Annotated in this window: 42 protein-coding genes and 1 pseudogene (1 of these 43 running past the window's edge); 13 read left to right on the forward strand and 30 right to left on the reverse strand. The window is 47.3% G+C overall.

The features are described from left to right. The 3 genes and pseudogenes from CAP50_RS09720 to CAP50_RS09730 form a co-directional block, all read right to left on the reverse strand. Nucleotides 1-473, reverse strand: a pseudogene (locus CAP50_RS09720) (IS3 family transposase); the annotation flags it as partial. Nucleotides 474-633: 160 nt separating this feature from the next. Further along, complete coding sequence (locus CAP50_RS09725; RefSeq protein WP_075100719.1) at nucleotides 634-2508, reverse strand: SurA N-terminal domain-containing protein; 1875 nt, start codon at nucleotides 2506-2508, stop codon at nucleotides 634-636. Between the two features lie 459 nt (nucleotides 2509-2967). After that, nucleotides 2968-3240, reverse strand: coding sequence for an HU family DNA-binding protein (locus tag CAP50_RS09730; protein ID WP_075100718.1), 273 nt, complete (start codon nucleotides 3238-3240; stop codon nucleotides 2968-2970). Between the two features lie 590 nt (nucleotides 3241-3830). Here CAP50_RS09730 and CAP50_RS09735 point away from each other — a divergent pair. The 8 genes from CAP50_RS09735 to fdx all read left to right on the forward strand — a co-directional run bounded on the left by CAP50_RS09735 (nucleotide 3831) and on the right by fdx (nucleotide 11221). After that, nucleotides 3831-4475, forward strand: coding sequence for a hypothetical protein (locus CAP50_RS09735; protein WP_075100717.1), 645 nt, complete (start codon nucleotides 3831-3833; stop codon nucleotides 4473-4475). Between the two features lie 634 nt (nucleotides 4476-5109). After that, on the forward strand, nucleotides 5110-5619 hold the full coding sequence (locus CAP50_RS09740; protein WP_075100716.1) for an Rrf2 family transcriptional regulator: 510 nt from the start codon (nucleotides 5110-5112) through the stop codon (nucleotides 5617-5619). Next, entirely contained in the window at nucleotides 5616-6842 is a 1227-nt protein-coding gene (locus CAP50_RS09745) for an IscS subfamily cysteine desulfurase (protein WP_075100715.1), read from the forward strand. The genes CAP50_RS09740 and CAP50_RS09745 overlap by 4 nt, the downstream gene beginning before the upstream one ends. Nucleotides 6843-6997: 155 nt before the next feature. Continuing rightward, nucleotides 6998-7399 (forward strand): Fe-S cluster assembly scaffold IscU, encoded by a 402-nt coding sequence (gene iscU, locus CAP50_RS09750; protein ID WP_100749875.1) that lies wholly within the window; start codon nucleotides 6998-7000, stop codon nucleotides 7397-7399. Between the two features lie 249 nt (nucleotides 7400-7648). Continuing rightward, nucleotides 7649-7969, forward strand: a complete 321-nt coding sequence (iscA, locus tag CAP50_RS09755) for an iron-sulfur cluster assembly protein IscA (RefSeq protein ID WP_075100713.1) — start codon at nucleotides 7649-7651, stop codon at nucleotides 7967-7969. Nucleotides 7970-8180: 211 nt separating this feature from the next. Further along, the gene (hscB, locus tag CAP50_RS09760) at nucleotides 8181-8774 is read left to right on the forward strand and encodes a Fe-S protein assembly co-chaperone HscB (RefSeq protein ID WP_100749876.1); all 594 of its coding nucleotides are present in this window, start codon (nucleotides 8181-8183) and stop codon (nucleotides 8772-8774) included. A 111-nt stretch (nucleotides 8775-8885) separates the two neighbouring features. Continuing rightward, nucleotides 8886-10763, forward strand: coding sequence for a Fe-S protein assembly chaperone HscA (gene hscA / locus CAP50_RS09765; protein WP_075100711.1), 1878 nt, complete (start codon nucleotides 8886-8888; stop codon nucleotides 10761-10763). Between the two features lie 119 nt (nucleotides 10764-10882). Continuing rightward, nucleotides 10883-11221, forward strand: coding sequence for an ISC system 2Fe-2S type ferredoxin (gene fdx, locus CAP50_RS09770; protein WP_075100710.1), 339 nt, complete (start codon nucleotides 10883-10885; stop codon nucleotides 11219-11221). A gap of 144 nt (nucleotides 11222-11365) precedes the next feature. Here fdx and CAP50_RS09775 read toward each other — a convergent pair whose 3' ends face one another. The 6 genes from CAP50_RS09775 to CAP50_RS09800 all read right to left on the reverse strand — a co-directional run bounded on the left by CAP50_RS09775 (nucleotide 11366) and on the right by CAP50_RS09800 (nucleotide 21424). Then, a complete protein-coding gene (locus CAP50_RS09775; protein ID WP_075100709.1) occupies nucleotides 11366-12778 on the reverse strand; it encodes an adenylate/guanylate cyclase domain-containing protein in 1413 nt (470 codons plus the stop codon). 311 nt (nucleotides 12779-13089) lie between these two features. Continuing rightward, nucleotides 13090-15297 carry a neutral/alkaline non-lysosomal ceramidase N-terminal domain-containing protein gene (locus tag CAP50_RS09780; RefSeq protein ID WP_241900737.1) on the reverse strand — a complete coding sequence of 736 codons (2208 nt, stop codon included), beginning with the start codon at nucleotides 15295-15297 and terminating at the stop codon, nucleotides 13090-13092. Nucleotides 15298-15600: 303 nt separating this feature from the next. Beyond that, entirely contained in the window at nucleotides 15601-16035 is a 435-nt protein-coding gene (locus CAP50_RS09785; protein ID WP_075100708.1) for an HIT domain-containing protein, read from the reverse strand. A 223-nt stretch (nucleotides 16036-16258) separates the two neighbouring features. Beyond that, the gene (mfd, locus tag CAP50_RS09790; RefSeq protein WP_075100707.1) at nucleotides 16259-19942 is read right to left on the reverse strand and encodes a transcription-repair coupling factor; all 3684 of its coding nucleotides are present in this window, start codon (nucleotides 19940-19942) and stop codon (nucleotides 16259-16261) included. A 165-nt stretch (nucleotides 19943-20107) separates the two neighbouring features. Then, on the reverse strand, nucleotides 20108-20623 hold the full coding sequence (gene rraA / locus CAP50_RS09795) for a ribonuclease E activity regulator RraA (RefSeq protein WP_075100779.1): 516 nt from the start codon (nucleotides 20621-20623) through the stop codon (nucleotides 20108-20110). Nucleotides 20624-20722: 99 nt separating this feature from the next. Continuing rightward, on the reverse strand, nucleotides 20723-21424 hold the full coding sequence (locus CAP50_RS09800) for an NAD-dependent epimerase/dehydratase family protein (protein ID WP_075100706.1): 702 nt from the start codon (nucleotides 21422-21424) through the stop codon (nucleotides 20723-20725). A gap of 509 nt (nucleotides 21425-21933) precedes the next feature. Here CAP50_RS09800 and rpsT point away from each other — a divergent pair. After that, nucleotides 21934-22200 carry a 30S ribosomal protein S20 gene (rpsT, locus tag CAP50_RS09805; protein ID WP_010200097.1) on the forward strand — a complete coding sequence of 89 codons (267 nt, stop codon included), beginning with the start codon at nucleotides 21934-21936 and terminating at the stop codon, nucleotides 22198-22200. 164 nt (nucleotides 22201-22364) lie between these two features. Here rpsT and CAP50_RS09810 read toward each other — a convergent pair whose 3' ends face one another. From CAP50_RS09810 to CAP50_RS09900, 19 genes are all read right to left on the reverse strand, one after another. Continuing rightward, nucleotides 22365-23201, reverse strand: a complete 837-nt coding sequence (locus CAP50_RS09810; protein ID WP_075100705.1) for a histidine phosphatase family protein — start codon at nucleotides 23199-23201, stop codon at nucleotides 22365-22367. Between the two features lie 126 nt (nucleotides 23202-23327). Continuing rightward, complete coding sequence (locus CAP50_RS09815) at nucleotides 23328-24125, reverse strand: metallophosphoesterase (protein WP_075100704.1); 798 nt, start codon at nucleotides 24123-24125, stop codon at nucleotides 23328-23330. Between the two features lie 183 nt (nucleotides 24126-24308). Continuing rightward, nucleotides 24309-25007: an orotidine-5'-phosphate decarboxylase gene (pyrF, locus tag CAP50_RS09820; protein ID WP_075100703.1), complete on the reverse strand. Its 699-nt coding sequence runs from the start codon at nucleotides 25005-25007 to the stop codon at nucleotides 24309-24311. A 129-nt stretch (nucleotides 25008-25136) separates the two neighbouring features. Then, nucleotides 25137-25541, reverse strand: a complete 405-nt coding sequence (locus tag CAP50_RS09825; protein WP_075100702.1) for a lipopolysaccharide assembly protein LapA domain-containing protein — start codon at nucleotides 25539-25541, stop codon at nucleotides 25137-25139. 127 nt (nucleotides 25542-25668) lie between these two features. Continuing rightward, nucleotides 25669-25974 carry an integration host factor subunit beta gene (locus CAP50_RS09830; RefSeq protein ID WP_075100701.1) on the reverse strand — a complete coding sequence of 102 codons (306 nt, stop codon included), beginning with the start codon at nucleotides 25972-25974 and terminating at the stop codon, nucleotides 25669-25671. A gap of 353 nt (nucleotides 25975-26327) precedes the next feature. Then, on the reverse strand, nucleotides 26328-28007 hold the full coding sequence (rpsA, locus tag CAP50_RS09835; RefSeq protein ID WP_075100700.1) for a 30S ribosomal protein S1: 1680 nt from the start codon (nucleotides 28005-28007) through the stop codon (nucleotides 26328-26330). Between the two features lie 302 nt (nucleotides 28008-28309). Next, nucleotides 28310-29089, reverse strand: a complete 780-nt coding sequence (gene cmk / locus CAP50_RS09840; protein WP_075100778.1) for a (d)CMP kinase — start codon at nucleotides 29087-29089, stop codon at nucleotides 28310-28312. Between the two features lie 199 nt (nucleotides 29090-29288). Beyond that, nucleotides 29289-29933, reverse strand: a complete 645-nt coding sequence (gene tadA, locus CAP50_RS09845; RefSeq protein ID WP_241900738.1) for a tRNA adenosine(34) deaminase TadA — start codon at nucleotides 29931-29933, stop codon at nucleotides 29289-29291. Between the two features lie 6 nt (nucleotides 29934-29939). Further along, on the reverse strand, nucleotides 29940-30677 hold the full coding sequence (locus CAP50_RS09850) for a uracil-DNA glycosylase (protein WP_100749879.1): 738 nt from the start codon (nucleotides 30675-30677) through the stop codon (nucleotides 29940-29942). 210 nt (nucleotides 30678-30887) lie between these two features. After that, on the reverse strand, nucleotides 30888-33443 hold the full coding sequence (gene clpA / locus CAP50_RS09855; protein ID WP_075100698.1) for an ATP-dependent Clp protease ATP-binding subunit ClpA: 2556 nt from the start codon (nucleotides 33441-33443) through the stop codon (nucleotides 30888-30890). A gap of 630 nt (nucleotides 33444-34073) precedes the next feature. After that, nucleotides 34074-34484, reverse strand: a complete 411-nt coding sequence (locus CAP50_RS09860) for an ATP-dependent Clp protease adaptor ClpS (RefSeq protein WP_075100697.1) — start codon at nucleotides 34482-34484, stop codon at nucleotides 34074-34076. 114 nt (nucleotides 34485-34598) lie between these two features. After that, nucleotides 34599-35474, reverse strand: a complete 876-nt coding sequence (locus CAP50_RS09865) for a hypothetical protein (RefSeq protein ID WP_100749880.1) — start codon at nucleotides 35472-35474, stop codon at nucleotides 34599-34601. Between the two features lie 113 nt (nucleotides 35475-35587). After that, the gene (gene argC, locus CAP50_RS09870; RefSeq protein WP_075100695.1) at nucleotides 35588-36655 is read right to left on the reverse strand and encodes an N-acetyl-gamma-glutamyl-phosphate reductase; all 1068 of its coding nucleotides are present in this window, start codon (nucleotides 36653-36655) and stop codon (nucleotides 35588-35590) included. Between the two features lie 179 nt (nucleotides 36656-36834). Further along, on the reverse strand, nucleotides 36835-37971 hold the full coding sequence (gene hemE, locus CAP50_RS09875) for a uroporphyrinogen decarboxylase (RefSeq protein WP_075100694.1): 1137 nt from the start codon (nucleotides 37969-37971) through the stop codon (nucleotides 36835-36837). A 278-nt stretch (nucleotides 37972-38249) separates the two neighbouring features. Then, nucleotides 38250-39422 carry a glutamate 5-kinase gene (gene proB / locus CAP50_RS09880; protein WP_075100693.1) on the reverse strand — a complete coding sequence of 391 codons (1173 nt, stop codon included), beginning with the start codon at nucleotides 39420-39422 and terminating at the stop codon, nucleotides 38250-38252. 78 nt (nucleotides 39423-39500) lie between these two features. Next, nucleotides 39501-40709, reverse strand: coding sequence for an Obg family GTPase CgtA (gene cgtA, locus CAP50_RS09885; RefSeq protein ID WP_075100692.1), 1209 nt, complete (start codon nucleotides 40707-40709; stop codon nucleotides 39501-39503). 248 nt (nucleotides 40710-40957) lie between these two features. Then, a complete protein-coding gene (locus tag CAP50_RS09890; RefSeq protein ID WP_075100691.1) occupies nucleotides 40958-42403 on the reverse strand; it encodes a glyceraldehyde-3-phosphate dehydrogenase in 1446 nt (481 codons plus the stop codon). A gap of 192 nt (nucleotides 42404-42595) precedes the next feature. Continuing rightward, complete coding sequence (locus CAP50_RS09895) at nucleotides 42596-43810, reverse strand: lipocalin family protein (protein WP_083608475.1); 1215 nt, start codon at nucleotides 43808-43810, stop codon at nucleotides 42596-42598. Between the two features lie 503 nt (nucleotides 43811-44313). Beyond that, entirely contained in the window at nucleotides 44314-45465 is a 1152-nt protein-coding gene (locus CAP50_RS09900; protein WP_241900739.1) for an NUDIX domain-containing protein, read from the reverse strand. A 323-nt stretch (nucleotides 45466-45788) separates the two neighbouring features. Here CAP50_RS09900 and hemP point away from each other — a divergent pair, with 323 nt between their 5' ends. Next, nucleotides 45789-45947, forward strand: coding sequence for a hemin uptake protein HemP (gene hemP, locus CAP50_RS09905; RefSeq protein WP_227672156.1), 159 nt, complete (start codon nucleotides 45789-45791; stop codon nucleotides 45945-45947). A gap of 193 nt (nucleotides 45948-46140) precedes the next feature. Here the strand turns inward: hemP and CAP50_RS09910 are convergent, their stop codons facing one another. Together CAP50_RS09910 and CAP50_RS09915 are read right to left on the reverse strand one after the other, a co-directional pair. Continuing rightward, a complete protein-coding gene (locus CAP50_RS09910) occupies nucleotides 46141-51135 on the reverse strand; it encodes a translocation/assembly module TamB domain-containing protein (RefSeq protein WP_075100690.1) in 4995 nt (1664 codons plus the stop codon). Between the two features lie 68 nt (nucleotides 51136-51203). Next, nucleotides 51204-54806, reverse strand: a complete 3603-nt coding sequence (locus tag CAP50_RS09915; protein WP_100749881.1) for an autotransporter assembly complex protein TamA — start codon at nucleotides 54804-54806, stop codon at nucleotides 51204-51206. Between the two features lie 331 nt (nucleotides 54807-55137). Between CAP50_RS09915 and CAP50_RS09920 the strand changes: the two genes are divergently transcribed. From CAP50_RS09920 to CAP50_RS09930, 3 genes are all read left to right on the forward strand, one after another. Continuing rightward, nucleotides 55138-56469, forward strand: coding sequence for an MFS transporter (locus CAP50_RS09920; RefSeq protein WP_100749882.1), 1332 nt, complete (start codon nucleotides 55138-55140; stop codon nucleotides 56467-56469). 115 nt (nucleotides 56470-56584) lie between these two features. Continuing rightward, complete coding sequence (gene coq7 / locus CAP50_RS09925; RefSeq protein WP_075100687.1) at nucleotides 56585-57229, forward strand: 2-polyprenyl-3-methyl-6-methoxy-1,4-benzoquinone monooxygenase; 645 nt, start codon at nucleotides 56585-56587, stop codon at nucleotides 57227-57229. Between the two features lie 251 nt (nucleotides 57230-57480). Continuing rightward, on the forward strand, nucleotides 57481-57671 hold the 5' end (the start) of the coding sequence (locus tag CAP50_RS09930; protein ID WP_100749883.1) for a tetratricopeptide repeat protein. The gene runs 922 nt beyond the window's last position; only the first 191 of its 1113 coding nucleotides appear in the window; it begins with the start codon at nucleotides 57481-57483; the stop codon falls past the right edge of the window.

The following is a 57671-nucleotide window of genomic DNA, read 5'->3' on the forward strand; positions in this document are numbered from 1 at the left end:
CACTTTTTCCTGTGACCGAGTACGGTGTTGATATACCGCTTGCGGGCTCACACCAAGTAGACGGCATCCTTGAGCTAGACTTATTTGTTTGTCTTCTTTGAGTTGCCAGAGGATGCCGTAGAAGACTTTTTTCTAGTAGGTGCTCCATAGTCACTTTCAAAGACGTCAACAACCTTACTTAAAATAAGGTTATGTGCTTTGGCATCCGCCAACTCACGCTCTAGACGTTTGATGGTTTGCACTGGGGTTTCTTTATGCGGCATAGTCTGACTCTTAGGGGGATGGGTCCAGTCTAATTTACCATGCTTACGCAGCCATACCAATACGGTACTGCGTCCTTGTATGCCATAAATTGATTGTGCTTGTTTGTAGGTCATGTCGCCTTTTTCTACACTGTCAACGACGGCGAGTTTAAAGCCTAGTGTGTAATCTTTTTGAGTGCGCTTAACCTTTGCTATTGCTAACTTGTCCATAAATAAGTCCCTTTTTCGTAAACTTATTTTAGGACGGGACAGGTCAAAAAAAAAGCCACTGTCCTTGATACAGTGGCTTTTTTACGTCTTTATGTGCGAGCAATTATCGTCATTTAAGCCATCTAAGATGACTCAACTGTCGATATCTAACGATCTGTATTTAACGACCTTGCGCGTTGGCCATGTTGGTGTCGTTAATCTCAACCTGATACACCATCCGCAGATGCTCTAAGTAATCTTGCAGTTGATCTTGGCCTAAATTATCACGAATAATAGCTGCCGTTTGCGCTCTTTGTATATCAGACAATGGTGATTGCTGCTCCGTTTTGATACGGTCACCGACCAACAAGCTGGCACCCACTTCCGTCTCGCTTGCAATAGCTACCACAGCGTTATCATCAGCTTGCTGGCTAAAGGCCATACCGCGCTCTTTTTCGGTCAATTGTGTCGTTTGACGATTGATCTGACCGAGCGCTTGCAATGTTACAGGCTGCTTGCTGATATCTGCTGGCGTTTTGATACCAGCAGCGATGGCTTTGGCTTCTTTTAGGGCCAATGCTGTGGTTTTTTGGCGACGTAATATCTGCGTGATTTTTGGCGTCGCCGCTGACAAAGACAAGGTTTTAGTAGGACGATAATTGCTCGGTTGTACCCACACCTTACTGTTACCTACTTCGATACCTGCGGTTACTGCCTGATCTTGAATGGTAAATTCATCAAAGGCTTGTTTGAGCACAGCTGGCTGTGACAGGACCGATTGGTTGTTTTCTTTACGGTAGTCTTTGATGCGTTTTAGTGGGACGTTTTCTTGCTGAGCAATATCTTCAATACTAAAACCATCAGCCGCCAAATCATTAATGGCCGTGACTTTATCGGCATAAATCTCTTGACGCTTATACTCTTTTGCTTTCGCCGTTAGCTCATCGCGCATGCTATCCAGACTTGGCACCTTGCTACCATTATCTTCGGTCACCATAAATATCTGATAGCCAAAGCTGGTTTTGATAGGTGCGGTGACATCCCCAACACTTAGGCCCTCAAGCGCTTTTTCGACCGCAGCAGCGTCGCTACCAAATACCGAGGTATTCAGACGACCGATATCACCGCCGTTCTCTCCTGACGGATCATCGGACTCGGCTTTGGCAAGCGCGGCAAACGACTCACCTTTGTCTAAACGTGCCTGAATTTTTTCAGCACGCGCCTTGGCGTTGTCACCTGTGAGAAGTATTTGGCTGATTCTACGCTCGTCTACCACCGCTTGGCTTTGCTTATACGCTTCATACTGCTGCTGGAGATCCGCTTTAGTAACCTCATCTACCTGAATGGCTTGCGGGTCTAGTTGAATATAAGCCAAATCCACCATCGCGGCACTTTTTAGTGTGTCTTTATTGGCATCATAATAAGCTTGGATGTCGCTTTTGCTAACCTCGACTTGATCGGCATAGTCTTGCCAATTAAACCGATGGAGCCAGATGTTGCGCGATTCCATTTGCAAATCAATCAATTGACTGACCGCTTGCATCGGATAAATCGCAGTCCCGACGATACTGGCATTGAGCTGATCGAGGCTTAACTGATTGCGAAACTCAGCAAACAGCTGGTTTTTTGTCATACCGCGATTGCGCAAAAAGTTTGCAAACTGCTCATTAGAAAAATTGCCGTCCGCATCCTTAAATACTTCTTCTTGACGCAGCAAACGGTTGATGGTGTCATCAGAGACCGTCATTCCAAGCTTACCTGCCTGCTGCTCTAACAATGTGCGATCTATAAGGCCTTTTAGCACCTGCTCGTGTAGCACATCCTCATTTAATAGGCTGGCATCATCAACTTGCTCTAAAATTTCGGTACGACGGTTATTTACCGCAGCTTGATACTCAGACAGCCCCACGCTTGCCTCACCTACCTGAGCGACTTGGTTTGGGTCGACACTACCGCCAAAGTAGCTTTCGACACCCAGTAATGCAAGCGGTGACAGGCATAAAATCAATAAAATGCGACCTGGCCAGCTTTTTAAAAAATCGCGCAATTTATCCATAGTTATCTCTGCTTTATTAACCTATGTTGATGAAAAACCATTGTAATATGATGCCTATCGACGCTGTGGTAACGATGCTATCTAAGCCGGCAATGGTATGAGTAAGGGCGTGTGCGTTTTGGTGCAAAATCAAGAGATATCAATCAATCTTGATTTAGACAATGCATCTACAGCGCGCCCTATGATACGTGATTTTTAAGACAGACTCAAAATATTCATGATGTCTGATACAAACTATCGCAATAAAAAAAGCACCTAAATATTAGGTGCTTTTTGCTATTTGGCTCATGACTTAAATAATAAGCAAATCCATGAGCGACCTTCTATCTTTTTACGGCCTACAGACACTGCATTTATACGTATCTTGTATCCAACTTTAGTCTCTGCCTAATAGGTGGCCGTAGTTTTATAGTGGTCTATACCTTATATAGTCTTAAAAAATACTATCTTAACAAAGGCTTAGTTTAAGCGCTCTTTTAAGTTTTTACCAGCTTTAAAGCTTGGTACTTTGCTTGCTGGGATGTTTAGCTCTTCACCAGTCTTAGGGTTACGGCCAGTACGTGCTTTGCGGTCTTTTACGCTAAAAGTACCAAAACCAACCAAAGAGATGCTGTCGCCAGCTTCTAAAGCTTCACCAACACTTTCCATAACAGCGTTTAGTGCATCGCCAGCTTGGGTTTTGTTCAGACCACTTTTTTCTGCGATGCTATCAATCAATTCTGACTTATTCATAAAATTTCCTTCAAGTTTAAGGGGGATAATACACGCTCACGCCAGGTATTGTAACGCTCTCATAGCACTTAAGCAATAAAAACTACCTGACTTGCGTATTAACAGGTTTCGCTTTGTTATCGTCTTTATATCAAGGCCGCATAAGGAGCGCAAGCGATTTTACATATTTTTGTGCCGCTTACTACGTATTTGACACTCAATGTTACGCAAAACCCCTGCAATTTTTTATCAACTCACTACTTTACCTTAGGCAGCTTGACTACCCAGTGTTTTGTCCAGTAAATTGCTCTCATTATAGTATTTGAACCTATCCTTAGCTTAAAAATACCAATGAGTCATCAACAAGCCACTACTGGCTCTAAGACAACAGGCAGCCAAAGCCGAAAATAGCACAAAAAATATCGACTTATCAATACACTTGACATAAAGGGTACCAAGAGTCAGAAACTTGCGTTACTTTTTATTATAAAGACGTTACTATAAGCAAAATATAATCGCATATTTTGGGTGTATCTTGATTTTTAAGTTGTTTTTTATTGATCAAATCCTCATTTTACGACACGTTACTAAAATAACCACGGATTATCTACATGAAGCGTTCTACGTTATCTCACTCTTTTCTCAATATCTTTTTGGTGTTCATCGAGTCAGCATTGACCTTACTGTTACGCCTAGATCCTGAATTACGTAAAGCAGCTTATCCTTTAGCCAAGCAAGGTACTGTCGTCGCGCTGCGCTTGTACCTTCCCCATGTAGAAGTTTTTGCCACCTTTAGTACCAAAGGCGTGTTATTAGACGCGCAATTGCCGATAGGCCGTAGCGAGCCTGATGTCGTCATCAATGCCTATAGTATCCAAGTCATCAACGCCATCACCACTCACGACAGCGAAAGCACTGAAAAGCTACAAATGCGCGGAGAGTCAGTGCAAGTACAGTTGGTCAAGCAATTTATCATGCAATTGGGTCTAGGCAGTCTCATCCAAGGACTGGTGAAAAAGTTTAAAGGCGGTAAAGGCAAATCTAAGCCCACTGAAGCGGAAATGGCAGAAAAAAAAGAAAACTACAAACTGCGTATCAAAGAGCAGCAAACGCAAATCAACACCTTAACCATCAAAAACCGCGAGCTTGAAACCACGGTCAAAGAGCTACAAAGCAAACAAAAAACACTGACAATTGTGACTGTCGTCGCCCTGCTTGTCATGATTGGCGCGATTATCGCGTTATTAATAAATTAAACGAGTCCACTAAACGAAGCAATAAAATCGACAGGTATCATTGAGAAGTCTATTAGTCGCTTTATGGTGGCGTCTTTAACAGGCTACTGACCAGTCATCAAACAGTAGGGTGCGATATCAAAAGCACAGCCTAGATATCTATTGCTGTCACCCTACCTTCTCCTACCTTGCCTTTTATCAAGTATCGTTAATCCTAAACAAAAAAATGCAGCAATGTCAGCATGCGATTGCTATCAACTTATCTGACGTGCTGCTTACTTTTGAGACTTTACGGCATTTATACCTGTAACACTGGGTTTGTTTTATAGTGCATCGACTATATCTTTACTGCTCATTTGTTTTTACTCTCTATGTTTATTCATCATTGTTTTTATCAATCATAGCCATCAGCTTGATTAACCATTCAACCACACTTTAATCTTGACTAAATTACTCAGGATTAAGTATAATTGGCTTAATCGTTGCACACATCGGGTTGACCATCTGTTGTTTAACGACGATAAGACACCACTTAGCAGATGACTTTTATTTGAGCATGGCAGAGGTTTTGCCTTTTTTATCTTTCGCTTTGGTAGAGAGTCTCTTACTAAGATCGTTGTTAAATAAAAATGATATATAAGTTTGGAGATAACACATGCGTTTGACTACTCGAGGCAGATACGCCGTGACCGCGTTGCTAGATTTGGCGCTACAAACCAGCCAACAAGACAGTGCGGTATCCTTATCTGATATCGCTAAACGGCAATCAATATCTATCTCTTATCTCGAACAGTTATTTTCCAAACTACGCAAACGTGGGCTTGTCACCAGTATACGCGGTGCCGCTGGTGGTTATTACTTGGCCAAACCGCTACACGAGATAGATGTGATGAGCATCATATCTGCGGTCGATGAGTCGGTTAATGCGATGCAGTGTGAAGGACGCGGCGACTGCCAAGGTGGTACAATGTGCCTAACCCATGATCTATGGTGTGCATTGTCCAATCATATCGAGCAGTACTTGAAAAACATAACATTAGCGCAATTATTAGATATGGAAAATGTGCAGTCCGTCTCAGAGCGACAGCACACCTCCACCAAAGAAGTTTCTATAAAAGACATTAATACCATTACCCTATCGAACAGCGAGGCAAACCCAGCATGAGCCAACATAACAACCTTATATATTTAGATTATGCCGCCACCACGCCAGTTGCTAAATCAGTAGCTGCCAAGATGAGCGAGTATCTGACTGTAGATGGCATCTTTGGTAACCCAGCCTCGCGCTCGCACGGCTACGGCTGGCAAGCAGAAGAAGCCGTAGAAACCGCGCGTCAGCAAGTGGCTGAAGTCATCAACGCTGATCCGCGTGAAATCGTCTTTACCTCTGGTGCGACTGAATCTGACAACCTCGCCATCAAAGGCGCAGCGCATTTTTATCAATCGCGTGGCAAGCACATTATTACCAGTAAAATTGAGCACAAAGCAGTTTTAGATACCTGCCGTGAGCTTGAGCAAGAAGGTTTTGAGATTACTTACTTAGAGCCACAAGCCGGTACGGGTCTTATTTTGCCAGAGCAAGTAAAAGATGCATTACGTGACGATACGATTTTGGTATCACTGATGATGGTAAACAATGAGCTTGGTACCATCACCGATGTCGCAGCGATTGGTGAAATCACTCGTGACGCTGGCGTGGTTTTCCATGTCGATGGCGCACAGTCTGTCGGTAAAGTAAAAATCAATCTTGAAGAAATGAAAATCGATTTGATGAGTTTCTCAGGACACAAAGCCTATGGCCCTAAAGGTATCGGCGCATTGTTTGTCCGCCGTAAGCCGCGCATTCGCCTAAAAGCTGAGCAGCATGGCGGTGGTCATGAGCGTGGTATGCGCTCAGGTACATTACCGACGCATCAAATCGTAGGTTTAGGAGCGGCATTTGCCCTAGCCAACGAGCGCTTTGAAGAAGATCATGCTCACGTTGCCAAACTCCGCCAAAAACTATGGGATGGCCTGCAAGACATCGAAGAGATTTACTTAAATGGTGATCTTGAGAATAGCGTGCCAAACATTGTAAACATTAGCTTTAACTTTGTTGAAGGCGAGTCATTGATGATGTCGCTAAAAGACTTAGCTGTTTCATCAGGCTCAGCCTGTACGTCTGCGACACTTGAACCATCATATGTATTACGTGCTATTGGTCGTCCAGATGAGTTGGCTCACAGTTCGATTCGTTTCAGCTTTGGCCGTTATACCACCGAAGAAGACATCGACCGTGTCATCAAACAAATGCACGAAGCGGTTGAGAAACTGCGCGCCCTATCACCACTTTGGGATATGTATCAAGAAGGTGTGGATTTAGATTCAGTAGAATGGGCTGAGCACTAACATTTGCCAAACAAATCGCCTTTGCGCGCTTTGTTTTAAATATTTATAAAACGATTGATCAGACAATTACAGTAAGCGTTTGACCCCAATTATCGATGAGCGACGGATACATAGTAAACAATCTATCGCTCATCCCCTAACTAGGAGAAAACCCCATGGCCTATAGTGACCAAGTTATTGATCATTACGAAAACCCACGCAACGTCGGCAATCTTGACAAAAACGCCAAAAACGTTGGTACAGGTATGGTCGGTGCCCCAGCGTGTGGCGATGTGATGCGCCTACAGATCCAAGTAGATGATAACGGTATCATCGAAGATGCACGTTTTAAAACGTACGGCTGCGGCTCAGCGATTGCCTCAAGCTCACTTGTCACCGAGTGGCTAAAAGGCAAAAGCTTGGACCAAGCTGGCGAGATTAAAAATATGGACATCGCTGAAGAATTGGCTTTGCCACCTGTAAAAGTGCATTGCTCTGTACTCGCAGAAGACGCCATCAAAGCGGCTATCAGCGACTATAAAGGCAAGCATGGTACCGCTGAAGAAGCGACCAGCTAAGCTTACTGGCGTATGCACTGTTTTATCAGCAAGGCGTCAGTAGTGCTTTAATCGATCTCTACTGAGGCCATAAAGGTGACAATAACGCTACTGTAATTGTCACCTTTTATTTTCTAACTGGCGCAAACACATAAGTCTGGTAGATTTGCTACTAGTCTCATACTCGTTATTAATAGCCGTCATTGATTTTATGGTCGATGACATCATATTGAAAGATATCTTTATTATTGATAGTCAATGGGAGTTGGCATGATTGAAATGACAGAACGCGCCGCCCAGCATGTTCGAGAGTTTTTGGACAATCGCGGCAAAGGCGAAGGTATCCGTGTGGGCATTCGTACCGCAGGCTGTTCAGGCTTGGCCTATGTCTTAGAGTTTGTAGATACCCCTGATGACAATGACACACGTTACGAAAGCCGCGGTGTGAGCATCTTTATCGATCCGAAAAGCTTGGTCTATTTAGACGGCTTATTGATGGATTATGAAAAAGAAGGCTTGAACGAAGGCTTTAAGTTCACCAACCCCAACCAAAAAGGCGAGTGTGGTTGCGGTGAGTCGTTTACTGTTTAAAGTTGCCAACCCTTAGCCATTGGCCATCGTTATGACTGAGGCCTACTGGCCTTTAAGCATGTTGTATTTTGATAAAAAATGCCGTTTTCAACATTTCTATTATTCAGTTGGTAGGCTATACATCACCCAATCTGGCGCTTGATAGCACACTGGATATGATAAGCACTGGTATCTCAGACACTTTATAATAAATAAAAGCAAGGCGTATGATATGACAGACATCACCGCAGAAGCACAATTTGATAACTTTTTTGCTCTATTTGAGCAGCCCGCTCAGTTTGAGATTGATCAGGCCCGTCTGGATCAACAGTTACGTCTACTACAAAAACGCTATCACCCTGATAATCTGATGGTAGATAGCACAAAAGACGTGACGAGTGTGACGGAGGCCAAACAGCAATCAGAGCAAGCTTCAGCACTGATAAATCAAGCATACCAAACCTTAAAGGCTCCTGATAGCCGCGCCGGCTACCTATTAGAGATGGCAAATCAGGCTCATAATCTTGAGCACTCAATTGCCGATTTAGATTTTTTAGAAGACGCCATGCAGATGCGTATCGATCTAGATGAAGCGATCGAAGATAAGGATCGGACAACGCTTGCGCAGCTACAACCCCAGATTACCACTCGTCTGAGCAAACAATCTGAGCGCTTTAGCAGTGCCTATCAAAAGCAAGACTGGCAGACCGCGATTGATGCCACCCAAAAGCTTAAGTTTTTGGTAAAACTCAATGCCGATGTGACGACTGGTCTCGATGAAGTCGCCAGTGCTGAGCACTCTGATGACGATGATTTATATGTTTAGGGTGTCTAGATAAACATACCTTCAATATGTAGATTTAAAGATTGATATTTATCATCATTCGTCATCATAATTGCGCCATTTCCTTTATTTATTTTATCTTTGAGTGATTTTATGTCTTTATTGCAAATTGCCGAACCCAATCAAAGTGCCCAACCTCATCAGCATCGTTTTGGTCTAGGTATCGACCTTGGCACCACACGCTCACTGGTCGCAGTCGTACGCTCAGGCAAATCGCAAGTCTTAGAGGCAGGCGCTGACAACGATACGTTGCTGCCCTCTGTCGTCTACTACCCCAGCACTGGCAAACCCATGGTAGGGTATGATGCCCTAGCGCATTTGGCCGATGACCCAAAAAACACCATCGTATCCGCCAAGCGCTTTATGGGTCGTAGTCAAGCAGATATTAAATTCTCTCATCCTTATGAGTTAAGCGGCAATGCAGACGACATGCCAGCTTTTGTCACCGCCCAAGGTAAGGTATCCCCTGTCGAAGTCTCAGCACGTATCCTAGCCGCCCTCGAGCAGCGCGCCGCAAGCGCATTACCTGCCGACAGTATCGAAGGGGCGGTGATCACTGTTCCCGCTTATTTTGATGAGGCGCAGCGCCAAGCGACCAAAGATGCTGCACAAGCTGCTGGTATCAATGTGCTACGTCTGTTAAATGAGCCCACGGCTGCCGCTGTCGCCTACGGCCTTGATAAGCCCAATCAAGATAACACGCAAAGCCATTACTTAATTTATGATTTGGGCGGCGGTACCTTTGATGTGTCTATCTTAAAGCTCACCGATGGGGTTTTTGAAGTCTTGGCAACTGGCGGCAACAGTGCGCTAGGCGGTGATGATATCGACCGCTTGCTGACCAACTGGTTGATCAAACAATTAGGTATCGACCCAAAAGACGTCACTCGGCATGACAAATCAATCCTTGCCCAGCAAGCCAAAGCGTATAAGCAAGCTTTGACGGACGCCGAGCAGGTCGCTATCGACATCACGGTCAACGGCCACTCTTATCAAGGCACCTTGCACCGTGACGATTTGCTGGCCATTGCTGAGCCTGTCAATCGCCGTACGCTTAGCGTCTGCGAGCAGGTATTACGCGATGCCAAGCTATCTATTGACGATTTGGATGAAGTCATCTTGGTGGGCGGCTCAACCCGTATGCCAGCTGTGCAACAAGTGGTGACCACGTTTTTTGGCAAGCAGCCACTTTGTCGCTTAAACCCAGATGAAGTCGTCGCTCTAGGGGCTGCACAAACCGCGCATCAACTGGTCAATGGCGATAGCGACAACACTCTTTTATTATTAGATGTCACTCCCTTGTCACTCGGCCTTGAAACTATGGGCGGCTTGGTTGAGGTGCTGATTCCCCGTAACACCCCTATCCCTGTCAAAAAACGCCAAGTATTTACCACCTATCAGGACGGTCAGACAGGCATGGTGATTCATGTGGTTCAAGGCGAGCGCGAAACTGTCGAAAACTGCCGTTCGCTTGGACGTTTTGAATTATATGGCATCCCGCCGATGAAAGCGGGCTTTGCCCGTATCGAGGTCACCTTTAGCATTGATGCCAATGGTCAGCTGACAGTCAGCGCGCAAGAAACCACGACTAAGACTGAAAGCAAAATCGAGATTGTACCCTCTTATGGCTTGTCTGATGAGCAAAAAGAGCAGCTACTGATGGCAGGGTTTGAGCATGCAGAAGCAGACAAAAACGCTCGCTCTTTGATTGAGACAAAAGTAGAAGCAGAACGCGAAGTATTGGCGCTACAGTCTGCGCTGCAAGAGTTTGCAGCCTTATTGACCTCTGATGAGCAGCAAGCTCTAACGCAGCAAATACAAGCACTACAAACGGCATTAAGCACTGATGATCTAACTCTCATTGAAACCGAACAAGCCAAATTAAAACCGCATAGTGATGCATTTGCTGCTCGCATTATGAATCAAAGCGTCAAGGCCAGCATGGCAGGTACCAGCGCTCAAGATTGGTAAAAGCGCGTATAGAGTCTATCTATATACGGCTTAGCCATGATAGATGTGATGACCTGTAACAGACCTGATATATTTTTGAGTTTTTATTTTTTAATTGATTAGCACCGGACAGATAATTTATGCCAAAGATTACCGTATTACCTCATCATGAGATTTGCCCCGAAGGCACTGAAGTCGAGCTAGAAGCTGGCCAGAACCTATGCAAAGCCCTACTAGAAAAAGGCATTAAGATAGAGCACGCGTGTGAGATGTCAAAAGCCTGTACTACCTGTCATGTGGTGGTGCGTAAAGGATTTAATAGCTTAGATGAGATGGACGATATCGAAGCGGATCTTTTAGACCGTGCTTGGGGTCTGGAGCCAGACTCACGTTTGTCTTGTCAGGTGATGCTCGAAGACGACGACTTGACCATCGAGATTCCCAAATACACGCTCAACCATGCTAAAGAAAACCACTGATAATATACAGTCAAAGCCATTATAAAACGCCAACGATGACTGCATATCATGGTTGGCGTTTTTGTTTGCTTACGAAGGTGCTGGCATATTAAATATGAGGTTAAATATGGTCATACAGATGTCAAATCAGTAAAAGAGTCGCTATTAATCGTTGTGACGCTGGCTCTCTGCTGCAATAGCATTTGCTACTTTTTCTTGCTCTTGTTCGATACGCTCGAGAGCGAGGTTTAGACGTTCTCGGATGTCTTGATAGTCTTGATCTTTCATGTCTTTGAAGTTTAGATGCAAATTAAATCCTGGTAACGTATGGTCCACCCATTTTGATAGCTGACCTTTATTGGCATCAGGATCGAGGACTTGCCAAGCATTGACTTTTTCGTCGAAGCCTTTGAGCTGAAACGCACCTGCATGCTGACACTCATAATTGTGACAAACATAATCATAAGTACTTTCGCTGACCAGTATCTCATCTTTGCCTGCGCTACTCTCCAGCCGCGCCGCGAGATTGGCCTCTTTGCCAATCAATGTATAGCTCAAGCGATTATTGCTACCGAAGTTGCCGACATGGCAATAGCCTGTCGTGATACCAACGCGTATATACAGCCCTGCAAAACCCATAAGCCGCCACTTATGCCTCAGGGTGCGCATCTCACGGCGCATGTCTAGCGCCATTGCCACACAGTCAAGCGCATCTTGACGCGCGCCTTGACTGCTAGGCTCTCCAAAAAAACACACCATCCCATCGCCGACGAACTTATCAAGCACAGCGCCATGCTTATTGGCGATGACCGTCATGCAGTGCATATAGGTATTTAAAATATCTGCCAGATTGTCCGAGCTTAAACTATCAGACAGCTCTGTAAAACCCACAATGTCCGAAAACATAATCGTCAGCTTGGCACGTTTGTTTGACACACTAACGGGCGCATCTGTTTTTACAATTGGCTCCCAAATCTGCGGTGGCACAAAACGGGTCAACTTATTGATGACTGAAACCATGGTACCCAAACGCCCTACCGCTTGCTGCGCACGCTGTTGGTGACCCATGTACTTTTGATACACATAGCGAAACTGACACAGCATCACCGCCATACTGGACAGTAGCACCACTGGCGGCAGCCAACTGTCATGGCAGTCCATCTGCGTGCTGTTTAAAATCACGCTGACATAATAAAAAACAATCACAGTCACTATCGAGACAATGACCAGTCTAATTTGGTTTTCAGGACTACTAATAATAATACGTAATGCAATCAAAGCTGCCAGACTGATCGACATGACCGTGCACAGCTGTATCGAGCCTATGACTGCAGACAGCAAAATAATGACGATATTGGAGGTCCAAAAACTGGTCTGACGGCGATAGTTATATATCAAAATCAGCAAGCTTGGCAGGCTAACGACGATCAGCAGTGCCATCGAGGTGGCACTAAAGTCAAAATGCAGGGCAAGAAGCACAACCGTTAGGATCAAGACAAACACTTCTGGATAGTCGAATCGATAGATACCATTCGTCTGCGATGGAAATTTCGGTCTCAACGTATCTAAAAGAGGCATATGAAGTGTTCGCTTAATAAAGCAGACGATCGATAAATATTAGGAGAAGGAAGATAGCACAGTGACAGTTAATTTTGTTATGAGCATACTATTTTCCAAACCCAAGCAACAGGCAGACAAACCCTTAGCCGACTACCGCAACTCGCCAGCACCGATGACACTTTAGATTTGGTATAAGTCAAGCTAAAAGACTATTATACGTTTTCATTTTTATAAAACCTACGTTACTGATACGCAAAACCCTACCGTTGGTCACTTAATAAGCAAGCCATAATGAGCAAGTTTATAGCCTTACTTGATACTAGGCTGTCTTACTGCACCCTAAAGCTGCTTGAGGCACCAAAGTAAGGCTTAATCTTGCCTGTCCAGCCGCTCTTCCAGTCGCCAGCATGGGTCAGTCGATATGTCCCTGCTGGCGTATCGGCACTGATGCGCCAATCGATAATCGCTTTGCTATAGGCCGCTCCTTCTCGTTGCCACGTGTAGGTGGTTTCAAAGTCACGGTCGCTCAGATAGTCCATCCATTGACCATCTTGGTAACGCTGCACCTTAAGAAAGCTGTCTTCGGTACGTAGGTTGTTTTTGGGGTGCGCTGCGCGAAACACCGCCGTAGCGACCTCCCCGCTTTGGTAACTAGGGTTTGGCTGCGTGAGTACTTGCCCCCAGCGTTGATGTATGGGTTTGTCATCGAATACCACGCTTGGACGCTCATGAAATGCCTTGTGTGAGCGATCAGGTGGTGCGGCACTGTCAGGCACGTCTGTACCGGTGCGTAGCGCTTCAGCTAACTGGCTATACTCCTGTATATACGCCGCCGTTTGATAAGGGCCATACTCCGTAGAGGCACCTTCATAATGCTGGGCGGCAAACTCCTCACGCGTACTCAAATAGCCGCTATAGTTATTGGCCAAGCCATTGACAATGACGGTATCGACCCCTGCGTCTTTTAGCTGGGCCAGTACAGCGGCTCGTATCCGCCGCCCCGCCATGGTGGTCGGCTCGCCAGGAATAGCCACAATAGCGATATTGCCGATACGCATGAGCTGGACAGGCTGCTCAGTATTTATCCAGCCCCACTTGCCAGTTGGCAATAGCACTTGTTTTTCTGCCTGACAGTCATCTTGATTGACAGTTGAGACGATACCAAAGGCGCCGCGTGTCAAACTGGCCAAAAGCGACTGATCGACTTTATTGATATCATCATTGATCCGAAAGCTCGCGCGCGTCATGCCTTCGTATATGCCAGGGATATTTGATGGCCCGTTTTCACCGCCTGCAGCAAAAGAATAACCTCGGGCAGGCGTACATAAGACTTTGTCACCCGCACCACTGGTGAACCTGCTCTCGACCTGATAGCCTTTTAGATCAACCCAGCGCGCGCGGACATCCACCGGCCCCGCGACAGGGGCACCTTGATGCCATAGTTCAGCGGCCTTATCAAGCTGCAGTTGCCCATCGCGTCGGACGTTTTCCCATTCGTCATCACTACCCTGAAAGCCGGGTTTTGAGTTGGCATTACCGCCTGCCGCCAATACGTCCCCTTCATCAGCATTGGCAAAGGCCGCGACAAAAGGTCTGTCCGCGTTGTTATTAAACAGCTTTTCGGCGCCAAGCTGAGCATAGCCCTTGTTGTCCGCGCTAAGATGCATAAACTGATTGCTAAAGCTGGTCGGGTGCAGGGCAAACCAATTAATCAGTCCCATCGGTGTGCCATCGGCAGCATCTAGGCGCAGCTGAGTCATGGTCTCATTGACATTACTATCAAACTCTTGCGCATCGACATTGTTGTTATACGCAATCTGTGAGCGGTTAACAGTCGCTCCTTTTAACTTGCCTTGTGCCACAGACAACGTCCCTGGCGTCAATGACTCATGAGCGCGTTTGATCGAAGTGACAATTCCGCTGACGATAGCGTTGAAGTTTTGCTGACTATAGCCCGCTAGTGTGTCGTCCGTGCTGGCGATTTGATACAGCTGCTGATGCGAATAGCCAGCATTTCCCACGTGAGTATGCGTGGCGGCAAGCATCACGTTATCGTCGTTATACAAGTCGCCAAAATCTGCTTGCAAGCGTTTGATGACCTCAAGTTTGACCGCGGTAAACATCGCACCCATATCCGCTGAGACATAGACAACTCGGTTGCCTGCATTGCTATCCGCTTCGCCGACAATAAAAGCATGAGAATATAGACGATCATTGATACCCTGCACCACCTGACCTGCAGCATAGCCAAACATGCCCGTTTCGGCTGCAGCTCCTGTGATGTCGGCTTTACCAGTACCGACGAGATAACGGGGCGCGACCGATTTAGCAGCAGCGCTGGCGCTAAAGTTCGACGTAATAGAGCGGTTAGATGGGCCAGCATCAGCCGTGATGGTTTGTGTCGCCGCGGGCGACATGGCGGTAGGTTCAGTAGAGTCTGTTTCACAGGCCGTCATACCCAGCAACGCGGTACAAATCGAAAGAAACAACATAGTAGGTCGTCGTGACGAGGGTAGTGAGATAGAGGAAGTAGCCATTTGTTGTCCTTAACATAGAGTGAAACTTTAAATCAAACAATCCTGATTTAAAATTGAAGGTCTCAGCACTTTGTACCGCACCGCATCTACTCTGATGTGACGCAGCAAAGACACTGATCTGACAAGCTGGCTATATCCATTTAGCCAACTTACACTCTAATATAACGACTGACAGACAAATGTAAAATATTTTTCGTAAAGCCGTACAATAAACTCATTAACACAGAGAGCTATGCTTACAGACGAACGCTCACGCCTATGCGTATTTAACTGTTTATTACCAAAGGCTTATTGCTAAAAGACCTACTGCATCTGCCAATCAAACGGCATTTGATGATGACCACGCAGCGCCATCATCAAAGTTTGCTGCATTTGCGCCAGTACTTCTTTGGTGTAAGGTACAGCAGGGACGCCCCACACTGGGTTGGGCCACTGCATATCGTTTTGATAACGAACGATATGATGAAAATGAAGCTGCGGCACCTGATTGCCCAGCGCAGCCACGTTCATCTTGTCAGCCTGAAAAGTCTTGGCAAGTTGGCTGGACAACCAGCTCGACTCGCGCAAAAACTGCGCTTGGTCGGCCTCAGACAGCTCATACAATTCTTTGATACCAGAGACACGTGGCACCAATATCAACCAAGGAAACTGACAATCATTGATTAAACGGCAGGTCGATAATGGGAAATCTCCCACCAAAAAACTGTCGGCTGCAAGTTTATGATGAAGTTGGAACATAATGACGGTTCTCTTGTTATGAAGGGGATAATACTTAGATACTAAAAATAAGGGTGGCCAAGACCTATCGGACGTTATAGGTCATAGAGCAGACACAGAGTATCTGCTATTTTATCAGTTATCCAGTAGATAAAATAGCGCCTTGATAGATTGGCTGCTGTTTTACTGTGCTGCTGCCTAATAGATGCGGCGCTTGATATGATGATTGACGTCACTCGAAGTGCTAAGCAGGCTCTGCTACCATATGCTCGCTAAAGTAGCGTAGCAACTCCTCAAGCACAGTCACGCGTTGCTGCGGCGTGGCCAGCTTATTGGCATCTTGATAGCGAATGCCAGAGGCGCCATTCATCCGGTAGCGCTGTCCATCTTTTTGAATAAGCTGGATAATTGCCAAGGCGTCAACTGGCGTATCAGGGGCAAACTCTAACGTCATGCTGCTACTATTGGCATCGATTTTGTTGATCTTCAATGGCTCGGCCTGTATGCGCAGTCTATGGATGGCAAATAAATGCTTGGTCTGATCTGGCAGTGTGCCAAAACGATCAATCATTTCGGTACGGATATCGGTGAGCGCCTCAAAATCATCAGCATTACTGATGCGCTTATAAAATAGCAAACGCTGATGCACATCATGCAAGTATTCTTCTGGTATCAGCGCTGAGCTGTGCAGATTGATCTCACTGGTAAGTGACAATGGGGTATTCAAATCAGGCTCTTTGCCCGCCTTGATGGCCTTTGTCGCACGCTCTAGCATATCCATATACAAGCTAAAGCCAATGGCTTGCATGTTACCGCTTTGCTGCTTGCCCAGTATCTCACCTGCCCCGCGAATCTCCAAATCCTCACTCGCCAGCATAAAGCCTGCACCCAATGTATTGGCGCGTTCGATGGCGTGCAGACGGCGCTTGGCATCGCCTTTTAAGCCTTTGATAGATGGCACGAGCAAGTAGCAATACGCCTGATGATGACTACGGCCTACGCGGCCTCGCAGCTGATGCAGCTGCGCCAGACCAAACTTATCCGCGCGCTCAATGATGATAGTATTGGCATTTGGTACGTCGATACCGGTCTCGATGATGGTCGAACACACCAGCACATTGAACTTTTTATGATAAAACTGCTCCATAATCTGCTCAAGCTGGCGCTCTTGCATCTGCCCATGCGCGACCCCCACTCTAGCCTCGGGCACCAGCTCACGTATCGTCTCTGCCATGCGCTCAATGCTCGCCACATCATTATGCAGCAAGTAGACTTGCCCGCCGCGTAATAGCTCACGCAAGATAGCCTCTTTCATCAAGGCATCGGTCTTTTGCATAACAAAGGTTTTGATCGCCAGACGACGAGCAGGCGGCGTGGCGATAATCGACATATCACGCATGCCAGATAGTGCCATATTAAGCGTACGCGGAATCGGCGTCGCTGTCATCGACATACTGTCTACATCGGTCTGAATGGCTTTGATACGCTCTTTATGGCGTACACCAAAGCGGTGCTCTTCATCAACGATCATCAGTCCCAAATTGGCAAACTTTACATCCGGCTGCAACAGTTTATGGGTACCGATGACGATATCCACCTTACCCGCGGCAAGGTCTGCCAATACCGTCTCTTGATGTTTTTTGCCACCAAAACGCGATAATGTCTCGATACGTACTGGCCAATCGGCAAAACGGTCGCGAAAATTGTCTTCGTGCTGACCTGCCAGCAGCGTCGTTGGCACCAATACCGCCACTTGATAACCGGCACTGACCGCAATGAACGCCGCGCGCATCGCCACTTCTGTCTTGCCAAAACCCACATCACCGCAAATGAGGCGATCCATCGGCTGGTTTTGTCTCATGTCCTCCATCACCGCATGGATAGCATTGGCCTGATCGGCGGTCTCTTCAAAGGCAAACTGACTGGCAAACAGCTCGTATTGTGAAGGGTCAATCTTGAAATGAATACCGACTTTGGCCTCACGCCTTGCTTGCATATTGAGCAGCTCGGCGGCGACATCATGGATTTGCTCCAGCGCTTTTTGTTTGGCTTTGTCCCACTTGCCGCTACCTATTTTATGGAGTGGTGCAAGCGCGGGGTCACCACCGCTGTAGCGGCTGATCATTTGTAAATTGGCAACGGGTACATAAATACTGGCGTCGTCCGCGTATTTTAGATGAATAAACTCTTGCTCGCCATCGCCCACATCTAAGGTAATCAGCCCATTATAGCGGCCGATACCATGCTCGATATGCACCACTGGGCTGCCTTCGGTAATCTCTGTGACGCTTTTGACCAAAAACTCTTCTGACACCCCACTTTGGCGACGGCGACGTGTTTGTAGCACTTGCCTACCAAACAGCTGAGTCTCACTGATCACCACCAGGCGCTCAGGAATATACACCCCGCGCTCGATAGGCGCCACCGTAAGCCCTACCTGCGGCAAGTTATTGTCATTAAGGGTTGTGACCTTATCAGCGGCCAAAAATGCTTCAAAGCTATCATACGCTTTGGTATCTACCTTACCCTTAAACAGCTCTATCAAAATCTCACGGCGCCCTGCTGTTTCGGCAACGATCAGCACCGGCGTCGCTGTTTGTGCTTGCTGTAGCAAAAACTCTAGCAAATCGGCCAATGGTTCTGCTTTTTGGTGATTGACCGCCAGCTGCGGCGGTTGTTGCGCCGTGAGTGTGACCAACCCTTGCCGATTAGAGGCAGCCTGTGCGGTCGATGAGGCATCATTGTCTATCGCCGCGCGCGTCTCATGCGCACTGAGCATCACTCGCGGATAGTGGTTAAGATGCTCGTTTAAGGTATTTGATAATAAATATAACAATTCTGGGGCGACAATAGGTTTGTCGATATCGTGCCTGCGCTCTTCATAACGGCGCTGAATCTGCGACCAATAATCCGCTTGTGTTTCGTGGATTCGCTCATCGATGATAAACAGAGCGTCATCTGGCAAATAAGCAAACAAGCTGCTGTCAGCTTGCCAGTCATCCAAATCAAAAAACAATGGCTGATAGTACTCAAGCCCGCTACTGGCGATACCCGCCATCACATCTTTATGCAGCTCAGACTTGCGACTGCTGGTATTGGGAAACATCGCTGCAAAGTTGGTCCGAAACGTCTCGCGCCCTTCATCGAGCGGAAACTCTTTGGCAGGTAGTATCTGAAACTGCTGAATAGGTTTTGAGATATCAGGCAGTTTATGCAGTAGCGACAGTGACTCTTTGCCGATGCTACTGTCGTTACCACTCATCATATTTTTTAGATCGTCGACGGTCAGCGTACGCTGCGTCTGCGGATTAAAAAAGCGAATGGTTTCGATTTCATCATCAAACAAGTCTAAACGTAGCGGAAATGGCTGCCCCATGGCAAAGATATCGACAATACTACCGCGTACCGCAAACTCGCCTGGCTCAAAGACGTTTTCGACCGCACGGTAGCCTGCCTTTGCAAGCAGCTCGCGCTGGGTATTGATATCAAAGCGATCACCGACACTCAAATCAAAATGCTGCCCTATCAGCCAGCTTGGCGGGGCGACCCGGTGCATGAGCGCCTGCACCGAGATGAGCAGCACGCCTTTAGTGGGCATATCGGTCAATAGGTTGATACGCTCGCTGACGATGTCTTGATGCGGGGACAGCTCATCGTAGGTCAGCGTCTCCCAATCAGGAAACACATAGGCATCGACGCCGCAAAACGCCAGCTCGGTTTCTATCTGATTGAGCTGGTTTTGATCGCGCGTTACCACTACTTTTAGACGCTCGGACACGTCCCATACCAGCGCTTGCATCAAGCTTGCCAGCCATAGACTACTAACCGCACCATAAACAGGGGTCAGCCAGCGCCGCTCGGCATGAGCGATAGGAAACAACTGCTGGTTAATAGGATCGAACGCGTCAGTCAAAGCAGTGATAGGCATAGAGGATAAGATCAAAGTTAAGAGTCAGAAAGCTATTATACGAATATTTATGCAATTACCAAAATTTATGCCGTAACGGTTTGTCACTCAGCACATCACGCACAAAAACCTCAACGCTTAAGCCGAGGTTTTATATTAATGGTTGGACTAGGCTTGGCAGTCGGCTTAAAGCAGAGGCTTGTCGCTCGCGATAATGCCGTTATTGTCTGCATAGACAAACATGCCTGAATTTAGGGTCAAATCCCCAAAGCTAATCTCGAGATCGGTTTGACCTTCATCACGGCGCGTCGATTTACGCGGGATACAGCCAAGCGCCATGACACCGATATCCATCTGTGCCATATCATCGACATCACGGACACAGCCGTACACGATGACCCCAGCCCAACCATTATCAATCGCCGACTGAGCAATCATATCGCCGAGCAGCGCACAGCGCATCGAGCCACCACCATCGACCACCAGTACCTTTCCATTGCCCTTATTGTCTTTACCATCGCTGTTTAATAGCGATTTGACGCGGCTGTTGTCTTCAAAACACTTAACCGTCACAATCTCACCGCAAAACCGATCTTTGCCACCAAAGCTATAAAACGACTTACCTTCGATATTTGGCAGACACACTTGCGACTCAGGATTGGCATCCAATAAATCACACGTCACAAAATTGTCTTGGTTCATGGTAGGCTCTGCTGCTGCGTTTGACATGAGTACACTCCTTGTTCGTTGTTGGCTAGAATTAAACGGTATAAAAAGTATGATTGGTGTTTTTTACTGAGGCTATTTTTTGACTTTGGTCATTGCCAGCATTTGTTTATTTTCGATGATATCTGTGGTGGTAATCGCAGGCTCACGGCGGTACTTACTACGCTCGTAGATATCATGGGCGCTCATGGCCATGGCGCTAGCAACACGTTTTGCAGAAATAGGATGCAGGGGTAATGACTCCGGCACCAAAGGCGAGACGAGCTTAAAGGCTTTTTGACCTAGGCTCTCAAGCGGGCGACCTTTGTGCTTACCGAGCAACAACGATGGCCGAAAAATCACCAAATGGGCAAAGTTTAGCGCCATGATGGACTGCTCGGTCTCCGCCTTGACTCGGTTGTATAAAAACCGACTGTCGATATCAGCATTCATCGCAGACAATAAAAAGAAGTTTTCTACCCCTTTCTCGCGGCACAGCGTAGCAAACGTCACATTGTAGTCATGATCCACTTTATGAAAGGCTTCATCACTGCCAGCTTGCTTTTTGGTCGTACCAAGACAGCTAAAAGCATCGGTGCTGCGATCAGCGCCGACACTGGCAAACACCTCAGCCAAGTTGTCAAAATCATTGACTTGATAAAACCTCATGCTAGCATTGATATAGCGTGGCGGACGCCGTGCAATCACAATCAACGTGTCATAAAGCTCACTCAGCTGCTTGACAAGATATTGCCCTACCAATCCTGTCGCGCCAATCACAATTGCTTTTCGCTGCATATCTTATCCATTCGTATCGTATGAGATATGAGAGCACTCTTATACAAAGCATTCTCTTTATTTATCGTAGTCGCTTATCCGCCAGCATATCTGGGCGCTATTTTAACTTACCGCTTGCGTATCATACCTAAAATCACTCGGCGGTGAGGGTATTATAGCGAATTTATTGTAAGAGATTTTATCCGTCAAGCCTTTTACTGGCCGCAACCTTTGAGAGTAGATACATGAAAAAACCGAATATTGATAAAATAGCATAACTTCTTTACCGATTAACCATCAAATATATTGTCCTAAGCGCAATAATTTGCTAAGATAACCGGCTTTACACGTCAACGCTGTTTAATTATTCCAAACAGTTCTGACGCTTGCGATGACTACCGATATTAGATACTTTAGTATTGGACATCGACATCATGTTTGACGAGACGGCTGCTCGTCACCGATGATTGTTAAACCCATTATTGCAATCAACATTCATATTTTTATCTGTCTTTATCAAGGAGATACGCGTGGCTAATACTGCACAAGCTCGTAAACGCGCCCGTCAAAACACCAAACGTCGTCAGAACTCTGCGTCACAACGCTCTATGGTTCGTACTTACTTAAAACGTGTTGATGCGGCTATCGCAGCTAAAGATTATGACGCGGCTACCGAAGCTTACAAAAAAGCGGTACCTGTTCTTGATCGTATGGCTGACAAAGGTATTATTCATAAGAATAAAGCTGCTCGTCGTAAGAGCCGCCTAAACAAAACCATCAAAGGCTTACAAGCTTAAGATAGGTCGCGTTTAGACCGCATCACTCTGTTTGGGTGATGATCAAAACCTTGTCATTAGCTCTTATGCTGAGGCAAGGTTTTTTTATGCCCAAAAACCATAAAAACAATGCCTCGTTTATAGGGCGTGTTGAACATTCAACCATGGCACTGCTGATGCTAAGCTTAGTCCCACCTCACCTCTGGTGGCAACAGCAATGTATTTGGATGAAACCCTGCTGCACGGTACCCTTCTAACAACGTCGCAATCGGCCGTATATAGACCTCACCGCGCCAGACGAAGTGGGCACTGGCTTGTTCAAATGGCTTATCATCAAACCACAAAAACACCCCTTCCATCATCTTTGGCCAATCATTCCAATCAATCTCTACCACATCAAACATCACCGCCAAAAATGCTGACAGCAACGTATCGTGACTGACCGCCAGCATAAGATGCCCAGACTGCGGCTGATGCTGATAAAAAAGCGACAAGATATCCAAGCCACCCTGATACGCATTTTTGGTGCCAGCAAGATTGCCTTGTAAAAAACGATTGATAAAGTTGAGCACGCCGATTTCTTTAAATACTGGATTGGCAACCTCAGGGTCAGTGACGAGGCTACCAGGCTCTACCAACAGCGACTGGTGCATGATGTCACGCTGTAACCCTGCACCTGCTTGCATAAGCTGCGCGGTATCAATACAGCGGCCGATAGGGCTTGAGATGCTATCCACGTCTAGAGAGTATGGCAGATGACCTGCCAACCAGCGCCCCCAAGACTTGGCCAAGACGCGACCTTTAGGAGTCAATGGCAACTGATAACTGGCAAAGCCATTACCGTCAGAGCGCTCTCGCAGGGAGTGTCTGGTAAATAAAATCAGGCGCTTGTCTTCAGGCAACAAGCTTACTGAAGAGATCATACTATCAGGCAGGTGCGACGGCGCGGGCGCGCTTGGCGTATGACTGGCACGCCTTTCTGCAGATAGTTTCGATAAAGTGTTGTGGAAGTATTTGCTCATGCCAGCAAGCGTAGCAGATTTTTTGTGAAGAATGAACAAAATATAAATTCAGTTGCAAATAAGCAAAACCGAAATGAAAACCGCCCAGCACTGCTATGCGCTTTATCTCAAGCGAGAGTATGCTATCTAATCAAGCTCAATCACTTTATCCCAAGCAAATGCTATCTCGGTACTACTGACTTCGTTGGGATACGCACGTGGATTGACAACCACTCGGGTACGACCAATACGATAATCAAAGGCTTCATGGGTATGGCCATGCACCCATAGCGCTGGTGCCCATTCCTCCTGCATCCAGCTTGACAAGTCACTCACAAACGCAGCATTACTGGGTAGACTGGCATATTTCTCAGATACCGACAACGGGCTGATGCTGTGGTGGCTCATGACGATGGTCTTTTTGCCAAGCGATTGAGCGGTTTTTAATGCTTGCTGTAGCCATTGACGCTGCTTAGCATGCAGTTGCATGGACACCTCAGGGGAAAACAACTCGCTACCGGCATAGATTTGTTTATAGTCACGCATAAAACGCTTGGCCGCTGCCATGGTTTCTTCATTGGCCTGATACTGATAATCCGTCCATAAGGTGCAGCCCAAGATACGTACGTCTCCAATATCGATGTGTTGACACTGTAAAACCCGCACGCCTTGCTGCGACTTGGCATCATAGTTATCCCAAATGGCCAGCTTTTTATCAAAATGCAGCACGTCTTCATTGAAGTATTCATGATTGCCTGCGATGGTGATCAGAGGTACCTGCAGACGGGCCGCTTGCGCTTGTAACCACGGCATACCGCTGTCGCTATTGGCCGTATCGCCTGCGACCAGCACCACGTCGGCATCAGTCTTGGGGATATGCCCCATCGGATGCGACTGACGTGCATAGCTATCAATATGCAGGTCACTTAAAATCTGTAATTTCATATCTTCCAATAGTGTCTTAGGACATCAAGGACAAAAATCAATCAGACGATGCATAGAAGCATAGCGTATTTTTTGTCATAGATATCAACATAAATTTTAAGTAGTGTAGCACCTTTTTATCTACCCGCAAAAAGCAAAAAGACAGCGGCTTAGGCTGTCTCTTTTCTTTGTCTTTGACTTAGGCTAGATACCCTCAAGTATCCGTTGCAGCTTGGCCGCTGGGTCGGCCGCCTGCGTGATAGAACGTCCGATCACCAGATAGTCAGCACCATCTTGTAGCGCTTGGGCAGGCGTACAGATGCGTTTTTGGTCGTCAGCATTGTCCTCAGCGAGGCGAATACCAGGCGTCACCAGCTTAAAATCTTGACCACATAGCGCCTTTAGGCTCTGGGCTTCTCGTGCTGAGCAGACCACGCCATCGAGACCTGCTTGCTTGGTCAGCTGTGCTAGGCGACTGACTTGTGTATCCAGCCCATCGGTAATACCCGTCTGCGTCAATGCTTGATTGTCCATAGAAGTCAGTACCGTGACCGCAATCAGCAAGGTATCTAAGTTATTTTCCAACAAGCGCTGTTTGGCAAGCGACATCGCCTCTAAGCCTGCGCTCGCATGCACATTGACCATCCACACACCCAAATCAGCCGCCGCGAGTACCGCCTGTGCCGTAGTATTAGGGATATCATGAAATTTAAGATCTAAAAACACTTCAAAATCACGTTGGTGCAGTACCTTGATGATATCAGGGCCACAACGCGTAAACAGCTCTTTGCCTACCTTTAAACGGCACAGCGCTGGATCGAGCTTGTCAGCCAACGCGAGCGACGCTTCCATTGTCATATTGTCTAAGGCGACAACGACAGGAGATTTGATTGCATTATTCATAGTGTTGCCACATTTATATCGAAGTTAAAAAAACCAAACAGCGACCAAACGGATGGCTACCAACTCACCTGTCTCACAAGTTTGTATCATAAGGTGCCTAGCTGACGCTCTCTTCAGACTTAGTCAGATTTAGTCACGTTTTTGTTTGGTCAGTGTCGCCGCTTCATCTTTAGCGGCGTGATTATCGTGCACGTTGGTCGCTGTCGAACCATACACTGCCTCTTCTACCGAAGGCGCAGTCGCTTGACGATCGATGACCACATTGGCTTGCGTCAGTTGTTCTTGCAGATTGGTATTGGCTTTTTGTAGACGTGAGATTTCCCATTTGTTTTGTAAAACACGAAAGAGCAGCAGCGCCAGTAGCATACCAATCACAATACCTAGTATCAGACATAAGATCAGTAATAAGCCCAAATTCATCGTCGGCGCTTGTGAAAACAGTAAATTTACGCCAACCTCGGTATTATTGGCCAATACCAACCCTAATGAATACGCGAAGCTTAAAAACAGTAGTACAAACAGTAAAAAGCGCATAAGACATATACCTTGGTTTGATGGGTTGCAAAGGACTCAAAGACCACGTTTTGTCACAAACAGCGATGCTACTTTTCACGCTACTGTTAATGAATACTACCCAACGCTGCCATGATGATCGTATTATCTATCCATTAGCCACTTTGTCATTGACCGCTTCGCGCAGGGCTTTGCCTGGCTTGAAATGCGGAATGGCTTTGGCAGGTACTGGTACGCTCTCCCCAGTCTTAGGATTGCGGCCCATACGGGCACGGCGATGATGTAAACAAAAGCTACCAAACCCACGTACTTCTACTCGGCCATCATTGGCCAGTGTATCGGTCATTAAGTTTAATATTTCACGCACTGCATCATCGACCACGCTATCAGTCATATTGTCACAGTTCGCACTCAAATTACTAATAAATTCAGACTTATTAATCGCTTGCTGCATCGTTACGCTTGCCTTGTTAATTGATGGATAAGATGATTGTAAACCAAGTTACTATTTTTTAAAGGTTTTTAAAGGTTTTAACCCTTCATATAGCCGTATAAGACCATACTGAAAATCGAAACAAAAAGCAAAATACCGGTCAGTAGTGCTAATACAGCTCTCATCAGTAAGCAGTGATTTACATCTCGTTACTCAATGTTGCAAATGATAGCGGATATTATCATAAATGGAAATAAGAGTTTGCTTTGTTTCCGCAAAAACCTTGAAGATGTAACGCATACCAAATACTCAATCATAAAAAAAGCGACCGAAGTCGCTTTTTTTATATTACTTTTAGATCAATAACTTGTCGCTTACTGCATTTGCTCTTTGATCAAATCACCAATGGTTTTTGGTTGAGCATCAGCTGCTTGTGGCGCATTGCTACCTAGATCTTTGATCGCTTGACGCTCTTCAGCTTCGTCTTTTGCTTTGATAGACAAGTTGATGTTGCGAGTCTTACGATCCACACTGATGATCTTCGCTTCAACGTCATCACCAACGCTTAGATGCTTGGTGGCATCTTCGACACGGTCACGCTGAATCTCAGAGGCACGTAAGTACGCTTCAACTTCATCAGCAAGCTCGATAGTAGCGCCTTTAGCGTCTACTTCTTTTACTTTACCATTGACGATAGCACCGCGGTCATTGGCGACTAGGTATTCGTTAAATGGATCTGAGCTTAACTGCTTCACGCCTAGGCTGATACGGTTCGCTTCTGCATCTACAGACAATACCATTGCTTCTACAGTGTCGCCTTTGTTGTAGTTGCGGATTGCTTCTTCGCCCGTTTCGTTCCAAGAGATATCAGACAAGTGAACCAGACCATCGATACCGCCGTCTAGACCGATAAAGATACCAAAGTCAGTGATTGACTTGATAGTACCAGTGATTTTATCGCCACGCTCATGTTTCTTATCAAACTCTTCCCATGGGTTTGCTAGGGTTTGCTTGATACCCAAGCTGATACGACGACGCTCTTCATCAATATCTAGGATCATCACGTCAACTTCGTCACCCACTTGTACAACTTTTGATGGGTGGATGTTTTTGTTGGTGTGATCCATCTCTGATACGTGTACTAGACCTTCGATACCTTCAGAGATTTCAGCGAAGCAACCGTAATCAGTTAGGTTGGTAACGCGAGCTTTAACAATACTACCGACTGGGTAAGTACCGCCAACGTTGTCCCAAGGATCGGTACCAAGTTGTTTTAGACCTAGGCTTACGCGGTTGCGCTCACGGTCAAACTTCAATACTTTAACTTTTAGGTCTTGACCGACTTCAACCACCTCAGATGGGTGCTTGATACGGCGCCATGCCATGTCAGTGATGTGTAGCAGGCCATCGATACCACCAAGATCAACGAACGCACCGTAATCAGTTAGGTTTTTGACGATACCTTCGATCTCGATACCTTCTTCAAGCTTGTTCAATAGCTCTTCGCGCTCAGCTGAGTTTTCAGCTTCCATTACTGCGCGGCGGCTAACCACAACGTTGTTACGTTTTTGGTCAAGTTTGATGACTTTGAATTCTAGCTCTTTGCCTTCAAGATGTGTGGTGTCACGAATCGGACGTACATCAACCAATGAGCCTGGTAAGAACGCGCGTACTGAACCCACGTCTACAGTAAAACCACCTTTTACTTTGCTAGAAATGATACCTTTTACGATCTCATCGTTATCATAGATTTTTTCAAGGACATTCCACGTCTCGACGCGCTTGGCTTTTTCGCGTGATAGTAGGGTTTGACCCATACCATTATCAACCGCTTCAACCACGACATCAACGCTATCGCCAACTTCAACTTCAAGTTCGCCTTCTTCGCTTAAAAACTCTTCACGAGCGACGATACCTTCAGATTTAAGACCAGTATCTACTGTGATCCAATCGCTATCGATGGCCACAACAGTACCTGTAATAACCGAGCCACGCTCGATATCCAGACCCTGCTCTTCAATGCTCGCTTCAAATAGTTCAGCAAATGATTCCATTATGTCTACCTTTGTATAGCCGTATCCTGTCCAGCACAGTACGGATCAAATTTATGATTGCATAAAACGAGAATACTGGTTTTATATCTTATGCAGTCATATAAAAAACCTTTGTTGCTAATAAGCGAGCATCTCATCACACTCATTAGCAACAACTGTCTTTACTACCCGCTCACATTTTTACTATTGCTCCAATGTTGGCTTTGGCTTATTGCACATCTCTACTTATACAATTTTATACTAAAACCAAAGCCTGTAGCAAATTTTTTGGTAGTGAGTTGGTAGTTACTGTATTGTTTTTATTAATTATTAAAACAAATACCTTTGTCCTGACAGTATTTTTTGACTTGTTCATATACGCTGTCGGCATCCAGACATGAACTGTCCAGCAATAAAGCGTCTTTGGCAGGCTTCGATGGTGCCGTCGCGCGGTTTTCATCACGCTCGTCACGCGCTTTGATCGTTGCCAAAATCGCCTCAAAATCTGCGGTTTGCCCTGCACTTAATAGCTGCGTGACACGGCGCTCAGCACGCGCTTTGGCACTGGCTGTCAAGTATACCTTAACATCCGCATCAGGGAATACCACCGTTCCCATATCACGGCCGTCAGCGACCAGCCCTGAGCGACTGGCCATTTTTTGCTGTAGCGTGAGCAGCGCCTGACGCACTTTAGGGAATACCGCGATCTTTGAGGCATAGCCACCAACGGTTTCGTTACGTACTTGCTCGCCAACGGCATCGCCATTGACGATGATATCTACGCGGCCTGATGCCTCATTGGGCACAAACACGATATCTAAACCTTGGGTTAATGTCAGTACTGCCTGCTCGTCAATGTCTTGACAACCGTCGGCACCGAGCAGTCCTGCTTCAAAGGCTTTGAGCCCGACGATGCGGTATAGCGCCCCTGAGTCTAATAACTGATAACCCAGTGCTTGCGCTAAGCGCCATGTGACTGTGCCTTTACCCGCCCCGCTTGGACCATCAATACATATCACGGGATAACGCTGTACCGCTTGCTCAGAGGGATCACGGTCCTGCAAAGCATTATCAGGCGTAAAGTCAGGTGTAGAGACAGTCATCATGTTTACTCAATTATAAAAACAACATATATCGCCCACTGCTAAGGACAGCGCGATATTCACCACCTTATCAAATGCTTAACAGCCATCTGATAATCGCAGCGCCAAATAGGGCGATATTATAGCAAGAAAACCCTATCATCACCATGACTGATGCTTATATTTGCAGGCAGTATATTTTGTAGATAAGCAAAAGCCCTTATTTTTTAACATCTAATTTTTTTTGCTTGGCCAGCTGACGACGCGCTCGAAAAAACCGCTTAAGTAGCTGACTGCTATGCTCACTGCACAAACCCCGTTGTACAGTAATGATATGATTATAAAAATCTTGTGCCGACAGATCCATCTGACTACCCACCATGCCAGCTCGCGGCTCATTTGCCGCATACACCAGCCGCGCCACTCGCGCATGGATTAGCGCGCCCATACACATGGTGCAAGGCTCTAAGGTCACATATAAGGTGGTGTTTGATGGCAGACGGTAGTTTTTTAGGTGGCTACAGGCATCTCTTAGAGCAACTATCTCGGCATGGGCGGTGGCATCATGTCGGCCGATTGGCTCATTAAAGCCTTTACCAATCATCTGCTGCTCATGTACCAGTATCGCACCAACTGGCACCTCGCCCAGCTCAGCGCCGTGCTGAGCCAATGCCAATGCTTGATGCATCCACTGTACATCTTCTAGCATCCAAAACTGCTGAGTGCTCAGCTCAAGCTGATGTCGAGCACGGCTACCAGCAGCGTCCGCAGACAAGCTATCAGGGCTTGAGTGGTAACTAATACCATCAGGCAGACAACAATGATGCGCCTGCAGTGTCTCTGCGGCAAAAAAAGGAATGGTCATAGCTAGCTACTGTGGCAACTGCCAGTCAATGGGTGTACGACCATGCTGCCGGAGATAATCATTGGTCTTCGAAAACGGCTTGGTGCCAAAAAATCCACCACGGTTTGCCGCCAGCGGCGATGGATGGACAGCGGTTAAAATCAAATGTTTATCAGCATGGATGTATTTGCCTTTTTTCTGGGCTTTACTACCCCACAAAATAAACACCGTATGCTCTGTTTGTTCGTTGATCACATCGATCACTGCATCGGTAAATTGCTCCCAGCCTTGATTTTGATGACTGTTTGGCTCACCTTCTCGCACAGTCAACGCACTGTTTAACAGTAATACACCTTGCTGCGCCCAATAGGTCAAGTCCCCATGCGCTGATGGCTGAACACCGATATCATCGGCCATCTCTTTTAGCAAATTATTGAGTGACGGCGGTTTTGGAATGGCTTTGGGTACCGAAAACGACAATCCCATGGCCTGACCTGGGCGATGATAAGGGTCTTGCCCTAAGATGACCACTTTAACGCGAGATAATGGCGTGAGATTAAAGGCGTTAAACATCAGTGGCGCTGGTGGATAGATGCTATCTGGCGACTGATAAGCTTCCTTTAAAAAAGCCCGTAGGTTGTCCATATTCTCAGAAGTCAGCTCATCTGCCAAGGCCATCTTCCAGTCTTCTGGCAAACGTACTTTGTCTAAGATGGCCTTTTTTTGTGCGGCTGTTTTTGGCGCTTTTGCATCGAGAGGTTCCATACTGTGTCCTTTTTTAGTTGTTATATACGACTGGTACTTATTTTGAAATGAATTAACTATGTATAAAAGTTGGCTGGCTACTACCTACAAGACCCTTACTTTTAGTAAAGTCAATCAACATAAATAAAAATGAGATGATGAATTATAACAATAAAAAAACGGCTACCGCACGAATATGGTAACCGTTCTTATTATATTAGTAGCAAAGCCTTAGCTGGCTAATGACTCAGAATCTGGGTGTGGCTCGTGCGTCTCCACCACCGTCAGCACGATACGACTGTCTGCTGAGCCTTTATTGGCGCTCTGATCTTTTTCTAATGCGACAGCGTTCTCGTCTGTTTCATCTTGTGCCTCAGGTGCCAAGGTCAGATGTACGACCCCGCCATTGACCAAGTCACCAAACAAAATCATACTCGCAAGCGGCTTCTTGATTTCATCCTGTATCAAGCGCTGCATCGGACGAGCCCCCATTAGACGATCATAGCCTTTGTCCGCCAGATAGTCACGTACGTCATCGTCGATCTCTAATGTCACTTGTTTGTCATCGAGCTGTACTTGTAGCTCAACCAAGAACTTATCGACCACTGATACCACAACCGACGTATCTAATGGGTTGAACTGAATAATCGCATCCAAACGGTTACGGAACTCAGGGGTAAAGACCCGCTTTAACGCCTCAGTATTGTCACGGCTATGATCTTGCTGGGTAAAGCCCATGGACGAGCGGCTGATACTCTCCGCACCGACGTTGGTCGTCATGATGATAATCACCTGCTTAAAGACAGCAACGCGGCCATTATTATCCGTCAACGTACCATGGTCCATCACCTGCAGTAGCAAGTTAAAGACATCAGGGTGGGCTTTTTCGATCTCATCTAGTAGCAACACGCAATGCGGATGCTGATTGATTTTTTCGGTCAGCAAACCGCCTTGATCATAGCCAACATAGCCAGGAGGCGCGCCAATCAAACGTGATGCGGTGTGCGCTTCCATGTATTCTGACATGTCAAAACGTACCAGCTCCACGCCGAGCAGGTTGGCCAACTGACGCGATACCTCTGTCTTACCTACCCCTGTTGGGCCGGCAAACATAAACGAGCCAATCGGCTTGTCTGGCGCTTTGAGCCCAGCTCGCGACAGCTTGATGGCATCTGCCAAAGTCGTGATGGCTTCATCCTGACCAAACACCAAATGCTTGAGGTCACGGTCCAAGTGCTCCAAGATACTCTTATCATCACTGGACACCGATTTGGGCGGAATACGGGCAAGCTTAGCAATGATGGCTTCGATATCTGCCACATCGATTTTCATCGGGGCTTTTTTCACTTTAGTGGCTTGAGAGTCCTCATGAGACTTCTCGTTCGCATAGGCTTGATCATCGGCTTTGGCAGTGTTTGCCTCCGCTTGCATCTCGCTGCTATAGTCTGTATCAACATCGTCCGCTGCTGCAACTGGTGTATCAAAATCCTGCTCTAAATCAGCGATGAAGCTTTCTTCTGCCGCGACAGCATCAGCATCAGGGACGACACCCAAACGCTTATAGGCACCTGCCTCATCGATGACATCTATCGCCTTGTCTGGCAAAAAACGCTCATGGATGTGCTTGGCTGACAACTGAACTGCTGTGACCAAAGCTTCATCACTATACTCAACATTGTGAAACTCTTCGTAACGCGGTTTAAGCCCGCGTAAAATATCGATAGTATCGTCGACACTTGGCTCTTTTACGTCGATTTTTTGGAAACGACGAGAAAGAGCATGATCCTTTTCAAACACTTGACGATACTCGGTAAAGGTGGTCGAGCCGATACAGCGTAGCTCGCCGTTGGCAAGGGCAGGCTTGATCAGGTTTGAGACATCCATATTGCTACTCATCGATGACCCTGCACCGATAATCATATGAATCTCATCGATAAACAAAATCGCATTGGGCTTTTTCTTTAGTGCATCAAGCAAGGATTTCATGCGCTTCTCAAAATCACCGCGATACTTGGTGCCAGCGATGAGCGCGCCGATATCTAGACTATAAATCACGCAGCCGTTCAGTGGCTTTGGCGCTTTTTCGTTGATGATAAGCCACGCCAAACCTTCAGCGATAGAGGTCTTACCTACGCCTGGCTCGCCCACCAATAGCGGGTTGTTTTTGCGGCGACGGCATAGCACTTGTGCCGCCCGCTCAATCTCAGACGCGCGGCCGATAAGCGGATCGGTCTTACCTTCCGCGGCACGCTGGTTTAGATTGGTAGCGAACTCGACTAGCGGATCTTTGCTGGTTTTTTCTGAGGCACCGCGGCGCTCACCTGTCATCGATGCACGCGGCTCTGATGGTTCATCTTTATCTTGACCATGCGAGAGATACTGCGTCAGCTCAAGACGGCTGATGCCTTGCTTTTTGAGCAAATATACTGCATAGGTGTCGTGCTCTGAAAACATCGACACAAGAATATCCGAGCCTTCTACCAGACGGCCGCCGCCGATAGACTGTACATGAAAGATAGCACGCTGCAAGATGCGATCAAAGCTTTGGGTTGGCTGCGGGGATTGCTCGGTATCAGCATCCACCGTCGGCGTGTGCTTATTAATATAAGCCTCAAGCTCGGTGCGTAGCGCTGAAACATTGGCATTACAAGCCGTTAGGGTGTTGGCGGCATGAGTGTTTTCTAGTAGTGCCAACAATAGATGCTCAACAGTGAGATACTCATGCGATTTTTGGCGCGCAAGCGTCATTGCTAAACGCAAAGAAACTTCAAGATGACGACTTAACATAAGGACTTCCTACGGTTGTACCTATCTTTATAATTGATAGCTTTATGAATGAGTTAGTAAGTAAATCAGGGCGATAGATGGATTGTTCAAGGGCAATGGCGGCATAATTGCTTGATATCAATCAATAATGCGGACCACAACCTCCCTGTTTTGGATACCCTTACCGATAAAAAGAGTCATCTATCGACGATTAAGCCTGCGCCGAGCAGTCAAGTACAGGGCATTATGACTCATATTCGCTTTTCTTTATCTCAACACGATATTTACCCATAGTCAATCTATTAACATCGACTAAAATGTATCGAAGCATATTGCGTCAAGACAGCAAGATAGATAAACAGACAGAATGGAAAACAAACAACAAAGAGGCAGAGAGACAGAAGTAAGGTGAAGAATGGGGACGTGATAGTGAATTCATTATAAAAACAGTACAGTGAGATAAAACATCGTTTTATTATCTCACTGCTTCATGTTTTCACTGTTTCATTGAGCGACTGGATAGCCCTATATTTGAGTTACTTGGATTTGACTATGGTAATGGGGTGATGGGGGAATGACTGATAAACACCATCAACAACCAAACCTATTAATTTGAGGCTTCCGTAAAGGTGTGGGCATCAGACGTCGCTATTATCCTTCCCCTTGATGTGGTTCGATTTGGGTCAATAACGGATACCCTTCGCGGTGAGCCAGACTGTTGACTTTTTTGGCCTTAGTTTCAGCGATATCTTTCGGGTAGATGCCCGCGATACCTTTGCTACTATTATGAATAGTCAGCATAATCTCCACAGCAGCATCCATACTATGACGAAACTCCGACTGCAGGACATACACCACAAATTCCATCGGTGTGTAGTTGTCGTTGTACATGACCACCGCATACATCGGCGGCTTAGCGATTTCTGGCTCAGCCACCAGTACGTCTGCTTGCGGTGAGGTTTCCTCTTCTGTATTACCATCTTGGGCACGGTGGGCGGGCAGGTTTGGAAAGTGCCAATCGCATACCGTTGGCGCATCTTGTAGTGTCGTTTGTTTCATCATAATCAAAGTATAATTATAAGGTAAGTTTGAAGTTATAGAAGTGATAAAGGTGATAACAAGCAGGCAGACTATTATCGTCTGTTATTGATGTCGTTCTGAACAGACAGACGGCCGCTAGTCTGTCGCACTCTTTGTCTCAATCGGGCTCTCATCCACTTCAGGCAGATCCAATAAAGACAGCGGCATATTGTCCACCCTGTCGCCCAGCTTCCAATCATACAGCTGCTCTACTTGCTGATCGCCTGCTTGCAAGCTGAGTTTGACTTGTAGAGGTTTAAAGCCTGATGGCATCATAAAGCGACCGCGAATACGTACGATACCTTCTATTATATGGTTTGCCGGCTCAAGTGGCACTTCGACCAGCTCGCCATCATTGAGCAAGGTCAAAGTCGGTCTTAGACGTTTGGCTGAGCCATCCGCACTGAGCATACCAATATCAAACCCATACTCAAAAGCATTCTCAGGTAGCGGCTCAATCTTAGCCCCCAGTACTTTTAGTGGCATGCCGCCTTTTTCAGTGAGCGCCTCTGCATACACCTCATTTAGCTGCGTCAGTTGGCGATTTTCTACTGTCAGAGTTTGCTGGTTTTCACGCAGTTCATGTAAGTTTGCTAAGCTAATTGCCAGCTCTTGCTTGGCAGTGGCGGCTTGATTGGTCGCAATCTTATTACTTAGACGCAAATCCTCCAGCTCTTTACTGGCCTTTTTGCTATCAATAATCGCCTGTTTGGCTTCGTTTTGCATCGAGTGAGTACCGCGCTGATAGCCAAGCTTGTGACCAAACATCAGCCCCACAATCGCGGTGACCAGAATCACCACCACAAACAAAGCCAATACCAACGACGAAGCGCCTTGCTGCGTGCGCCCGATATTGCTCGCCACGCTGGTTTTAAAAGACTGCTTCCTTTGCTCCATATCACATGGAGCAAAGGCTTGGCATGATACACATGCTGGCTGCGGGCTAAGGCGTAGTGCGATCTGAATACGCATTTAGACAGTATCTCTTAATAGTAAGGGCAAGTTAGTATAGCGGAATTTATAATCAATACCTAGCACCATAAAGGTGAATGATAAGGTGAGAAAAAAGCGAACAAAACAACACCTTAAGGGACAATGGGTGCAAAATTCAATCCCAATGACTCCTCAAGCCCAAACATGACATTCATATTTTGTACCGCTTGTCCTGCTGCTCCTTTTACGAGGTTATCCTGTACCACGATCACTGTCAGCTCAGCGCGCTCGTTGTCTTGATGTATCGCTATACGCAGACGGTTACTGGCGCGGACACTGCGGGTATCTGGATAATTGCCTTTGGGCATGACATCGATAAATGGCTCACTTGCATAAGCATTCTCGAAGGCTTGCTGCCAGTCAATAGCCGTCCCAGCCTCTGTCATCTCCATATGAATGGAGCTGAGCATACCGCGTATCATCGGCACCAAATGCGGTAAAAAACGAATGCGATGCGTAAACTGACTGCCTAGTAACTGTGCCACCCCCTGCTCGATCTCAGGCAGGTGACGATGCCCCTCAACGCTATAAGCCTTAAAATTATCTGTCGTTTCGGCATAATTGAGCGCAAGTTTTGCCTGACGTCCAGCGCCTGAGACACCAGATTTTGCATCGATGACGATACGCGGCTCGATCAGTCTATCTGCTTGGGCGTTTTGTTTTTCGATAATGGGTTTGAGACCTAAAATCGCTGTGGTAGGATAGCAACCAGGGTTGCCCACGACCAGCGCCTCGGCAAGCTTGGCACGATTGACCTCAGGTAAGCCATAAACAGCCGTTTTTAGCAGCTCAGGGCAGGCGTGCGACTGCTGATACCAGTGCTCAAAATCCGTCAAGGACTGCAAACGAAAATCAGCAGCCAAATCGATGACCTTAACGCCCGCTTGCGTGAGCGCCTCGGCCTGCTTCATCGCCACCCCATGAGGGGTCGCAAAAAACACCACATCGCACTTTTGTAACGCCCCGAGCGTATCTTCACCCAAATCACTAAAAACGATGTCTGATATACCGCGTAAGCTTGGGAATATCTCATCAGCGCGCGTACCCGCCTCGCTACGTGACGTTAGCAAATCAAGAGACACGTTGGGGTGGGCAGACAATAAGCGAATAAGCTCAATACCTGTATAGCCCGTACCGCCGACAATAGCTGCTGAAATCATAAGATATCCTTTTTTACTTGTTTTTTACTTGAGTAACATCATGCCTAAAAATAGAGTAGCCAGAAAACAAACGCAAGTATCGCTCTACTCTCATCAAGCTCGCTGACAGTACCCGTTGCAGGATTCGACTGGCGATAAGCATTTGCTCTCGCATCAAAGCATGGCTCATGCGCTATAAACTAAAGTTTATAGTCATGAACCGCATCAATAAACACCTTGGCATTGTCAGGGTTGACCCACTGCGTGATACCGTGACCTAAGTTTGCCACGTAGCCTGTTTTTTCACCATCTGCATAGGCTCTATCGAGCATCGCCGTTACTTCTGCGCGGATGGTGGCAGGCGAGCCGTACAAGGTTGCTGGATCTAAGTTGCCTTGTAGTGCTTTGCTGCTCTGTAGTTTTTTGTGCTGCTTGGTCAATTGACGCTGGCTCTCATTGAGCACTTGGCGCGCGCGATCTAGCGGCATGGTCCAGTCTAGCCCGAGTGCGTCCGCCTGACTGTCTGCTTGCACATCGAGCCACAGGCCACCGCCTTTGGTAAATAGCACCACTGGGATCTGCGGGTGACGAATCTTTAGCTCAGCGACGATACGCTTATTATAGGCATGAGAGAAGTCAACGAACTGACGATGACCAAGCGCGCCGCCCCAGCTATCAAATATCTGTAAAATCTGAGCACCAGCGATCACTTGAGCATCCAAATAATCTACCACTGCGCTAGCCAACTTATCCAATAACTGATGCAAAAACTCAGGATTGCTATACAAAAAACCTTTGGTATAACGATAGTCCTTTGAGCTGCCGCCTTCGATCATATAAGTGGCTAGTGTCCAAGGGCTACCAGAAAACCCAAATAAGGGTACTTGGCCATTTAGCGCCTGACGAATACTGGTCACCGCACGCATGACATAATCAAGCGAGTCATTCATATCTAGCACTGGTAGTCTATCAAGGTCTGCCTGCTGACGAATCGGGTACTTGAACTTTGGGCCTTCGCCTGTCTCAAAGTACAAGCCCAAACCCATCGCATCAGGAATGGTCAAAATATCGCTAAATAAAATCGCCGCATCTAAATCGTAACGACGCAGTGGCTGCAAGGTGACCTCGGTGGCACGCGCAGTGTCCTTACACAAGCTCATAAAATCGCCAGCCTCTGCTCGCGTGGCTTTATATTCTGGTAAATAACGGCCAGCTTGACGCATCATCCAAACAGGGGTGGTATCAACAGGCTCAAAGCGTAAGGCACGTAGCAATCTATCGTTTTTTAACGGCGCAAACGTTTGCTGAGCCGAATGATTATTGTCTGAAGCACTCATGTACAAATCTCCAAAACCGCACAGTATTTATATCTCTTTGCATACTGTACTGGATAAATAAAGTGAATAAAAAATGATAAACGCTGATAACGTATAGATGGCGGCATATAAATACTAAAAACCGTCTCATGAGTTGATAGGAGCGCCCAAAGCTTAAGCTTAAATGCCATTTATTATTAGGGCGTGTCCCCAATCAAATATCTATCGCTAGATATCTATCGATAAAAATAAGGACACACCTTCGTCATTAAAAATAGCGATCAGACCGCTAAATAGGATCAGACAGTCAGTGCTAGGTTGTCTCGGTGCACCATGACCACGCGCTCTTCATGATTGCCAAGTATCTTATCAAACTCCTCAGTTCGCTCACGAGCCACACGGCACGCATCACGAGATGAAAAGTTGACTTGGCCGACCGCGATACGCTCGCCTGTGTCTTGGTGCACCACTTCTACCACATCGCCTTCATCAAAATCGCCGCGTACCTCCACCACCCCGACAGGCAATAAGCTCTTATGATGCTCGACCACTGCCTTGGCCGCTCCAGCATCGACGATCAGGGTGCCTGACATGCGTAGATGGGCGGCCAGCCACTGTTTGCGGGCGATGATTTTATCTTCATCATTGGTGGTCAATAGCGTACCCACCGCCTCGCCTGAGACCACTCGAGTGATGACATCATCGATCGCACCACTGACAATCACCGTCGGACAGCCGCCCATAGCAGCAAGGCGACCGGCGCGGATCTTAGTCAGCATACCGCCGCGCCCAAGCTTGCCGCCATCACCTGCGATATCAAACAAATAATCTGCCATCGCGCGCTCTTGGCGAATCATCTTGGCATTGGGGTTGTCACGCGGGTTGTCTGTAAAGACGCCTTCTTGGTCTGTGAGGATAATATACAAATCCGCATTGACCATCGCCGCTGCCATCGCGCCCAACGTGTCATTGTCACCAAACTTAATCTCGTCGATAGTGATGGTATCATTTTCATTGATGACCGGCAGGACGCGCCAGTCCAACAATTGGGTCAAGGCACCAGTGGTATTTAGGTAACGACTACGGTTGGACAAATCATCGTGCGTCAGCAAAAGCTGTGAGCTTTGGATACCGTGTTGAATCAAAGCCGACCACCAGGTCTCAATCAAACCCATCTGACCAATAGATGCACACGCTTGCAAGGCGGCAAGCTTGCGTGGTCGCTCCTCAAGGTTCATACGTACCACACCTTCGGCAACTGCACCAGAGGACACCAGCAGCACTTCCACGCCTTGCTTATGCAGCTTTGCAATTTGCTTGGCCCACTCGTAAATGGCAGTTCGATCCAGCCCTCGGCCGTTATTGGTTAATAACGATGAGCCAATCTTGACAATAACGCGCTGAATATCAAAGTTGCGAGTTTGCTTAATAAACCTTGCTTCTTCGGTCGTATTTGCTATGTCATCTGCCATATAAACTCCTGTGTCTTGTGTCAATTGATTACGGGGGTTGCTCTAAACATTTAAGTATATCAGCTTAAGCGTCATAGCTTAAGGCACATAAACCACCTCAACGCCATCTTCGTCGTCATCTAAACGATCGTCGTTGTTATCTATGCCTTCACGCGCAGCTCGGCGAGCGGCTCTATATGCTTCGCGCTGGGCTTCGGTATTTAGGCGGACTTCTTCTTCTAAACGCGCAAAACGCTCTTTTTGTGCTTCAGCAAAGATAGGGTCTTCTATCTCGCGCTCGCGCTCACGCTCAATATCGTTCATCAGGTGGTATTTGACCGCGTCCACCCCTTCTCCAGTCAAGGTAGAGGTGCGAAAGACCATACCTGTCCAGCCAAGCTCAGCCACGATATGCGTACACAGCTCGTTTAAGTCTTCCTCAGCGACCTGATCGATTTTGTTGAGTACCAAAATCTGCGGGAGGTTGGCCAGCTCAGGAGAAAAACGCTCAAGCTCATTTAAGATCACGCGGGCATTTTCTACCGGATCACTACCATCGACGGGCTTAACATCGACTAAGTGTAGCAGACGACGCGTACGAGCCACGTGCTTTAAAAAGCGAATACCCAGCCCAGCCCCTTCGGATGCGCCTTCAATCAAGCCTGGGATATCTGCCATGACAAACGAGCGATGGCGACCGATATCGACGACGCCTAAGTTTGGCACCAACGTGGTAAAGGGATAATCCGCTACTTTTGGTTTGGCAGCCGAAACCTGACGGATAAAGGTGGATTTACCCGCATTGGGCAAACCGACCAATCCCACGTCAGCGACGACTTTTAGCTCAAACTTAAGTACTTTTAACTCGCCCTCAAAACCTGAAGTTGCCTTACGCGGTGCTTGGTTGGTCGAGCTTTTGAAATGGGTATTGCCCAGACCACCATCGCCGCCCTTAGCAACCAATAGCGTCTGACCAATTTCGACCAAATCTCCTAATACTTCATCAGTCTCGGTATCGACCACCGTCGTACCGATCGGCACAGGCAGATAAATATCCTCTGAGCCTTTGCCTGAACAGTTTTTACTTTGTCCATTTTCACCGCGTTTTGCATCATAGCGGCGCGTATAGCGATAGTCCACTAGGGTGTTGGTGTTGTCATCAGCAATGACATAGACATCACCGCCGCTACCACCATCACCGCCATCAGGGCCACCACGTGGGACATATTTTTCTCGGCGAAAACTGGCGATTCCGTTACCACCGTCACCTGCTTTTACCGTTACGACGGCTTCATCAATAAATCGCATCTTACGTTCCTTAATTTACAATCCAGTCTATAACTGGGCTACAACCAGCGGCTGTATTTTAGGTTTTTGCTAGGGGGTGTTGTCATGACGACTGCCAAAGTCCTATTGTTGGTGCTTAGCACTGAGTAGTTAGCACTTAGCATTTGGTAGTTAGCACTTAGCCTTCATGATGACAATAACACCCGATAACCAATCGGACTATCGGGTGCTTTATATTATATTTGAGTTTGCAGCGCTTAGCTTACGTTTTATGCAGGAATTTGCGTATAGCTAATACCAGCCATCTGGGTAGCCAAACGCAAGACTTGAGTACTGTAGCCTACTTCGTTGTCATACCAGATATATACGATAGCATGATTATCAGTCAAAATAGTTGCTTGCGCATCGACGATGCCGACATGAGTGGTCCCAACAAAGTCGGTCGACACCGCTTCAGTCGAGTCTGTATAAGCGATTTGCGACTGCCAAGTGTGGCTATTGGCGATTTTGCGCATAAACGCATTTAACGCATCAGCACTCTCTGGCGCGGTTTTTAGATTTAAGTTCAAAATCGCAAGACTAACGTTGGGGGTTGGAACGCGAATGGCGTTGCCAGTTAGCTTACCACTGAGCTCCGGTAACGCTTTACCGACTGCTTTTGCAGCGCCTGTGCTGGTGATGACCATGTTCAATACTGCACTACGGCCACGGCGGTCTGATTTGTGATAGTTATCAATTAGGTTTTGATCATTGGTAAATGAGTGAATGGTCTCGACGTGACCGTTTTCGATACCGTACTCATCGTTTAGTACTTTTAGCGTTGGGGTAATAGCGTTGGTGGTACAGCTGGCTGCACTAACGATGGTATCATCGCCGACTGTGTCATTGTTGACACCATACACGACGTTTTTGATATCGCCGCCTGCTGGTGCGGTTAGGAGTACTTTTTTGACACCAGTAGATTGCAAGTGTTTACCAAGGCCATCTTCGTCTTTCCAGATACCCGTGTTGTCGATCACCAACGCATCAGCGATGCCATAAGCGGTATAATCGATGGTGCTTGGATCATTGGCATAAATCACTTGTACAAAGCGACCATTGATGATCAGGCCGTTGTTGTCTTCATCAACCGTCACGCCGCCAGCAAAACTACCATGGATAGAGTCGCGCTCTAACAACGACGCACGCTTGGCCAGATCGCCTGCTTTTGCAGGACGTACGACGATGGCTTTTAGCTGCAAGCCTTTGGCGCTAGATGCTTGTGATAATAATAGGCGAGTCAAAATACGGCCGATACGGCCAAAACCGTATAGTACCACGTCAGTGGCGCTGTTCATCGCGCCTTGCTCATGGTTGACGGCTTGCAGAGCAGCCTGTACGTCAGTGTCAGAGGCGATTAGCTGGCCGACATCGATACGAGCGGCTTGAAGGCTTTTATTTTCTGCCAAAGTTTTTACCATGGTCAAGGTGTCAGCGACCTGAATAGTCTTTGCGCCTTGCTCACGCAATGCTACTTTTTGATGCAGTGCCAATATTTGACCCACTGAGCTGGTATCTAGCGTTTCGCCGAACAAAGTCACTTGTACGTCTTGCTCATTATACAGCTTATTTAGCAGCCCCATTAGCTCAATGGCTTGTTGCTCTTGGGTATTGTAGTTGCTCAAGTGGTCTTGATGTAATTGGCGTAAGGTATCAGCGTTGCTCACGAGAAACATCCTTATGGTCAGTAATGTATGATCAGTAAAGTGTGAAGAAAAATAAATAGATGGGCAGTATAGGCTCTAAGCGTTGACACTTATGGAGTCATCTAGACTCTCGTTTTTGGTTATTTGCGTTAGAGTATGTAGAGCGCCTAGATTTTAGCCTAAAACGCCCTATTTTGCCAGTCATTAACCACGCGAACGGTATTATGGGACCAAGTTGACCGTTTGCTTGGACTGCGGTGTCAGCTTAAATTCTTTTAAATCGTAGCCTTGTTGCTGAGCAATTTGACGATATTTGGCGTATGTTTCTTGAGCGATATCTGGTGAGCGTGCCAGCAACCAAAGATAGTCTTTGTCAGGCGTCCCTACCAAGGCAGTTTTGTACTCGCCATCACGTGCCAGCACCCAGTAGTCGGCACGGCCCACTGGCAGCCAGCGTATCCACGATGGCAAAAACGTAACCTTGAGTTTACTACCAGTGGCATCGGCAGGTTTGGCCAAACCTTCGGCAACGATCTCTGCGCCGTCACTATCCAAGCACTTGTTGGTGACGATAACGCCCGAGCCATCCGTCTTTTGCGTATAGTTGGCCGTCACATCGCCTGCACAGTTGCGCTGAAAATACATCGGCAAGCGGCCTATCTCATACCACGTCCCCGCGTATTTGTTTAGATCCACACTATCGACTGTGGTCGGCGTGGTCGCAGATTTATGGATGATATCACTTGGCTGCACAGCCAGTGTCTCTGTCATTTCAGCACTGCTGGCCTTTGCCGCGGTGTTTGGCTCAGGCGAAGCAGCATAAGCAGAAAACGCCGCCAAAGGTATGATAATCGCTAATGCTATGCCTGTGTGCTTGATCAATCCATTCATAAATACGCGCTCCGGTATTTCGCTGTATGAGTCTGTATAAGACGTAGAGCCGTAGGATGTCTGTCCATCGGCTGTTGATGAGCTAGGCTTTGATGACGCGCCTACTTTATTAGACTTGTCATAGACATTAAGGGCGCCTTGCTGCATGATTGCATCCACAGGCGTTTGTCCATGACCCGTCAGGCACTTTGACGTTGTGTGCTTATCTTTTGGCGGCGAGGTTACTTGGATGTCATCCATCATGGCAGAGTCTTCTATTTTGGCAGGTTTTTTGCTCACCTTTTTATAACCAAAATAACTGTCTTGTAAAGACACCTGAGTAGGCGCTGGCTGCGAATACCTGCTGCTCGCTATCTCATCTACCAGATCATCACGATAGCTGGCATCATTGCTGGCAGCATGACTGACATTGTCTGTTTGCTGTGCGCTGCTTTTGGTCAATTCACTGTGTAAATAGCAGTCACTAAATGAACTGCTCTGCTGAGATTGAGAACCAGCTTCCTGTGAATCAGACCAAGCTGATTTAGGTAACTTATTGGTTTTCATAGATATACCGTATTTATTATGTCTGTTAAATGTGCTTGATACACTGTCAATTTTATACATTATAGATAACACCTAATGGGTGTAACCGTGGTCTTACCCTGAGCTTATAAAGGCGTTGTTCTCTATCGCCCGGCTTTCTATGTATGATTAAGCTAAATGCCTGAAAATTTAGGTAAGCATCAACGCGCCTTTTTATTAAATACTATTTACTAAATGCTGTGTCTGCCATACTGTTTTTATAATAAGGTATCGTTTGGATAAGCGATGAACAATCAGCTGCCTAGACGCGTTTTAATCGGTATTTAATTGACTTTGTTAGACGGTATATATTAAGACCAGCCACCCCACAAAAACAGTGTCGCAATGTAGGGAAACGCAACGGTTTGTAAGTAAATATGTGTTTATGATGCAATATAAATACATGTTTACCAAGCAGATAAATACGCTAAAAAAATCAGTGGTTTAGCCGACTTAATATTTGTTGTGTTTTTGCTGTTTTGGGCCTATAAAAACTGACGAATACCCGCCACACTGACGCCGCCGTATTGCTTGGCCTTATCGATCATTGACGGCGACAATCCGCCCAAACCAATGACGGGCATGTCAGCCAGTTTGGTCAGTGCAGACCATGCCTGCCAGCCAAGTGGCGCAGTATCAGGATGGGTTTGGGTAAACAGGACGGGCGATACAAAAATACCGATGATGGGCGGCAGTTGCTGCTGAATGCGCATGCGTGCCAGCTGATTGGCGGCGGCGATGCTCTCGGCATCATGACAGCTGACGATAAGTGGCTGCCCTGCGGGTATTGAGTCGGCAGCTGCCGCCTGACCATATTGGCTATGTTGCCAGTGCAGCAGCTCCGTGTGAGTCAGATGGTATGCGCTGATGGACTGGTGTACCATTAGCACCTGAGAAGTGGGCGTATCCCTAATCTCAGCGCTACTAAGGCTACCATCAGTTAATGGCAAAATAACCTGAATATCTGGTCGCTGCTGCATAAGCTGGGTAATTGTGCGGTCAGCGCGCGACACACTTGCGTCTTTGAGCCGTACATACACCCATGCGCTGGGCAAAAGATGCTGCTCGTGGTAGGCCAGCCATGCTGCCGCTGGATCGGTGTGGCCGCCAAAATGCGCTAAAGGATAAGTGGTGGTGATGGCAGGTGGCAGCTGCAGCCACTGTAGAATCGTACGATTGGCCGCTGGCAACGGGTACTCACCTGCCAGTAACGCTCGCCTATCCACCCACTTGAGCGCCTGCCCTTCTAGACCATACTCAGCCAGTTTATGCTGCTCGTATTGCTCTGCTGTCAGCTCAACTTGATATACCTGCAAGCTGACCTGCTTATCACCATAGTCGTGATGGATACGGCCAAGCTTGACCATCAGGTTGTCAGCGACGTCGATGCCTGTCTCTTCGGCGACTTCCCGTATTAACGCCCGCTCGGCACCCTCCTGTGCTTCGATCTTGCCACCGACAAACTCATAAAGATTGCCCTGATGCTGCGCGGCATGACGAAACCCAAGGAGATAGCAGTTTTTATAATAAATGACAGCCACGGCGACATTGACAACGTTGGCGCTAGCATTGGCTTTGGTGCTGGCAGGCATGTGGGCAGTGTTGGTAATGAGCGAAGGATGGTTTGTGTGGGTCATGAGGGTCCTTGAGGGCATTAATAGCTACTTAAAAATAGTAATAATAGTAGTGATGGATGATATTGATGACGAAATACTGACTGCGATCTGACTGCCTTTAGCGGTGCACTGATTTTAGCAAACGGCTGGTTTTCTATATTCTGCGAACACAAAAAAGTGGTTGATGACAAGGGATTTATATAAGTTTACATAATAACTGCATTTTATTTTATCAATTGGCTTGCAAAATCATTAAATCTAAATGATAATTATTATCGTTAAAGGTAGTAGTTCTATTGCCACTTATTGTTTTATCACTTTATCAAAAGGAATTTATTATGAGCATGGTCATCTCTCGTTACTTAAACTGTCGCGAAAATCGTCTGCCTACTTTGCAGTCGCAGCACCTATTTGCCTTAACCAAAGAAGTCCGTATCGAACATGAAGGCGAAGAGTATCGCCTGCGCCTAACTCGTAATAACCGTTTGATTTTGACCAAATAAATTGACATCTGCCTGTTATCAGACATCCCCGATAATAAAAAACGCCTTGTATCAAAGGCGTTTTTTATTGCAGCGTGTCCCTATTTTAAAAATAGGGATAGCAGTGAGATAGATTGCAGCCAAATAAGGAAGATTTATACCAGTCGCGACTCTCAATCTATAACTGTTTTATGTTCAATTAACTACATCCATTTTAGAACTGCCAACTATATACCACATCCACCGCGTTTTCTGCAGCTGAGGTAGCCTCGACGTAGATGCGCCGTGTCAGCTGATAACGAATAGACAGGCTGTTTTGGGCATTAAACACCCCCACGCCATAGCGAATATACAGATCCGGCGTCACATAACCTGTGACATTGACATTAGTGTCTTCACTGCTGCCTGAGGCATCTACGGTCAGACTTTGCAAACCAAACACCTGACCTATCTGGTTGGTCAAGCTGCGTGTGCCGCTAAGGCCAAAGCTCAAGCCAGCCGCCGCCAAGTTGTTGGTGACCTGCGACTTAAAGCCTTGCTCACTGATTTGGGTGGCGCTCTTGTTATTGATTCTACCGGTGACTAGAGCATTCATCGCTTGCTGCTGGGTGAGTCCTGCATTATTAAAGACGATGATATTTGGGTTTTCTGTATTACCCTTAACCCGTAAGCCCACTGTCTTACCACTGATGGTTTTGACCGCCTCGATACTAAGGTTGGGCTTCATCACATCGCCATTAAAGCGTACTTGCCCATAATTTAGCTCCAGACTTTGACCAAAAGCGTTGATATTGGTGCGACGTGACACCTGCACTACCCCTTTTGCGCGCATGATACCAGTGCCATTTTGATTGATGTTAATCGCCCCAGCCAAAGGAATGACCGCACCAAAGCCACGGAAGTTGATATCGTCACCCAAGTCGACACCGATATCGGCATTGATCGACCAAGGCTTGGAGACTGCTAATACCTCATCGATATTGCCAATCAAGCGGCGGTCAAGAACGACGGCATCTTCTGTCTGAGTGATGATATCTTCGCTGGCTTCTGGCGGACGGATGGTCGCTGACGGCACGCTCACCGCCCCTTTGATATCGACATAACGATCGCCTGGGCGCACGATGATATCGATGTCAGGGTTGATCTCAGCGACGAGCAAAGGCGGCTGGGTGATGACCAAGCGCTCACCGACGACACTGAGCTTGGCTTGCAGTTTTTGCTGCCAATTCACCGTGCCTGTCAAGGTACCTGTGCCTGAGCCACTATTAAAGGTACCATCGATGGTCGCCTGGGTGCCGCGGATTTTGGCCTCAGTATTGACATTGGTCAGATTGACGGGCAAATCAAGCATGGCAATACGGCCATCTGCCAATTTGACATCACCATAAAACTGCGGTTTATCCAATGTACCGCCTAAACCACCTGCCATCGTGACATTGCCCTCCAATACTCGCATGCCGGGGAAAAATGGCTTAAATATCGCTAAATTTAGCTCATTGAGTACCAGCGCGCCAGAGATTGGCTTGGGGGTCTTATAGGGGTCTACAACCACCTCAGCATAGCCACGGGCGCCGCGCCCTGTATTGATATCTGTGCGTAGCTTGATACCTTCAGGCACCGACAGTGCAATCAGGGACACGCGTTTGTACGGTAATGTCACTGGCGCACTATCACCATCCTGAATCAAGCCGATTTTGCCATTGTCCGAGTATAGCGTGGTATTGATAGTCGGTGGACGACCACGCTGCCAGCCGACGATGGCCTTACCATTTATCTTGCCATGCCAGTCAATATCTTTGGGCAAAAATACTGAAAACAGCGTGGTATCAAGGTTTTGTAAGGCGATATTGACTTCGCCTTTGTCTGGTGAGGCAATTAAGTTGTCGCGTAGGCACAGCTTGCCACTTTGGTCAGACGCTTGCCAGCAATGTGCGGCCAGCTGTACTTTAAAGTCGTTGCGACTGCCGTTTTGCTCATGAGGCAAGTTGACAATCAGCTGAGCAGGCTGCAGCTGGTTTAGGGTGGCGTATTTAGACTTTATACGCCCTTTACCGATGACCCCTGACCAGACGAGATTGTCACGATTAAAGCCGCCTTTGAGTCTAGCACCAATATCGAGCTGCTCATTAGCCACCTCCAGATCGACCACATGAGCTTGCTCGGTGCCATTAAAGGACGCTTTGACACTTTTAAAGCTTTGCCCTGCCGCATCCAAACCTTCTGCTGTCACGATAAGCTGGCTTGGACTGTTTGCTAAATTGACAAGCTTGCCGCGCACGCGGCCTTGACGCAGGATAAATCCTGGCAGCGCGATGCGCTCACCGACCAAATCGATATAAATGGTGGGCAGTGCCTGTCCTGCTGGCTGCGATAAGGTTGCGCCGCCTGTGACTTTACCCGCAAGTTTGTCTGATAGCTGATCAAGGCTTGTGATATTGATTTTGGTTTGTAGCTGCTGGGCGTTGCCATCAGCAGTGACGTAGTTGTCGCCCCAGCGTAGCACCAAATTATCGGCATTTAAGCTATCGATTAGCGCATTGACTTGTTTATATTGCGCTTGCGCATCCTGCGTTTGTAAACGCTTAAAGTAGCTTGCTATATCTTTTGGCAACCGCATTTTCGCCGTCAAGCTGCCTTTGGCACTGAGCGGCTGGCCTTTTAGTCGACCACTTAAATTTACCTGTCTGATATTGACGGTTTGCTGATTGTCGCCCCAGCGGCCATCCGTATCGATCGTGCCAGTGATGAGGCTTGGCGTATCTTTTAGGAAGTATCCGATATTAAAACGATCCATGACCGCCTTGATATCCCACGCGATGCCTTGACGTACATCAACCGTACCTGTCGCATCGATACTACCCGCAGCGCCTATATGACGCAGACGCTTGATACGAATCAACTGAGCATCGCCGCTGGCATCTATCGTCAGCTTACCCGCTGGTAGCTGCTCGGCGTCTAACACGCCATCGAAGTTTAAGGCAAAACGCTGCAGCTTTCCTGAGGCGTTGGGGGTGTTTTTGGCAGCCGTTTGCCACGCACCACTGGTGGTCAAGTCGCCTGTGATAATCGCTGGGTTATTGGGTAAAAAATACCCCACATTAAACTTGTCAAAACGACCATCTACTGTCCAGCCGATATGGTTGCGCAGGTCGACGACACCTTTGGCATTGACCGCCCCTGCTTCACCGTTATAGGTTACGTTTCGAATGCTGATGAGTTTTGGCGTGCCCGCTGCGTCAATTGAGAGGCGACCTTTTGGCACATCAGCGGTATCGACTTGACCAGCAAAACGAGCGTCAAACACCGACAGCTCACCTCCGACGATATCGACACTGGCATCGCCTGTGCCTGTCAGCCCAATACGACGGCCGTCTTGTGTGGTATCAAGCGCTGCTTGTAAGTCAGTATTGTTTAGGGTGACGATATGACGCTGGCCGCGCGCGCCGCCCTTATTGATATTGAGCAAACGACCGCGCGCGCTGATACTGCCAGTCAGGCGCTCTAGCGGCAAATCGCTACGATACGCTTTTGGTAGCAAGCCATTGGTACGTGCATCTATCTGCCATGTCAGCGGACGGTTTTTGCGCGCCAATTGGATCTGGCCGGTACCAGACAAGTCGCCCACCACGCCATTGTAGTTGAGGCGATTGATATCAATGACGTCGCCGACTTTACGTACGCGTACATCATAGTTGCCTTTAGGGGCAGCGTTTAACTCATTGATGTTGGCATCGGCATCGACCGACAGGCGCGAGCCGCGGATGATGACGTCTGCTTGCCCACGTGGGCTGTCGATATTGCCGATGCTTGGTACATCACGGCGGATAAGGCTTTGCCAATTGGCATCGATATACCAAGGCGCGGCCTGTGTGGATTTGGCCGATGCTTTGCCACGAGCGATATTGGCGTTGACGTGCTCGCCATCACGCTGGCGCAAATCAGCATCTATCTGTAGATTACCATTACTGTCTTGATGCTGATAATGGACTGACAGTCTGCCATTTAGTTTTTGCGGTGCATATGCTTTAAAGTCGGCGTAGTCATCTGGAATGGCACGGCGAATATCAAAGTTACTGCCAGTGGCGCGCACTTTGGCATCAAAGCTGTCTTGCCAGTCTAAGATACCTTGTAACACAAGATGACCCGCGGGTACTTGAGCATCTAAGCGATCGACGCGCAGCTGACTATTGGCAATGATACCGCGGCCTTGATAATGTCCTGATGGGATGTCTTTGGCAGTCAGCTCGGTATTGATACGCAGGCGTATCTCGGAGATGACGCCTGTGGCTGTCGCTGTACCGCTTTGTAGACGGATGTTTTGGCTCTCAGCATACGGAATCAAAATATCATCCCATTGCAGCTTTGCCTGAAACGGCGAGCCGTCATCTAAACCCTGAGCGACAAAACTACCGCTGACATCGCTGTCGTTATAGCGGCTACGCACTTTACCAACGGTGCGTTTTAGCGTACCTGTGGCCGTGACATCGAGCGGATCAACATAGGCTTTTTCTAGCGCGCTGACCTCTACGATAGCGCTCAAATCTAGCGGGTAATCACCCTGCAGCTCAATCTCACCTTGCAATGCACTGACGTTGACGATATCAGCATACTGCAAGTCGCCACGACCCACGGTGACCTGAGTACCAACCCATGTCAAATCACGGGCGGCGATATCATGCACCACGATAGGCTCTTTGGTCACTTGTTTATAAATAATGTTTTTTATTTTGGCCTGATCAAAACGCAGGTTCACTGGTAGTTGCAGGGTTTTATAATCAAATGGCTCGCCCGTTGGCGGCTGGTTATTGATGATCTCGATGGTATGAATGTCTGCATCGCGCAGATGCACTTCTTTAGCAAACACCGCACGCCAGCCTATTTTGACATACGCCTTATCGACCAAAACCTCAAGGTCGTCAGTCGCGTTGATATCGATATCGCTAACCCAAATACCATCGCGCAGATTGCCACGGCCATATTTAAAATCAATGCCTGTCTCAGCGCTGACTTTTTCTAAAATAAACTTCGTGCCCGACTCGGTACCTGCAGCATAAAAAAACGCCACAAACATAATCGCCAAGACGATGGTGATGAGCACCAGCAGTTTGAGCAAAAAAGACAGTGGATACCAACGCCTGACAGCACGAGCATCGCGCTGTGCTGGATCTTCATCTGGTGCGTTATTGGGCGGGGTGTTTTTTGTCAGCATGACACTCAACTACGTTAAAGAATGATGACCAGCAATCGGCGCGATAAATACGAAAAATGACAATAAAGCTATAAGGGCGAACCAATAAAGAAGTGCAGTCTAACCGGAATACTCTCCTCTGTCACACCCGCGGCGACATCCACCCGTACCACACCGACAGGGGAAGCCCAGCGGATACCGACACCGACGCCGACCTTGGTATCTGTCTCAAAGTCTTTGTCGTAGGCATTGCCCACATCCGTAAAGAAAGCACCGCGAAACCCTGGTCTAAACTCATAGTTATACTCAGCGCTACCGACTGCCAGCACCTGCCCGCCTGTCAAGTAGCCCTTATCTAGCGGGGATAAACTCTCATAGTCGTAGCCGCGAATGCTTTGGTCGCCGCCTGCAAAAAAACGCAGCTTATAAGGCACATCATAAAAATCATCTGCCCAAATATAGCCTGTATTGAGACTGCCTAATACCTGATGTTTTTTATCGTCACCAAAACTATAAATACCACTGACACCAGCGCGAACGATGGCCAAATCGGTGTCGCTCAGCGCTTTGTCAGTCCCAGCTTCGAGCGAGTAATACTGGCGGATACCGCGAGTCGGGTTGGTCGTACTGTCCACGTCGGTTTTGTTCATGCCATAGCCAAACAGTAATGCTCGCTGTTTGGGTTTAGAAGACGTAAAGCGAATGGGCAGGTCATCAAGCTCTGTCTCATCTACGCCCGTCTCTAGCTCATCTAAGCGATAACGCATAGAGTAGCTGCGGTTCCAGCCACTGTCACGGCGGATGTTACGGGCAATGGCCGCTTTTAGCGTTTTGGTGGACAAATCAAAGTTACCTTCGCCTTGATCAATGACCTCTTCTTCATAGTTCAGACGCCCATCTAACTTATCATTGAGCGGATGTTTCCAAGGCCTGCTGCCATAGACAGCGACATTTTTCGTGATTCTTGAAACCTCAGTCTCTGCCCCCGCTTGATAGCCTTGACGATTGAGCAAATTATAATCTATTTTGGCAGTGGCCCTGACACCTGTGTCTGTCCCATAACCTAGACCGACTTGCGCATCACGCGGCTTGTTGGAGGACACAAAAACATACAGCGGTACTTTTTTGCTTTCAGCTACGTCTTGCGGGGTTTTACGTCCTGCCAGCGTGGGCGGCACAAAGTTTTCGTCGGCCAGTAAGTTTTTTTCATCTGGAAATATCTTTTGTGCCACATTACTGATGGAGTCACTGATTTTACCCAAGATGCTATCTGCCTCTTGGTCTTTTTCATCGAGTACGCGATCGTTTGGCAAGCGGCTTAAGCGCTCAGCTTTTTGTTTGATGGCTTGTAGTCTATCCAGTGTGGCTTCGTCTGCCTCAAACTCGATGGCCGCGATATCGGCAGGGTCGACCGTCGCGCCGCTATTACTGGCCGAGCTTTCGCTTGCGACACCGCCGCTTTCTGCACTCATACGCCCGTCATTACTGACTGTGCTGGCTGCCGTAGCGGCATTGTTGGTCGTACCATTATTGACATCATTGTCCAACACCTCATCGCCATTGGCAGTAGGCGCATTGTCAAAAGCCAACGTGCTTGCCTCACTACTCTCATCAGGTGGCAAAATGGACTCTACGTTGACGGCGTTAAAATAACGGGTCGCCGACAAATCGTTACTAAACTTGGTCACCGCTGGCCGATAAAACTTGTCGCCCGGCTCAAAGCCGATGAGCTGCTGTAACAATGACATCTCAACTGGCAGCTTGTCAGGGTCTCGTGTCAGAGTATTGGTCGCTTCATCATAAGTAAAAAACACCACGTCATCAAACTCGTAACGATCCCCTGTGTTATAAACCAAAGCGACGTCGGCGGTGTTGTCTGGCAAGATGATATCGACCGATTTGTTTAGCCAATACTCATCAAAATAACCATAAGTGTTACTCAACGACTCCAAAGCCGCTTTGCTGTTTTTGTAGACGCGGTGGTTAAAGATATCGCCCTCTTGTGGTGGCAAGTCCGTTTCGAGCGCAGCAAACTCCGGCTGCTCACCCCCTTCGCCGCGAATCTCGACGATGCGGCTATCCACACGCACAGGCTCTCCCAGATTTTCGATGATGACATCAATCCTATCGCTGTTAGACTGACGCAAGCGCAAAGTCACATCATAATACCCCACCGCTTTTGCCGCATCTAATGCCGTCTGACGCAGGCGAGGCAAAGCTGCAGTAAAGTCAACGACTGACTGAACCGTCGTATCATCCAGCGCCGCTTTGATGTTTTTTATCGGTTGGGTATCGTCATCGGCTTTTTTGAGCTTTGGTTTGCCATCGTCTGTACCCGCTGCCTGCTGTAGATAGACAGTGGTGTCGACATGCGGCAACGCCCTCACCCCCCCATTAAACAGGCGATTATAAAGGCGCTTGATGATATTACCATTGTTACGGGCTAGCGGTCTTGTTTCATCAGCTTGCTCGATACTTTGGCTGACTGCCTGCGTATCGGTTTGATAATCTGGCAAATAGTCATCAGGATTGATGTTTTGTGCTGCGGCACTTTCTCCATTAGCGGCGCTGGTATTGGCCACAATCTCGCTATCAGTCGCTTCATTAGTGCGGCCACTGCTGACCGAATCACTAACATCGATCGGACGTGACATCACTTCGTCTGTCTGCGCTTGTGTTGCCGCGCGCTCATCTTTCTCATTTTTACCCAGCGTCTCCAAGTTACTTGGGATTGGCAAATTGGTGGCATCCAGTGCCACATCCAAACCCACGGGCGGAGTGGTATCGTCCAAACTGGCAATCGGCGCGTCAAAGTCTCTGTCATAGCGGCCAGCACCGTCAAGGGTGCTGACATTGCTATTGCCAGTCACCGTACTATTACTCTCTAGCATGTCATTATTTTGACGATTAATAGCTGCCAGCTCACGCTCTATCTGCGCAGGCGTCATCATCTGATAACCCTGCTGCTGTACCTCAGCGGCCTGCTGCAACAGATTGTCGTTCGCGCCTGTATTAGACATATCACTAGCCAGCGCATCATTGTTTAGGGCATTGTCGTTAGGTGAATTGTCGTTAGGTGAATTGTCATTAAGTGAACTGTTATTCAGCGCATCGTTATCGACACCATCTATCATGCTGGTCTGATCTTTTTGATGACGATCAGCGCCGTTTGTGTTATTCGTCTGGTTATTCGATCGGTTTGAAGGGTCGTTAATTGAAGAGTTACTATTTACAGCATTTGATGTTTCAGTGTTTGATTTTTTAACGTCTGACTTTTTGAGGCCTAGACTTTGCTCACTATACTCATCGAGCACAGATTGATCGATAATACCTTGCTCCACCGCTTTTTTTAGGCGTAGCGCGTCTAGTGCAGCATCTACTTGCGAGCCGTCCTCTAACGGCTCACGCGGCGCTGAGCTAGCACTTGAAAGACTATTAGCAGACTGAGTGGCAGGAACTTTGACCATGACCGTAGGCGGCGCATCAGCCCATACCGTAGGCGCTACCCCAAAACCCACCAAGCTGGTCGTCAGCGCGGTAAATAATGCTGAGCGCGTAACGTGCGCGCACACGGCGTGAGGTCGAGCGCTGTCATCAGAACGGATAATACTACGGGCAATCGCACTATGACCACAGGTATCCTGCGGCGTCAGCGATACGTTGTGCGTTAGAGTTGATGGCTGGTGCTTCATAATTGATTCCTATCAGCTCACGCGGTACCGTATCAACAACGATGGCCATTGTTCAGCATTACCGGTGAATAAACTTATCGCAGTGGTCTGAATTATCACTATATTTGGCAATATAGCCATATAAATTTACAAATCATAACTTAGATAATTATGAAATCATAGCGTTGTACGCATGTATTTTTGGCAAAGCCTTGCTATTATACGGCTTAATGGCTACAAGCCCCATGCTGTATTTTTATAAGTTATTGATATTAATAACAATCATAATCACCCGACTGTTTTATTTGACGGTTTTTTACTCACCAACCGCGACCCATCGGTAGGAATTTTCATGGCCAATCAGTTTCAATTATTTAAGCATCGCCGTTTTAGTGCCATGTTTTTTACGCAGTTTTTGGGCGCCTTTAATGACAATATTTTTAAGCAAGCGCTGATATTGGTACTGACGTATACGGCGGCAAGCAAGCTGGGTATGGAAGTCAGTATCTTAAATAACTTGGCCGCCATGCTGTTTATTTTGCCTTATTTTTTATTTTCGGCATTGGCAGGCCAAATCGCTGATAAGTTTGAAAAGTCCAAGCTGACGCAGTTTATTAAATTGCTTGAGCTGGTGATTATGGCGGTGGCAGCCGTGGGCTTTGTCTTTGAATGGTATGGCTTGCTGTTTGTGGCGCTGTTTTTGATGGGCACGCATTCGACGTTTTTTGGGCCGATCAAGTACGCTTATCTACCACAAGCGATGAAAGAAAATGAGCTGGTCGGCGCTAATGGCTTGTTTCAGATGGGCACTTCACTGGCGATTTTACTGGGGATGATAGTCGCTGGGGTATTGGCGCAGCTCTCCGCATCGCTTTATTGGATCAGTGCGACGGTGCTGCTAGTGGCTATGCTCGGCTATTTGGCCGCACGCTTTATCCCGCTGATGCCTGCAATGCAGCCGGCGCTGACAATCAACTGGAATATCTTCACCACCAGTTTGAGTACAGTACGCTATCTATACTCCTTGCCTTTTTTGTTTTTTGTCATTCTTGGCAACAGCTGGTTTTGGTTTTATGGAGCGACGTTTTTGACGCAGACGCCAGAGTTTAGCAAGGTCATCTTGCACGGTGATGAGTCGGTGGTGATTTTTTTATTAACGCTGTTTTCAGTTGGCGTATCGATCGGTTCGCTGCTATGTAAGTCACTGACCAAAAACCAAGTCAGCTTGCGGCTACTGCCGTTTGGTATCGCAGGTTTGAGTATTTTTGCTGTCGACTTATATTGGTCCTTATCTAGCCTAAATATGGCTGTCGCTGATGGCACACTGCTGGGTATTGGTGAGTTGGTTGGGATGAGAGGCACGTGGCGCGTCTTTGCCGATTTATTCTTTTTGGGTTTTAGTGGCGGCTTGTACATCGTACCACTGTATGCGTCGATGCAGGCATATGCGCCAAAAAGCCATCGTGCTCGTATCGTGGGTGCCAACAATATCTTTAATGCGATATTTATGGTCACCTCAGCGATTTTTTCGATTGTTATTTTAAACACCTTGGGTTTGACGCTACCGCAGTTGTTTTTGGTGACAGGCCTGCTAAATATCGCCTTTGGCGTGTTTTTGTACATCAAGCTGCATAAACATATCAAAGCGGCGGTCATCCAAACCCATGATGCGAGCGTTTTATAATACATTTCGCAGACGATATGTAGGCACGTGCATAATAAATAGTGGTGCTGATATTTTGGATTGTTTGCTATAGTAATGTTTGTTGTTTTTGATTATAAGTCATGAGGAGTGAATTATGGCCCCACGTCCTTTGTCCAAAGTCGACCAGTTGTTAGTTGGGGTCGATAAGGCGTTACGAGCTGTCGTCCCACATTCAAATCCTAGCACGCGCCCCTTACCAGTGAGTAGTGATGAGATTCCTGAGCTGAGCATCACTGAGGCGCGTCATGTCGCAGGGCTGATGCGCATCAATCACACAGGCGAAGTATGCGCGCAAGGCCTGTATCACGGTCAAGCCTTTAGCGCAAAAGACGACGGCGTCAAACAAGCCATGCAGCAGTCTGCCGAAGAAGAAGTCGACCATCTGGTATGGTGTGAGACTCGGCTAGACGAGCTGGGTAGCCATGCCAGTATTTTTACGCCGCTGTGGTACGGCATGTCTTTTAGTCTGGGTGCGGTGGCAGGTGCTATTTCCAATGAGTTTAGCTTGGGGTTTGTCGCCGAGACAGAAGCGCAAGTCAGCGAGCATTTACAAGATCATATCACCCAGCTACCAGAGCAAGACCAGCGCTCAAAAGAGATATTGGCACAAATGGATATCGAAGAGCTGCATCACCGTGAGCTGGCGCTCGCAAATGGGGGTGCAACGCTGTCACCCGCTGTACGCCAGACGATGCGCTGGATGGCCAACCGTATGAAGGCCACCGCTTACCACTTATAAAAGCTATCGTATTAACAATCCTACTACTGATAGCGCTCAGTTTAATTTGCTAGGGTATGAAAAATTTGTACGATTTTGCCCTGAGATGTCTCAGATATCTGGTATCTGGTATCTGGTATCTGGTATCTGGTATCTTCAGATGAGTAAATACTGCTCATCAGCTACATTATAAAATCATACAACAACCGACCTATGAATACTAATAAACACTAACTTACTAATATTGACTTACTAATAAGGTATCTATTTTTATGAAAACCACTACGTTATCGACCAGCGTATCTCCCAAAGCGCCAGCGCTGGCAACTCTGACAGCCGTTGCTGCCGCTTGCGCCATGATGCTCTCTGCGCCTGCTCATGCAGCCGAAGCACAAGCTGCTAGCAGCGCGACTGATGCCACTAACGCCGCCTCTGTACCGAGCCCCATCGACTCAAGCAAACG

The sequence above is a fragment of the Psychrobacter sp. L7 genome (assembly GCF_002810365.1).
Taxonomy (GTDB): domain Bacteria; phylum Pseudomonadota; class Gammaproteobacteria; order Pseudomonadales; family Moraxellaceae; genus Psychrobacter; species Psychrobacter celer.

Coding starts and splice junctions, on each gene's coding strand:
- CAP50_RS09725 (WP_075100719.1), bottom strand. CDS start 2,508: ATGGATAAATTGCGCGATTTTTTAAAAAGCTGGCCAGGTCGCATTTTA.
- CAP50_RS09730 (WP_075100718.1), bottom strand. CDS start 3,240: ATGAATAAGTCAGAATTGATTGATAGCATCGCAGAAAAAAGTGGTCTG.
- CAP50_RS09735 (WP_075100717.1), top strand. CDS start 3,831: ATGAAGCGTTCTACGTTATCTCACTCTTTTCTCAATATCTTTTTGGTG.
- CAP50_RS09740 (WP_075100716.1), top strand. CDS start 5,110: ATGCGTTTGACTACTCGAGGCAGATACGCCGTGACCGCGTTGCTAGAT.
- CAP50_RS09745 (WP_075100715.1), top strand. CDS start 5,616: ATGAGCCAACATAACAACCTTATATATTTAGATTATGCCGCCACCACG.
- iscU (WP_100749875.1), top strand. CDS start 6,998: ATGGCCTATAGTGACCAAGTTATTGATCATTACGAAAACCCACGCAAC.
- iscA (WP_075100713.1), top strand. CDS start 7,649: ATGATTGAAATGACAGAACGCGCCGCCCAGCATGTTCGAGAGTTTTTG.
- hscB (WP_100749876.1), top strand. CDS start 8,181: ATGACAGACATCACCGCAGAAGCACAATTTGATAACTTTTTTGCTCTA.
- hscA (WP_075100711.1), top strand. CDS start 8,886: ATGTCTTTATTGCAAATTGCCGAACCCAATCAAAGTGCCCAACCTCAT.
- fdx (WP_075100710.1), top strand. CDS start 10,883: ATGCCAAAGATTACCGTATTACCTCATCATGAGATTTGCCCCGAAGGC.
- CAP50_RS09775 (WP_075100709.1), bottom strand. CDS start 12,778: ATGCCTCTTTTAGATACGTTGAGACCGAAATTTCCATCGCAGACGAAT.
- CAP50_RS09780 (WP_241900737.1), bottom strand. CDS start 15,297: ATGGCTACTTCCTCTATCTCACTACCCTCGTCACGACGACCTACTATG.
- CAP50_RS09785 (WP_075100708.1), bottom strand. CDS start 16,035: ATGTTCCAACTTCATCATAAACTTGCAGCCGACAGTTTTTTGGTGGGA.
- mfd (WP_075100707.1), bottom strand. CDS start 19,942: ATGCCTATCACTGCTTTGACTGACGCGTTCGATCCTATTAACCAGCAG.
- rraA (WP_075100779.1), bottom strand. CDS start 20,623: ATGAACCAAGACAATTTTGTGACGTGTGATTTATTGGATGCCAATCCT.
- CAP50_RS09800 (WP_075100706.1), bottom strand. CDS start 21,424: ATGCAGCGAAAAGCAATTGTGATTGGCGCGACAGGATTGGTAGGGCAA.
- CAP50_RS09810 (WP_075100705.1), bottom strand. CDS start 23,201: ATGAGCAAATACTTCCACAACACTTTATCGAAACTATCTGCAGAAAGG.
- CAP50_RS09815 (WP_075100704.1), bottom strand. CDS start 24,125: ATGAAATTACAGATTTTAAGTGACCTGCATATTGATAGCTATGCACGT.
- pyrF (WP_075100703.1), bottom strand. CDS start 25,007: ATGAATAATGCAATCAAATCTCCTGTCGTTGTCGCCTTAGACAATATG.
- CAP50_RS09825 (WP_075100702.1), bottom strand. CDS start 25,541: ATGCGCTTTTTACTGTTTGTACTACTGTTTTTAAGCTTCGCGTATTCA.
- CAP50_RS09830 (WP_075100701.1), bottom strand. CDS start 25,974: ATGCAGCAAGCGATTAATAAGTCTGAATTTATTAGTAATTTGAGTGCG.
- rpsA (WP_075100700.1), bottom strand. CDS start 28,007: ATGGAATCATTTGCTGAACTATTTGAAGCGAGCATTGAAGAGCAGGGT.
- cmk (WP_075100778.1), bottom strand. CDS start 29,089: ATGACTGTCTCTACACCTGACTTTACGCCTGATAATGCTTTGCAGGAC.
- tadA (WP_241900738.1), bottom strand. CDS start 29,933: ATGACCATTCCTTTTTTTGCCGCAGAGACACTGCAGGCGCATCATTGT.
- CAP50_RS09850 (WP_100749879.1), bottom strand. CDS start 30,677: ATGGAACCTCTCGATGCAAAAGCGCCAAAAACAGCCGCACAAAAAAAG.
- clpA (WP_075100698.1), bottom strand. CDS start 33,443: ATGTTAAGTCGTCATCTTGAAGTTTCTTTGCGTTTAGCAATGACGCTT.
- CAP50_RS09860 (WP_075100697.1), bottom strand. CDS start 34,484: ATGATGAAACAAACGACACTACAAGATGCGCCAACGGTATGCGATTGG.
- CAP50_RS09865 (WP_100749880.1), bottom strand. CDS start 35,474: ATGCGTATTCAGATCGCACTACGCCTTAGCCCGCAGCCAGCATGTGTA.
- argC (WP_075100695.1), bottom strand. CDS start 36,655: ATGATTTCAGCAGCTATTGTCGGCGGTACGGGCTATACAGGTATTGAG.
- hemE (WP_075100694.1), bottom strand. CDS start 37,971: ATGAGTGCTTCAGACAATAATCATTCGGCTCAGCAAACGTTTGCGCCG.
- proB (WP_075100693.1), bottom strand. CDS start 39,422: ATGGCAGATGACATAGCAAATACGACCGAAGAAGCAAGGTTTATTAAG.
- cgtA (WP_075100692.1), bottom strand. CDS start 40,709: ATGCGATTTATTGATGAAGCCGTCGTAACGGTAAAAGCAGGTGACGGT.
- CAP50_RS09890 (WP_075100691.1), bottom strand. CDS start 42,403: ATGTTTCTCGTGAGCAACGCTGATACCTTACGCCAATTACATCAAGAC.
- CAP50_RS09895 (WP_083608475.1), bottom strand. CDS start 43,810: ATGAAAACCAATAAGTTACCTAAATCAGCTTGGTCTGATTCACAGGAA.
- CAP50_RS09900 (WP_241900739.1), bottom strand. CDS start 45,465: ATGACCCACACAAACCATCCTTCGCTCATTACCAACACTGCCCACATG.
- hemP (WP_227672156.1), top strand. CDS start 45,789: ATGGTCATCTCTCGTTACTTAAACTGTCGCGAAAATCGTCTGCCTACT.
- CAP50_RS09910 (WP_075100690.1), bottom strand. CDS start 51,135: ATGCTGACAAAAAACACCCCGCCCAATAACGCACCAGATGAAGATCCA.
- CAP50_RS09915 (WP_100749881.1), bottom strand. CDS start 54,806: ATGAAGCACCAGCCATCAACTCTAACGCACAACGTATCGCTGACGCCG.
- CAP50_RS09920 (WP_100749882.1), top strand. CDS start 55,138: ATGGCCAATCAGTTTCAATTATTTAAGCATCGCCGTTTTAGTGCCATG.
- coq7 (WP_075100687.1), top strand. CDS start 56,585: ATGGCCCCACGTCCTTTGTCCAAAGTCGACCAGTTGTTAGTTGGGGTC.